We start from the raw sequence: 57,671 nt of genomic DNA, 5'->3' as shown, positions 1-57,671 counted from the left end.
GCAGCACTATTGTTTGAAGCTGCTTGTGATGATGCACTATTAGCGGATGAAGAATCATTCGTAGCTCCTGAACTAGCACTTTGAGCAGTGGAGTTAGCAGAACTAGCAACACTATTAGCACTGGAAGCAGCTGAATTAGCTGCCGATGCAGAGTTGGCAGCACTGTTGGCACTATTAGCAGCACTTGCAACACTTGATAATGCTGTATCGATAACTGATTCAGCGCTGGCAGCAACGGAAGATGCTGACTCAGCATTTGAAGCAGCAATCGATGCAGCTGAAACGGCAGAATTAGCACTTGCTGAATCTGATTGAGCCTTAACAACAGCAGAACTAGCATCACTGGCAGCCTTAGTAGCAACAGCAGCAGCAGAGTTTCCAGAACTAGTGTTACCAGCCGCGTAGTATGATGAAGCAGCGCTAGATGCAGAGTTAGCAACGGACGCAGCGGATGAAACGACTGAATCTTGTTGACTAACTTCATTAGCTGCCGAATCAGCAACTGATTTAGCTGATTGAGCATCACTGTTAGCACTAGCGGCAACTGAATTAGCAGATTGAGCAATTGAATCAGCAGAACTGGCAACAGCGACTTGACTAGCGATCGATGAGTTAGCTGGGAATTGAGATGCATAGCTATTCAATACATCAGTCTTACTATCTGCAAGGCTGGTGGAAGAATTGGCCCCACTATTAGCGGAACTGGCAACCTTAGCGTAGCTATCAGCACTAGAAGCATTCGCGCTAACTACACTTGATGGCACAATTGCACTCGATGCTGATGAAGTAGCGGCGCTGGCACTAGATGCGGCACTATTCCCTGAGCTAGCGTTAGAAGCAGCTTCAGATGATGATACACTGTTCGAATTATTGGCAGCACTGGCAGCAGAACTAGCAACACTAGCTGCGTCACTAGCAACGCTATTAGCACTAGATGCAATTGAAGCAGCTGAATTACCAGCACTCTTTGCAGCGCTAGCATCAGCAGATGCTGAGTTTGCTACAGAGGCATCAGAACTAGCGCGATTAGCAGCTGATGAAGCAGCACTGGCGGCAGAACTAGCAGCAGAACTATCATTTGCCTGAGCTGCGGATGATTCAGCAGAAGCAGCGGATGAAAAGTCATTTTTTGCGGAACTAGCATCAGCGTTGGCACTAGATGCAACAGCACTAGCACTGGCAGCAGCTGATGATGCACTGGATGCAACGTCAGAAGCCGAGCTAGCTACCTTAGCTGCTGATGATGCAACTGAAGCGGCACTGGAAGCAGCGCTAGCCTCAGAGGCAATTGATGAATTGTTTGGATACTTAGATGCGATTGAAGCGGCTGCAGAACTATCGTTAGCGGCACTATTAGCAGCAGCGCTTGCCGTAGAGCTATCAGAACTGGCTTGAGATGATGTAGCGCTTGCTGATTGACTGTCACCATTAGCACCATTAGCAGCACTTGAAGCTGCACTCGAAGCGGATGAGACAACTGATCCTGCAGAACTAACCGCACTATTGGCACTAGAAATTCCTGATGAGAGGACACTGGATGCAGCAGAAGCAGCGCTTGATGCAACAGAATTAGCACTCGAGGCAACGACAGAATCATTTGAAGCTCTCGTGGAAGCTGAATTGGCGGCAGAAGCAGCGGAGGCAGCAGAATCATTAGCATTGGATGCAACGGAAGCAGCAGCACTAGCAACGGAAGCAGCAGATTGAGCAGAACTGATTGCAGCAGAAGCAGCTGATGAATCCCCACTAGCAGCAGCAGCACTAGCAGCAGCAGATGCTGAATGAGCAACGATATCAGCAGAACTGGCCACAGCAGCTGCCGAACTAGCCGCACTTTTGGCTGAACTAGCAACACTGTTGGCATTTGAAGCATCATTATTAGCACTGGCTGCATCAGAAGCAGCAGAATTAGCAACGGAAGCGGCCGAACTAGCAGCTGAGTTCGCACTCTTCACAGCTGAATTATCTGGATTTTTAGATGCCATTGAACTAACTGCACTAGCATCTTGATTAGCTGAAGAAGCGGCTGAACTAGCAGCAGAACGATTAGATGCAACTGAAGATGCATCTGAACTAACGGAGCTAGCCCGTGAAGCGGCATTCGATGCGTCGGATGCGCCGTTTTCCGATCCAGTAGCTGCACTCGAAGCAGCTGCTGAAGCACTATCAGCCGATGAAACTGCTGAATTGGCATCAGAGCTAGTCTTAGAAGCAACGGATGCGGCAGAAGAAGCAAGTGAAGCTAATGAGTTATTTGCTGCTGATGCAGCATTGGCTTTGCTGCTTGCGTCGTTAGCGGCAGAGCTAGCAGTACTGGCAGCAATTGATGCTTCTGAATTCATGCTGCTAGCAGATGAATTATTACCAGCAGAAGCTGCACTAGCTGCTTGAGATGCCAAGGAACTAGCAGCACTAGCGGCACTTGATGCAGCGCTAGCATCGGAATTAGCAGCACTAGCAATTGAAGCGATGGATGCAGCTGAGCTATTAATCGATGCATTATTAGGGAATTTAGAAGCAATCGATGCAGCGGCACTATTAGCAGAGTTAGCTTCATTAGAAGCATTCGATGCAATAGCATTAGCTGAAGATGCAGAAGAACCTGTATTTGAGGCCTTGCTAGTATTAATCGAACTAATAACTGAGTTTAAACTATTTTGATAGCTGTCAGCGCTACTGTAAATATTAACGACGCTACTAGCAACGATTGGATAACTAGTATTACTAGCGTTAAACAGATTATTATTTAAAATCGTTGAATAAGAACTGGCAGATGAAGAAATACCGTTAATGCTGCTAACGATTGCAGAATCCAGATTAGCAAATGTACTAGTAGCTTCAGCACTATTAGATGGGTTAGTGATATCACTAATTCCTGAATTAATTGCAGATGCCATTGCACTGGATAATGAACTTGCATATGATGCGATTGATCCATAAGATAGGTCGCTACTTGCTTTTGAAACGATTGCCATGTTACTAGAGTTAACACTATTGGTACTACTCATAACAGACATCGCACTAGAAAACAAACTAACGATCCCGCTATAATCGCTTTGGAAATTAGCAAATAAAGAATTTGATTTAATGCCGTCACTTGCATAAGTATCAGCCACACTACTATACCAAGAATTTAATGAACTATATTCTCCAGATAGCGATGAGTATGAATTTAATAAATTATTATTAGCAGTAGAAATGCTATTGTACTTATTAATATATGAAGATGCATTACTATCGATGCTAGCAATACTGCTTGCATTATTGCTAACAAAAGCAGCTAAACTACTAGCTGGATTACTGTTCCCCATTGAAGCTACGCTACTGGCATTTGAAATTGCCTTATCAACTAAATTAGCAAGACTGGTAGCGGCATTAGAAGCCTTGAAGATAATATTATTTTGATCAACTCGGTCTGATTCATATTCGTTAGCTAAATTGCTATAAGTACTAATTTGACTGTTAATGGCATTAATGGAATCAACACTAATTGAATTTGCACTAATGGCATTCGAAAGCGCACTTGAAAGGCCAACAAGTGCGACATTTACTGATGATTTTGCAGAACTATATTGTGAGAATAAACTACTATAAGTAGAAACGGCTGAAGCCGCACTCGAATATGCGAAAGATACTGATGTAGCAAGCGAATTAGCTAATGCGTTTGATTGAGTAGAACCATTATATGAAAATAAATTTTCGGCCGTTTGTGAACTAACTCTATTATTAACACTGCTAAGAACACTGAGGCTATTGGAAGCAGCGGTGCTATTTTCAGAGAATCTGGCAAATAATGATCCAACACCATCAGCACTAGCATTACTGAGCGAAGCTAAAAATGAATCTAATGCTGAAGCAGCGCTAACAGCTTGAGATTGAAGTGCTGAATCTGATCCATTATCATCAGTTACTCCATAAGAAGCATCCCTAAATTCTAAGCCATCATCATTATCACTCGTTACTGAACCATTATCAGCACTTGAAGGAGCTGCTGAATTGTCACTACTTTGTCCAGCACTAGCTACTGAGGCACTACTAGTAGTACTGTTAACGGATGAACTACTATCGGCACTACTAGATCCGGAATTACTTTGCGATTCAGCACTTGTAGAACCGCTTGTAGTACTTTGTGAATTATTTGATGCAGAGCTAGACCCAGTACTTGCAATACTACTTGCACTATCACCATTTGAAGTCGTATTACTGTCGGCATTGCTACTTGATAATGAACTATAGTTATCGCCAGTCGTTTGGGCATGAACACTATCTTGGTAAACAAAACCCGTGCTCAAAATGCCAAGAACTGAAAAGGAAACCACGACCCAGTTCTTTTTGACTTTTTTCATTATTTTTTTATCATTTATTTTTTCATATTCGAATTTATTATATTTCATAAATCAATATCTCCTTTTTTATGTAGTTTAAAAAAGCGGGGGTTTTTATAGTGCACTTATTATGGCTGTGTTTTATAAATACTATTATACAACGATTAAAACCTTTTTTTAACCATTATAAACAATTTAATTCAGTGCATACAAATCGTGCAAAATAAAATTCAAATTATTAATTTATATTCATTTAATAATCGTATTTAAATTGTAATTAATCCACATATTTAAAATATAAAAAAACGCCATTAAAACTATTAAAAGTTCTAATGACGTATCAAAAAAGGTTCAACCCAATTCGGATTGAACCTTAATGCTAAACTTCTTTAAATAATGGTGTTTCTGATAAACGCTTTTTATATTCAGGAATTTCATCCTCGCTTGCACGAATAAAATGACCAGGTGCTACTTCAACCATTGAGCGTTCCTTACCGTCATTTTCTTCGGCAGCATCGTAATCAATGACCTTCCGATTCCGTTCATATTCAGGATCTGGAAATGGCACTGATGATAATAGACTCCGTGTATAGTTATGAAGTGGGTGCGCATAGAGTTCATCTGCATCCGCAATTTCTAACATTTTACCGTAGTGCATTACCCCAATTCGATCACTAATGTACTTAACCATTGATAAATCATGGGCAATGAATAGAAATGTCAAATCCCGTTCATTTTGGAGTTTCTTTAATAGGTTAACCACTTGGGCTTGAATCGAAACATCTAGTGCAGAAATTGGTTCATCGGCAATGATAAACTTAGGTTTCACTGCTAATGCCCGTGCAATCCCGATTCTTTGCCGTTGACCACCTGAAAATTCATGCGGATACCGAGTAGCATGTTCCTTACTTAATCCAACCGTTTCTAATAGTTCATCCACTTGTTGATTACGATCGTTTTCATCCTTAGCAAGGTGATTGATGTCAATCCCCTCAGCAATGATGTCTCGAACCTTCATCCGTGGGTTCAATGAAGCGTATGGATCTTGGAAAATCATTTGAATATCACGCCGAAACTTTTGCAGTTGTTGTTTACCCTTGAGCTTTGAAACATCTTCATCTTCAAAGGTAATTTTCCCGGCAGTTGGTTCGTATAATCGAATGATTGCTCGACCAGTCGTCGTCTTTCCAGAACCGGATTCACCAACTAGACCAAAGGTTTCCCCCTTGAAAATATGAAAGCTAATATCGTCAACAGCCTTAACAGCATCTTTTTTAGTAATGTTAAAATACTGTTTTAAATGTTCAACATTTAAAATAACCGGTGCATTCTTCTTTTCCATTTTACTATTCACCCCCGTTCTGAACTTCTTCAAGTGAAATTCCCTTTAATTTAGCGTACGTTTTTTGCCGCTCTACGATTTGTTCGGGTGGTGTTACCTTAGGTGCCCGTTTATCTAATAACCAAGTGGCAGCGTAATGAGTATTAGAAACCTTAAAGAACGGTGGTTGTTCTAATGTATCGATCTTCAAGACGTATGGGTTCCGTGGTGCGAACGCATCCCCCTTTGGTGGATCTAACAAATCAGGTGGGGTCCCAGGAATCGAAGGTAATTCGTTGCCCTTCGTACTAATGGTTGGCATTGAATTCAATAATCCCCAAGTATAAGGATGTTTAGGATTGTAAAAAATTTCATCAACAGTTCCATATTCAACGATTTTACCAGCGTACATAACCGCCACACGGTCTGCCATTCCGGCAACGACCCCTAAATCATGGGTAATGAAGATAATCGAAGTATCGATCTTGTTTTTCAATTCATTCATTAAGTCCAAGATTTTAGCTTGAATGGTAACATCCAAAGCAGTAGTAGGTTCATCGGCAATGATAATTTCTGGATTATTAACTAACGCAATCGCAATTACGATTCTTTGGCGCATTCCACCAGAAAATTGGTGTGGAAAGTCATTAATCCGCGCTTCGGCATTGGTGATTCCCACCAGTTCAAGCATCTTTAATGCCTTTCCCATCGCTGTTTTTCTATCCAACCCTTGGTGAATCATCAAAGGTTCGGCAACTTGGCGCCCAATCTTCATTGTGGGATCAAGTGAAGTCATCGGATCTTGGAAAATTTCAGCAATATCATTACCACGCAATCCACTTAACTCTTTTTCACTCAGTTTGAGCAAATCCTTATCTTTATACTTAATACTACCACCAGCAATTTTGGCGTTGTTGGCCATTAGCCCCATAATCGTTCGAGTCGTTACCGTTTTACCAGAACCAGATTCTCCAACGATTGCTAAGGTTTCACCCTTCTTCAAATCGAAGCTAACGTCACGGATCGCCTTGACCTGACCAGCGTAAGTATCAAAATTTACTTTTAAATCACGAACTTCAAGAATATCATTTTGGTTTTCCATCGTAAATTAGCACCTACTTTCTAGATTTTGGATCAAAGGCATCACGCATCCCGTCACCTAAGATATTAAAGGCTAGCATCAAAATAATTAGGACAACTGCAGGTCCCCACATTTGATATGGTAAGAACTGGAAGTTTTGTTGCCCGTTGTTGATCAACGTCCCCAACGAAGCCTTTGGTGCTGAAATCCCGATCCCAATGTAGGAAAGGAATGCTTCGAAGAAGATCGCATTTGGAATCGTGAACATCGTATTAATGATAATCACACTTGATAGGTTTGGAAGCAAGTGCTTCGTTGCGATCTTCCATTGACTTTCACCAAGGGTCCGTGCAGCTAACACAAATTCTTGGTCTTTTAATTCCAAAGTCTGAGCCCGAATTAAACGTGCCATGTTAATCCAACTAGTGAACGCAATCGCAATGATAATTGCAGGCATTCCTGGCTTCAAGATCAAGATCAATAATACCATTACGATCAAGTTTGGAATTGAGAGCATGATTTCAATGATCCGTTGCATAACGTTATCAACGGCGCCACCCTTAAGACCTGAGAACATTCCATAAGCAATCCCGATTGTTAAATCAAAGAAAGTGGCCACAAGCGCAATCGTCAATGAAATTCGCGTCCCATAGAGGATCCGAGAAAGAAGGTCCCGACCAAGGTAGTCAGTCCCTAACCAGTAGTTCACACCGTTAGCAACGTGGGCTTGTGCATATGCATTCACCCGTTCGCCACTTTGAACTAGGGTCCCATTAAACCCAGGGATAAATTCTAAGAATGGAATCCGTGGTGGTAAATTAGCATGCCCAGGGTTGGTAGCATTCGGATTGGCTGGAGACCAAATCATAGAACCAAATGCTAATACGAAGAGAATTACTAAAATCCAAAGTGAAACCATTGCTGCCTTGTTTTGTTTTAACCGTCGCCATGAATCTTGCAAAAAGGTCAATGATGGCGCAGCAATTTTTTCACTATCTAAATGCGCACCGTCAGGAAGACGATCAAACGCATCAGCTGGTAATTGTTGAGTTTCTTTATCTGCCATCGACTAACCCTTCTTTCCTGTAATTCTAATTCTAGGATCAATAATTCCGTAAACGATATCAGTAAGTAATAACACTACACAGAGCATAAAACTGTACATGATCGTTAATCCCATGATGGTGGGGTAATCATTAGTCAGAATCGACTTAACAAATTGTTCCCCAATTCCTGGAATCGAAAAAATATTTTCAACTACCATCGAACCAGTCATGATGTTTACTGACAACGGTCCAATGATGGTAATAATTGGAATCAAACTATTTCTAAGCGCATGGTGGTAAATGATTCCCGTTTGGCTGAATCCTTTAGCCTTCGCTAATTCAATGTAATCGGAGCTTAAAACATCAATCATTTCAGTCCGCATGAACCGTGCCGTTTCCGCAAATGGCAATGCTGCTAACGCTAAAGTTGGTAGCACCGTGTAAATTGGGCCACCCCATTCAGCGATTGGGAACCAACGCAATTGCAATCCAAACCAGTTTTGAAGTAATACGGCCAACACAAATGATGGAACCGAAACTCCTAAAATGGAGATGATTGTCGTAGTGGTATCAATCCACGTGTTCCGTTTGATCGCACCAATTGCCCCAACGACTAATCCGGCTAACACCCCAATAATCATTGCTTGAATCCCCAATTGAATTGAGGCACCAATTCGACTAAAAATTAAATATGAAACTGGTTGATCACTAAATTGGAATGATGTTCCAAAATTACCAGTGACCGCTCCACCAAGATAGTTCAAGTACTGTTGCCAAACGGGCTTATCCAACCCATATTGTTGGTAAATAGTATGAATTTCTGATGGGGATAATTTTTCTTGATTCGTTAACGGAGTTCCTGGCATCAACTTCATCATAAAGAACGTAATCGTTGTTACGATAAACAATGTTAAAACCAAGTAAAAAATCCGCTTACTCAGATACTTTACCATTCGCTTTCCCTCGCAATCTAATTCAATAATTCTGTTAAAAACAGCAAAAGTAATATCAATATAATCATGATATTACTTTTGGTTAATATTAATAGTAAATTCTATTTAAGATATGTGTCACGGAAGTTGAAATTAGCTCCAGTAGTGGAGTATTCAAGTCCCTTAACCTTGTCTTTCCGAACTTGTGGTTGAACTTGTTGGTAAATTGGTACAACCCCAGCGTTATCCATTAAGATCTTTTCAGCATTAACAAGGTCATCCCAACGCTTGTTAACGTTGTTAGCATCCTTTCCTTCTGCATCAGTAACATATTGGTCATACTTAGCATTCTTCCAGTGACCATTGTTGTAAGAACCATCAGATGTAAATAGTTGGAGGAAACTAATTGGATCAGGATAATCAGCACTCCAAGCACTGATTACTAAATCAAATTTACCACTTTGTGAGTAACTCAAACGGGTCTTAAATGGCAAGTTTTGGTTGGTAATCTTCAAACCAGGTAACTTAGTTAGGTTACTTTGGAAAGTTTCAGTAGCCTTAGTTCCGTTTGGAGTATCATCGGCAAGTAAATTCAAGCTAATGCTCTTCTTACCTAATTCCTTAAGTCCCTTAGCCCAGTACTTCTTAGCTTCTGTTAAGTTGTATGATACACCATTAGTATCTTGGTTATTACTATTAGCTGCAGTCGCAAAGTCCTTACCATCGTGTGTTGCTAATCCAGTTGGAACCAATCCTTGTGCAGGAACAGAGCCATCACCTAAGATATCATTAGTAAATGCCTTACGGTTAATTGCTAATGAGATTGCTTTTCTGATGTTTGCGTTTCTTAAATCAGGATTGTTCTTTTGGTTCATTTCAAGATAGAAAGTCGCCGCCGTCTTCAAATCATGTAGTTCAGGAGAGTTCTTGAAGTTATTAACTTGTTGTTTCCCTGATAGCGTTGCAACGTCAAACTTGCCAGCTTGGTATTGGTTCAAAGTTGTTCCAGCATCCTTAGATACAGAGAATTTAATTTTATCTAACTTGATCTTACTGTTATTGTAGTAATCCTTATTCCGAGTCAAAATCCAGGAATCGTTAGTCCCAGTCCAGCCCGTCACCTTGTAAGGGCCGTTATAAACTTGGTCGGCACTCTTAGTTCCATAAGCAGCACCATATTCTTTAACAGCCTTTTCAGATTGTGGGAATAATGGTGACATTGCAGCAATGTACTTGAAGTAACTTTGTGGTCTAGAAAGTGTAATTACAAGCTTGTAATTACCATCCGCCTTAACACCAAGTGATGAAACAGGCATTTGCTTTTTAGAAACCGCTTCATAGTTCTTAACGTGGTCTAATAGATAGGAATATTGAGAAGCCGTTTTAGGATCAGCAGTTCTTTGAATTCCATAAACGAAATCCTTAGCAGTTACTTCTGAACCATCGCTCCACTTGGACTTACGTAGGTCAAATGTATAAGTCTTTCCATCCTTAGAAACCGTGTAGCTCTTGGCCACTCCTGGTTGAATTTTATTATCGCTTCCAACCATTAATAACCCTTCATTACTGTTACTCAGTGTTCGCATACTTACGGCATCGGTAGCCTTTGATGGATCCAAAGTAGGTAGCGTAGCAGATTCCTGCCAATTTAAAGTCTTAGTACTGCCGGATTCGCTGCTACTACTACCGCTTCCACAGGCTGCTAAACCCAGTGCGGTAACTAGTGTCACGCTCCCAACCTTTGCTAGTGTCTTTAACTTCATTTTAAAAATCCCCCTTGCACCAATCATTGATTGAATGGCGTAATTTCAAAACTTTAAGTATTTATAATCATAAATTAATTTTAGGTTAAAATCAATACCTTTTCACATTTTATTTTAATGTAAGTTTCAGAAAGAACGCTCATCAGATAGGATAATAATCGGTATAACAACGATTGAACGATTGTCTAAAAGAAACAAAAAACGATCCTAAAATTAAATCATTTTAGGATCGTTCGGATTTTACTATTTAAGATAAGTTTCTCTGAAATTAAATCCAGCTCCGGTTGGTGAGTATTGAATTCCCTTAACAAAACTCTTTTGTACCTGTGGTCTTACTGATTGATAAAGCGGAATAATCCCGTCATCATCCATCAATGTCTTTTCAGCATTCACCATGTCATCCCAACGTTTGTTAGTATCATTTGCATCTTTTCCTTCTGCTGCATCCATCAATGAATCGTACTTAGAATTGCTCCACTTTCCATTGTTGTATGCGTTACCAGAAGTAAAGAGTTGTAAGAACGTTACTGGATCAGGATAATCAGCAATCCAAGCACTAACAACTAAGTCAAACTTACCGCTAACTGAGTAGTTCAAACGGGTCTTGTAAGGTAAGTTTTGGTTAGTAATTTTCAGTCCTGGCAACTTAGTAAGGTTACTTTGCAAAGCTTCGGTCGTCTTAGTCCCGTTAGGAGTATCATCAGCAAGTAAAGTCAAGCTCAAACTCTTCTTACCAATTTCCTTTAGTCCCTTTGCCCAGTACTTCTTAGCTTCTGCTAGGTTGTATGAAACGTCATTAGTGGTTTGGTTAGAATCTTCAGCGGCATCAGCAAAGTCAGTTCCGTTATGGGTAGCCAATTTAGTTGGTACTAACCCCTTGGCAGGAATGGAACCGTCACCTAAGACATCATCAGTCAATGACTTTCTATCAATGGCTAATGAAAGAGCCTTTCTGATGTTGGCATTCTTGAATTCTGGATCCTTCTTTTCGTTCATTTCAACATAGTAAGTAGCTGATTGTGGTAACTTCTTTAATTCAGATGAATTCTTGAAGTTATTAACCTGTTGTTTTCCAGAAAGGGTCGCGATATCAAACTTACCATCTTGATATTGATTTAGCGTAGTCTCTGCATCCTTTGAAACCACAAATTTAATATTATCAAGCTTGGTCTTACTATTATTATAGTAGTATTTATTACGAGTAAGCTTCCAGCTATCGTTGGTCCCAGTCCAACCAGTTACTTTATAAGGACCATTGTAAACTTGATCAGTACTCTTAGTTCCATAAGCTGAGCCATCCTTTTCCACTACCTTTTGTGATTGTGGGAAGAGTGGTGTCATTGTTGCGATGTATTTAAAGTAACTCTGTGGCTTGGATAGCGTAACGACCAGCTTGTAATCGCCTTCTGCCTTTACACCTAAGTCTGAAACTGGCATTTGTTTCTTAGAAATAGCATCATAATTTTTAACATGATCTAACAAATAAGAATATTGAGATGCCGTCTTAGGGTTAGCAGTTCTTTGGATTCCGTAAACGAAATCCTTTGCTGTGACTTCGGAACCATCACTCCACTTTGATTTACGTAAGTTAAACGTATATGTTTTTCCATCTTTTGATACGGAATATGATTTAGCAACCCCTGGTTCGACCTTATTGTCGCTCCCAATCATTAATAACCCTTCGTTACTATTATTAATCGTCCGTGCACTGACACTATCAGTGGCTAATGATGGATCTAGGGTAGGTAAATTAGCTGATTCTTGAAACGTTAACGTCTTTGTATTTCCTGAACCGCTGTTGGAACTACCACTACTACAGGCAGCTAGTCCAAAGGAAGCAATCAAAGCCACACTTCCGACCTTTGTAAACATTTTTACTTTCATATGTAAATTCCCCCTTGTGAATTAAAAGCACTTTCAATAATAAATTAAAAACAAATTAAAATCAACACATTTACACATTTTATTTTAATTTATTTTAAAATAATCCACTTTTAAATCCATTGATGGGTAATTAAAACGCTGATTAAACAGTGATTTAAGGTAAATAAAAAACGACCTAAAATTAAAATCAAATTAGGTCGTTCCCATTAATATTAATCAATCACTATTAAATCTCGATTACTATGGGTCAATAATTCGAAACTATCGCCCTTGATCAACACATCATCTTCAATTCGAATTCCACCCTTACCTGGTAAATAGATACCTGGTTCAGCGGTCATCACATATCCATCAAAAATTTGGTTCTTACGATTAGGCCCCATCAGTGGTCCTTCATGGATGTCTAACCCAATACCATGACCACTACCATGGCCAAAGAAATCGCCATATCCTTGTTCTGCAATGTAATCACGGGCCGCTGCATCTACAATTCGAGTATCAACACCACTATGCATCGCTTGGATCATTCGTGATTGCGCCTCTTGAACCACTGCATATGCTTTCCGCAGTTCATCACCGGGATCGCCAACCGCAAACGTCCTAGTCATGTCAAATGTATAGTCATGATAGTAAAAGCCAAAATCAACGGTCACCAATTCGCCCTCTTGAATCTTCTTTTCAGATGCCACTCCATGCGGCAATGCAGAGCGATAACCACTTACCACAATCGTATCAAAGCTAGGTTTACTAGCACCATGCCCAGTTAACCAGTCATACAAGAAGCGCTCCACATCACGTTCAGTCAATCCAGCGTGAACGTAGTGCAACATTGCTGAATAGGCTTCATCTGCCAATTGACAACTCTTTTTAATCGCATTAATTTCACTCGGATCCTTAACGTAGCGTAATTTTTCTACTAATTGGTCAACTGCGGTCAATCTGGTTCCAAATTCTGATTGTAAGATTTGGTATGTAGCAAAACTAAGTGAGTTTTCAAAACCGATTGTACCAGCGGTATCTGCCAACTCACTATATGCAGTCTCATAGTAATCACGCGTAATTTCTAGTTCAATGGGCGAATCAGCTAATCGTTCTGACATCTCAGTTTCATAACGACTATCGGTGATCAACACCACGCGGTCATCATTAATCACTAAACACCCATCACCTGGTAAGCTATGAAATCCAGCGAGGTAAATTAAATTAAAAACATCCGTTATAATTAAACCATTTACCCCCGCCTTATGCATTGCTGCGCGGGTCTCCTCAATCCGATTATCCATTTTACAATTCCCCATTTCCAATTTAGTTTATCATTAATGTTAAATTAATTATTGATGAAAATCAACGATATACTCACAGATAAAATTAATCAACAACAAATAGTTGGGAAATTATATAATCTAGACTAAAATAGAAGTATTATTAATTTCAGGAGGCATTTAATGAACGAAGAAAAAGAATTAACACCAGTTATTACGATTGGCCTAAACATCAAAGATAAACATTTTGATTACTCCATGGATGAATTGAACAACCTAGCAACTGCTAATAACATGCAAGTAATTGAAACACTAGTTCAAAAATCTGACCATAAGGATGCTGCTACCTACTTTGGTAAGGGGAAAGTCGCTGAACTAGCCACCATTTTAGCTGACGACGGTGTCAATACCGTTGTGGTAAACGATGAACTCAGCCCCAGTCAAATCCGTAACCTAGAAAAACAAACCACGGCTAAAATCATTGATCGCACCGGTTTGATTTTGGAAATTTTCGCCAACCGTGCCCGCACCCACGAAGCTAAGCTGCAAGTCCAATTGGCCAAATTACAATACCAACTACCCAGACTCCACACCAGTGCTAGTCAACGATTAGATCAACAAACAGGTGCAGGTGGGGGCGGCTTTACCAGTCGGGGAGCTGGTGAATCACAATATGAATTGAATCGGCGGACCATTCAAGATAAAATTTCCCACATTAAACATGAATTAAAGCAGATTCAAAAATCAGACCAGACCCAGCGAAAACAACGGGAAGCGAATCAAGTTCCCACCATCGCGCTAGTTGGGTATACCAATGCCGGTAAATCAACGATTATGAACAAACTCCTCACCCGCTTTGGAGACGAAAATAAGCAGGTCATGGTCAAGAATATGCTATTCGCCACCCTAGATACCAACGTTCGGCGGTTAGTTTTCCCAGATCATAAAAAACTCTTGATCAGTGATACCGTTGGATTCGTTAGTAAGCTGCCCCACCAGTTAGTCAGCGCATTCCGCTCAACCTTGGCAGAAGCTGCTGGTGCGGATCTATTAGTTCAAGTGGTTGATTTTTCAGATGACGATCGCCAATTAATGATGAACACGACCGAACAGACCCTCGAAGAAATTGGGGTCCCTAACATCCCAATGATCACCATCATGAACAAGGCGGATTTAACTGATAGTCGATACCCATTCAGAGAAGGAAATAACTTAATTATGTCCGCTAATGACGAGCAATCGATCGACGCTTTAGTAGCGCTAATTAAGGAAAATGTTTTTAAAAACTACGTTACTAAGGAATTACTGATCCCATTCAGCGATGGCCAAATCGTTTCAGAGTTAAACGACCACGCTACCGTATTAGATACCAAATACGTTGACGATGGCACTAAGCTAACCGTTGAAATGTCAGCGGAAGAAATTAATCGATTTGATCAATACGTTCAAAAATAAAATAAAGCGTCGCTTAGATCCCCTCTAAGCGACGCTTTATTTTATTGATTGAATGCGATCCGCATCTGAATTTGATACCCCTGTTTTTGATCAATCGTTCCCGAACGGCCACTGGTCTTATAATTACCACCAACTAAAATGGCTGATGCGGCAAATAGTTGAATCCGATCTGGATTTAAATTACGAGCAGATTGTAGCCCTACCCGCACAACGGTTCCAACCTGCAGTAAATGGGCTTGGTTTATTCCAGCATAGGCAACGTATTTTTGCCCCACCCGCTTCAAACTAAAGTGGGGAACTAACGCCCCTGCACAAATCGCATAAGCTGGTTTACGACTCCGACTTAAATAATTACTTAATTCTTGTTCCGTTAGTCCTGCATAATTATCGGTCATTAGTGAGTTCGTAAGCATGTCATGGGCAATCATGTTAATATTTTTTAAATCACTAGCGTTACTGACCACCCTTGCTGGTAAGACATGCTTAGGGTCATAAAAGCCATCCATTGGAATATTAAGGGGATTTTGAATGTCATCGATCACTGGCTTCGTTGAAACACCAGCTTGGGGTTGACGGGGCTTGATCCTAAATAGCTTTTCAATTTTAGGCGAAATATCAAATGGGGCTTTATATTTAGTAAAGAAGTACACCACATTTAAAAATAAGAAGTACAACATCAATAGTCCCACGATCAAGAATAAAATCCCCTGTAGGACCACTCCGTTAATCAAGAACCGAATCCCTGCATATATCATGTAGGCAGTGGCCACCCCACCAACAACTGTATAAATTTGATTTTTTAATTTGGGACTAAAATTAATGTACCCCAGATATTGATTCACTGCATCTAAAAAAGTAAACATCAATTTTACCCCCTAATTATTTTGTGTTTGATCACTACTGCTAGATGATTGGGTGTTATCAGTAGTGTCATTGTTGGTGTCTGTTTTTTGATTATCATTACTAGAACTAGAGCTAGAAGAACTACTGCTATCGCTTTCTTCCTTGCTGCTGGAACTAGAATCCGTACGATTCGTACTGGATTGATCACTGCTACTAGTGGTGTCCTTATTGCTATCAGAACTAGAACTAGCGGAGCTATCAGTACTATCATTACTACTAGAGTCACTACTTGAGTCCTTGTTCTTATCCTTAGGGGCATCCTTATTACTACTGTCACTACTTTGATGAAACCCACTAATTGAAGAACTTTGGACGGGTGCGCCTTCGTTAGTATGGGTTACCTTATTGTTTACGATATTGACCGCACTCATTGCCAATGCAATTGATAGGATTGCGAATGGCGTAATGATTGGCGGAGTTCGTTTATCCATTTTAAATCATCCCGATTTCATTTCAAGTTAATAAGAATCATCCTACCAGATATTTATAAAGGATTTGTTAAGTAAGCATTAAAGATTAATAACTTTTCAATTTATTCAGTAGGCGCATCATAAATGCATCTACGCTATGTTTAGCAGCTGACAATTCGTTATTTTGAATCACCACTGCATGATCCTTTAATTCAGGAGGAAGCTGTTGATCACGTTGATTCTCAGCGCTTTGCAGCCGAATGGCAATTTTAGCTGGGTCATCGCCCCGTCCTTCCATGCGTTTACGAAGTGCTTCCGAACTATTTTGCCCGTTATTCACAGTTAAATACATTATCACTACCTGGTCACCGAGCTTATTTTGATATTCGATCGCTCCCTTAGTATCTAAAACAATGCACGCGAGCGGAGCCGATTTCCAAGCTTCTGCTATGCCTTCCATTGAAGAACCATACTGAGCACCAGAATAATGAACTGATTCTAAAAAATGTTTTTGAGCAAAACTGGCGTCGTTTTCAAAGTAATAATCAACACCATTCTGCTCACCCTTACGTGGGGTCCTAGTGGTATGGGTCACCACCTTAGGTAACTTATATTTGGCACAGATGTACTTACAAATCGTCGTCTTTCCGCTCCCGGCTGCTCCTGTAATTACTAGCACCATCTTTTTCATATCGCTCCACCCACTATTTAGTCAGATATTTATTTGCTACGTCTAGTAACATTTTTAAGTTGTCATAAGTTAATTGTTGACGTGCCTGTTCATAATCGAACCAACCATAATTACTAATTTCTGCTTCTTGCCTAGTGATATTTGAATTAGCAGCCACTTCAGAAATAAAAAATTTAACGACTTTATGGTTGCCGTTATTCATATCATATTCTAGGTCATGATTGAATTGAGTATCCAATTTAATATCCAAATCAGTTTCTTCTTTGGCCTCCCGAATTGCAGCGGCCTCATAACTTTCAGCGCCTTCTAGATGCCCCTTGGGGAACCCCCAAAAATTACTAGTGGCACTCTTCAACAATAAATATTCAGGATGGTTTTCAACCATCCGATACACGATGGCACCACCATCTAATTCTGTTTTCATAAATTATCCACCCTTTCTATTGTTATTTTATTATTTTTAATTCATAATTTTGTTAATATCTATTTTAATTATAACAAATCATAGGAGGTTTTTAGATGAAAAACCATCAATTTGCTTTAGTTCCCACTGAATTTCCGAAAATCGTTACGGAATTACATACGATTAGATTCTTAGATGCTGAAAATGAGCAACTCCCCGTCAAAGAACTCCTGCACAGTTTTTTAAATCGGGTCCTCGTTAATTACCGCACGAATACTAGCAAACAAATTGCACTTTTCGACCTAATGGTTGATGAAAAACAAGACGCCAGCAGTTTTTTTAAACAAAATGGCCCCGTTACCCAAACTAATTTTTATAACCTGGCGTTGCAATTATTACATTTTCAAACCAACGAAGATTTTTCACTTGCAAACCCACTAGTAAAGTGGCGAGAATTTAACCTGCCGCTGCCAGAGCAGCAAACAAGTCCATTTGATTCTAAAACGCTCATCACGGCGTGGTATCAATTGTTAAATACCCACACTAAGTTCGGGCAGACCTACCTCGATGATCTAGCATCAAATGGTTATCTAGCACAGTTTCCTGATCTTCCAAAGCCGCTAATTTTCAACGGCAAGACCCAACCAGTTTTTAATACTGACCATTTAATTCGCGAAGTCGTTTATATTGAATCTGATCTAGATACCGACAACGATGGCAAGCGCGATCTATTAATGGCACACGTCATTAGACCATCAGAAACTGAACATGGTTTAAAGGTCCCGACGCTCTACACTGCGAGTCCATATGATCAAGGGACCAATGATATTGCGGGGGCTAAATTGACCCATCGGGTTGACCAACCGATTGCACGGAAAGAGCCGAACCAATTAGAATTATCAGATATTGAAAGTCAGCCAATCAATAAGCCACTACCTGCTAAGCGACCTGGCAACGGGAAGACGACTAAACATGCCGAAGAACACTTTAATAACGGTTGGGGATACACATTGAACAACTATTTCTTAGCACGGGGCTTTGCGGTGGTGTATGCTGCTGGGATCGGGACTAAGGATTCTGATGGATTGCGAACCACTGGTGATCATGCTGAAACCCTTTCAACTACGGCCATCATTGAATGGTTGGATGGTAAGCGCAACGCATTTACTAACCGTTGTGGAGAAGTCAAGATCGAAGCTTGGTGGTCCAATCACCACATTGGGATGACGGGGCGCTCATACCTTGGGACCTTACAAACCGCTGCGGCTACGACCGGAGTCGAAGGCCTTAAAACCTGTATCTCAGAAGCAGCCATTTCAAACTGGTATGATTACTACCGCGAAAACGGGCTTGTCGTAGCCCCTGGTGGATTTCAAGGTGAAGATGCCGATGTATTAGCCGAAGAAACGTTCAGTCGGGAACAAAAAGCAGGTGATTATTACCGCATCAAGAATAAGTGGCAAAGCCAGCTTGCTGATATTACCAGGGAACAAGATCGAACCACTGGTAACTATAATCAATTCTGGGATGCAAGAAACTACCTTAAACAGGTGCAAAACATTAAGGCCGACATGGTATTAGTTCATGGGCTGAACGATTGGAATGTCAAACCGCGCAATGTGGAAAATCTCTATCAAGCATTAAAAAAGGTCCCCGTTGAAACCAAACTATTCTTGCACCAAGGGCAACACATCTATATCAATAACTTTCAATCGCTCGATTTTACTGACATGATGAACCTATGGTTATCCAACAAACTTCTCGATGTCGACAATTCGGCAAACGACTTGATTCCTTCGGTTACGATTCAAGATAACGTCAAACCAGCTACTTGGCATCAACTAACGGACTGGAGTAGTAACCAAGTAACTAAACAAATTAATTTGAACGATCAAAATCAAATTAGCCATCCTTACGACCACGTTACCCCATCCTTTAAGGATCAACTCAGTGCCGAACAAATGGCTCAATACACTAAGAATGAAAAAACTGGGCAATATGATCAGTGGTTGAACGACCTAGTTGCCACAAGCAATTCGCCCATCGCTAATACGCGGTTAATTTTTCAATCTAAGCCCCTTCAAAATTCAATCACCATCGATGGTAAGGTTAAATTAGACCTCACGATGGCCAGTGACCATAACGTCGGGTTAGTGAGTGCTATGCTGATTGACTATGGTGATGCTAAGCGATTGAACGTCCACCCAACCACGCTTGGCTTGAACGTAATTAATGCTGGTTACCAATGGACGAAGGACTCCTTGAAGGAATTTACGCTCCAAGACAATCCGACCCCGTTCAAGATGATTTCAATTGGCCATTTGAACATGCAAAATCGACAAAATAGTTACCGCGTCAACGAACTCAAGGCCAACCAATACTACAATTTATCCTTCGAGCTACAACCAACTTTCTATACCATCCCCGCAGGTCGAAAACTTGGCCTAGTTGTATATGCAACTGATCTATCGATGACCGTACGCGGTACAATGGGCGTAAGCTACCACCTAAACACTAATCAATCCTCAATTACAGTGCCCCTGCTTCACAAAAAAGATTAAAAAGTGGTAAGATAATAATTAAATAATTAGAAATGGGGACTTTAAATGAAACCAGGCACTAAAATCATTACCTTAGATAACGGGTACCATCTTTGGACCCATACTTCAGGCACCGGGTCAATTCACCTACTCGCTTTACATGGTGGGCCTGGTGGCAATCATGAATACTGGGAAGACACTGCTGAACAATTAAGAAAACAGGGGCTATCAGTTCAAGTCCACATGTATGATCAACTAGGATCGTGGTACTCTGATTCTCCTGATTTTGATGACCCAGAAGTCGCTAAAAAAGTATTGACCTACGACTACTTTTTAAATGAAGTCGAAGAAGTCCGTCAAAAGCTAGGCATCGATAAGTTCTACTTAATTGGCCAATCATGGGGTGGGTTGTTGGTCCAACTATACGCCCAAAACTTCGGTGAACACCTCAAGGGTGCAATCATTTCTTCGATGGTCGATGAAATTGATGATTATACTAAGCATTTAAATCAAATTCGTGAACGGGAATTTTCACCAACCGAATTAGCATTCATGAAGGAATGTGAAGCTAACAATGATTATGATAATGAACGTTATCAAAATGACGTTGATAAGCTTAACCGCGGCTACATTGATAGAAAACAACCGCCTGCCATTTCACACTTGACTAGCACCGCTAATACCACTATTTACAATGCTTTCCAAGGTGACAATGAATTTGTGATCACTGGTAAATTAGGTGAATGGCATAATACTGATCACTTAAAGGATAATCACGTCCCCACACTGGTTACGTTTGGTGAACACGAATCCATGCCGATTGAGACTGGAAAACGAATGGCCAAAATGATTCCAAACGCCCAATTCGTTTCAACACCAGAAGGTGGACACCACCACATGATCGATAATGCCCCCGTTTATTACAAACACTTGGCAGACTTTATTCGTTCAGTCGAAAACGACACTTTTAACAAGTAAATAAAAAAGACCGCATTTAGCGGTCTTTTTTTATTTAGTAACGTAGCCAACCTTATTATTAACCTTTACTTGATACCAGTATTGGCCATTAATATTAACCATCTTTTGGACTGCTACGCCCTTAGATTTTTTACTTATTACGCTAAATTTACTACCATTCGGATTCGTGTAAAGTTTAGCTCCCTTTTTCAGGGTAATTTGTTTTACGCTGTTCGCAACTTTAGCAGAGAGATTGTTTAACCATTTCGTAAATTTACTTTCAATCTTAACAAGGCTACCATTGGTTTGCGCATTATTTAATCCGCTAAGGGTCGTTTGTAATTGACTTTTGACTGAAGATGCCACCGATTTATATTCGGTTCGGCTTAAGGTCGCCTTAAAAGAACGAACCAGATTACTTTGATAGGCGTTCACACGTGTTTGAGCTTGTTGCTTAGCAGCCGTGAACAATGCTTGCCTGTTATCACTAGTAACAGTCTGATTATCAACCTTAAATGCTGAATAATTGACTGTTGCATCGTTAGAAACCACCATATTATAACCACTATTTTGCTTATAACTAAGCGTCATTAACGTGTACATTTTATGAATTTCTGGTAGGTATATTTCGATCGAACTATTATCAACATACAAGACCGCATTCTTAACCGTCGTCCCGAGGTCAATGGTTTCGGTTTTATCCATCGTTTTGTTAATATCCCAAGTCCTACTAATCGTTAATTGCTTCCCTTTTAATTGCAGATTAACGTTATTGTTGGTCCCATCCTGCCTCGTTAACTTAATGGTTTGATTACCACTGAAGTTTAAGTCCACCTTATTATTAGTTCCCACTGAAAATGAGGACTTAGCCTTCACATCGTAAGTGCCAATCTTACTTGAATTGGGTTCGATTGGATCGACTAAGAAGTTACCATTCTTATAGGTGATCGTCCGTGCTAGCGTATAACTACCAAAGTGGTTAATGTTATTATAGTTGAAAAGGTTCGGTGAATAAGTCCAATTGCCTAACCAAGCCATTGAAATTAACTTATTGGAGTTCACTGAGGTGTAGTTAGCAGCAAAGTTATCAAACCCATCATCCATCTTCGTAACCTTAGAATCGGAATCCTTAACAAAAATCCCATCAGAATTATATGAACCGGTTAATACATAACTACCACTTTGGTTACCAGTATAGTCCTTACTTCCGGCAATAAAGAACATCATTGGTTGCCCACTAATTTCCTTAATAACTGGCATTTCAGACACATGATAACCAGTTAGGTCAATTGTGTATTCAGGATGATAATCCCAATTTAACCCATCAGAACTAGTTAATACATACATCCGATCGTCTAATCCACCAGCAACGTAAGCAACAAAATTACCGTTTTTGAGTCTAGTAACGTATGGATCTCTAAAATCATCCTTAGTCTGTAGTCCATCGATCTTTTTAGGATCCATAACTGGGGTTGGCCCGTATGGATGGAACTGGCCATCATTGTTACTGTAAGCTAAGAAGATGGTCTGGCCACCAGAAAAGTTAGTAAAGTAAGCTAGTTTAGCATCTTTTAAAATGGTGTTGCCGTATTCATCCTTTGTAAAATGACCATCATTGTTCAAGACCGTTCCAGAAGCCGCTGCCCCCCAAGGTAGGCCGTTGAGATTAGTGTCAGCGACTTGAAATGAAGTCCCGTTAGTACTATTAGTATAGTATTTATCAGGAATTGCAACGTTATTAATACTAAAGCGATTCGATGGATCAAAGTCCCTAAAGGTCTTAAAATCAGTCGTTACCATGTGCTTCCATTCGTATTGGACCCCTTGCACCTTAGCGAGTGGCTGTGCTAGATAGTAAATATCCCAGTATTCCACTGATCCATCACTATTATAGTGGGGAATCATGGATTGAATATCGTTTGAATATCCATCGGAGGCATTAAAATGGAAATTTTGGTTCCAAGTCGAATCAACTACGTCTGGATTTTTAGCAACAAAGCTATTCATTGTATTAATCGTTTGGGCATTTACATCCACACTTGCACTCGCATAAGAAATTGCCCTGCCATTAATTACATCTGCACTACTCGATGTAACTGAGGCAGCGGAAGACGCCTTATTCGCACTACTTGATGAACTGGATGCTGATGATTTAGCCTTCGTTGCTTGATCTTTGGTATCCGTATCTTTTGCAGCTGTAGTCATTGCAGTCGCTTGCGTTTGGTTATTGCTATCTGCACTTGCGGTTTGATTAAAAGCACCTGTCGCTGCCAATGTTAATAACAATGTGGTAGCGTATAAATATGGTTTTACGTTCGTTTTAATTTGATTTCGCTCCTTACTAAACAAGAAGTGCCGCAACGGTTCAACCCATTTCGGCACTCAATATTACTTAGGCTGAGCTCTTAAACTCAGCTTTTCAACATCAATTACTTTATCGATCAAATGATCATAAAATGATGATTCGTGGCTAACGATAATGGCGTTGCCAGGAAACTTATTAATTGCCCGCTTCAAAGAATCCTTCGTTTCATCATCCAAATGATTTGTCGGTTCATCCATGATCAAGAAATTACTAGGGACAAATTCCATCATTGCTAATTTGACCTTAGTTTGTTCCCCACCAGAGAGGTCATTCATTGGCTTGCTAACGTTATCAGGACCAATTCCACACTTAGCCAGTTTGGTTCTGATTTCACGTTGTTCGAGCTTAGGAAAACGATCTTGAACAATTTGCATTGGGGTCATCTGCGGATTATTCCATACTAAGTCTTGGCTAAAATAATTTACCTTTGCAGAAGGCGAAAATTCAGCCTCACCACCAAGTGGTTTGATTTTACCCAAGATACTCTTGATCAAGGTCGATTTACCAACCCCATTGAATCCCTGTAAGCCAATCTTTTGATCAGTCGTAACGGTAAACGTCACTGGTTGTAACAGGGGCTTCGTGTATCCAACCGAAAGATGGTCAACGGATAATGCATTCTGCGAACCAGTGTCTAAGTATGGGAAATCAAACTTAGCATGTTCATTTGCTGAAGGCGGATCAACGATGTCCATATGGGAAAGTTGCTTTTCACGTGACTTAGCCATCTTAGACTTACTCCCCGCTTTGTTCTTGCGAATAAATGCCTTCGCCTTTTCAATTTCAACTTGTTGCTTTTCATAAGCCTTTTCTTGGGCTTTTTCACGTTCATCCTTTTGGCGCATCGCCTGTTTAAAACTACCACGGTACTTATGGATTTGGCCAAACGCAACGTTTAAGATACAGTTAGTGACCTGTTCCAAAAAGTCATAGTCATGGGAAATAACGATAAAAGAGCCATCAAAATGATTTAAATAATCTACCAGCCAGTCAATATGAGCCGTATCCAAGTAGTTAGTCGGTTCGTCCAACAAGATCACTTCTGGACTTTCCAAAATTAATTTTGCCAGAATAATTTTGGAACGTTGACCCCCACTCATCTTGGCAACGGGTTGATCACGACCAACGTCATCTAATCCTAATCCCGTAATCACCTGTTCGATTTTGGTCTGGATATCATAGAAACCATTTGCTTCTAATTGTTCTTGGATGCGTCCCGCTTTTTCCAAAAGCTTATCATCCATATTAGTAGCGTATTCTTCGTATAATTTAGCCATACGGTCATTCATATCATAAAGATCTTTATATGCGGTATGAAGAAACTGAATCAACGTCATCCCATCTGGAATATCAGCATATTGGTCCAAATAACCGATGCTGACCCCTTTTTGCCACTTGATTGAGCCCGTCAAAGGAAGCTCGACACCAGTAATAATTTTAATCAGTGTACTTTTCCCGACTCCGTTTTGCCCAACAATTCCCATGTGCTCTCCCTTATTGAGTTGGAAGTCAGCATCTTCATAAAGGGTTTTGTCTGCAAAACTCATGCTCAAATCCTGAACATCAAGTAATGCCAAAATGTTTCACTCCTTATTTTTGTTCGTACAATCTGCTAATTATATTGTAAACTGTTCAGCCCGCTTTTACCACCACTTTAAGATTAAGATTTTGCGGCTATGTTATAATGTTTCTGTTAATTCAAAATAGGAAGGAAAGTTAAAATGAAAATTAAAGATATTGACAGCATTACAGTGACCGTTGCTAACTTAGAAACCACCATGCGTTTTTACCATGAAGTATTTGACTTACCAATTATTAGTATGGATGGGGACCACCTTGCAATTCAAGTTGGTCATCAAAAAATCATTTTTGTAACCAAAGAAGTTGCTAGTGAAGAATCAATTGCAATGCCAACTCCTGGGAGCAGTCGCATTTCATTGATCGTAAAGGATTCACTCGATTATGTTATAAACCACATGGCGAATTATGGTGTCGACATCGTCAGCGGCCCTTCCGAAATTCAAGGTAGCAACGGTAAAATGAACGCCGTTACGGTCTATGATCCAGACCGTAATCTAATTCAACTTTGTGAAACCAAGTAAGGACTTAGTGAGGCATTATTATGAAATACATCAAAACCCAAAGCTTCAAAATTCTCAAATTCATTGGTTTCATTCTCATTTATTTAATTGGTGACTTCTTTTTGAGCTTTGTGTCCCCACATCAATCGACCAGCACCATCTTCTTCGGGCTGGTCATTGCTTTGGTCGTGGCCTTGTTTTGTCTGGCCTTTATTATCTGGCGTTACAACAAGCAACTCAACAAGCGCAATCCATTTGGCTTTGGCACCAAAAAGATTGACAAACGGGCAATCATCCAACTCTGCTTAATCTTTGCACTCTTGATGGCCATGCAATTTGTCTGGCAAGCACTAATTAACGCCAAGTTCTTGAGTGAACCCAGTAATGAAAATGCCCTCAATCAATCAGTAAAACAAATGTTTTGGCCTAATTTTATTGATATTAGTTTTATCGGCCCCATATTTGAGGAATTCATTTTCCGCGGCATCTTTTTCAACTACTTCTTTGCAATTGAGAAGGGTGGCCTGCATAAGTGGTGCGGAATCATCGTCTGTGGAATGGTGTTCGGCTTTATGCATACCCTTAATTTCAGCGTAAATTGGATGTTCTATTCAGCAATCGGTTGGATCCTAGCATTCACCTACCTGCATTTTAAGGACGTTCGCTATAGCATCACCATTCACATGCTCAATAATTTATCTAGCTTTTTATAAAGATTGTGAAATCAGTATTGGTTAACGGAATGAAAGCGTTTAACATCCCGCCAATACTGATTTTTTAATTTGCAATTATTATTATATTTGATAAAATACTAAAAGACCGTGAAAGGAGAACTATGTCAAAACAAAATAGTAAAAGTAAGATTGGTTTGTTTCAAATTGTAATGTTAGGTTTAAGTTCCATTATTGGTTCAGGATGGTTGTTCGGTTCTTGGGAGGCTTCAAAAGTCGCCGGACCAGCTGCAATTATTTCCTGGGTCGTTGGGGCAATCGTGATTGGTTCAATCGCATTTAATTACGTTGAATTGGGAACGATGTTTCCTGAAAGTGGTGGAATGAGTAAGTATGCTCAATACTCGCATGGATCCTTGCTAGGGTTCATTGCGGCGTGGGCAAACTGGGTATCCCTAGTTACTTTAATTCCAATTGAAGCCGTTGCCGCGGTTCAATACATGAGTTCATGGCCTTGGTCATGGGCGAACTGGACCAGAGGGTTTTTAAGCAATGGAGAAATTACTAATGAAGGACTATTAATTGTCTTCTTATTCATCTTGGTATTTACCCTCTTGAATTATTGGTCAGTTAATTTATTAGCGAACTTTACTAGCTTTATTTCAATTTTTAAGCTAGGGGTTCCAATCATCACGATCATCATGTTGTTAGTATCTGGTTTCACACCGCAAGACTTTAATAACCCTGCATTAGGTGGCTTTATGCCATACGGAAGTGCTTCCATCTTTGCAGCTACGACTGCTTCTGGGATCATCTTCTCATACAATGCCTTCCAAGTGGTTATTAATATGGGACGTGAAATTGAAAATCCGAAAAAGAATATTTCACGTGGGATTATTATCTCACTTGGAATTAGTACTGTGATTTATGTATTACTTCAATTTACATTTATTGGTTCGATCGAACCTGCAAACCTTGCCCATGGTTGGCACGGTGTTAACTTCAATTCCCCATTTGCTGATATCGCAATGGGACTTAACCTTTACTGGTTAACAGTGATGCTATATGCAGATGCGTTCGTATCACCATTTGGAACTGGAGTTTCATTCGTTGCTCAAACTAGTCGGACCCTTGCCGCAATGGTTACCAACGAACACATGCCTAAATTCTTAGGTAAAATCAACAAACGTTGGGGTGTGCCACGGGTTGCGATGGTTGCCAACTTGATTATTTCAGTATTGCTAGTGGCATCGTTTAGAAGTTGGGCTACGCTTGCCAGCGTTATCTCTACTTCCACATTGATTGCCTACCTAACTGGACCGGTAACGGTGGCCACTTTAAGAAGAATTGCGCCAAACTTTACGCGGCCAATTCGATTGAAGTTATTAAACTTCATGGCCCCATTTGCCTTTGTGATGGCTAGTTTAGCCACTTACTGGGCTAAATGGCCAACAACGGTTCAAGTTATCTTAGTAATCCTATTGGGGCTTCCATTCTACTTCTACTTTGAATGGAAAAACCAATGGAAGGAAACTAGAAAACAATTTATTTCTGCACTATGGATGATCGTCTACTTGATCTTCTTATCAGCAGTCTCATACCTAGGTAGTAAGGACTTTAATGGAATCAACTTCCTCCCATACCCACTCGACTTCGTTGTAATTATCGTAGTTGCACTGGTATTCTACTACTGGGGAATTTCTAGTTACAGTTTCCAAACTGATGATGATTTAGATAAAGCAAAAGAAGTAAATGATACGGTCGATGGAGATTTAAAATAATTGAACATCAACAAGAAAGAGGTTAGCAAAATTGCTAATCTCTTTTTTTTTTTGCTTGACAAACATTTAAAGAATATATTAAAATAAATCTAATCTTAAAAGTAGAAAGGAGAAAGAACCAATGAATAATATTAAATTAGCTTACTCATCAATTCGTTGGCAAAATCGGTCATAAGTCGTTATCTTCAAACAGATACGGCTTCCTTTTATCATGCAAAGGCGTATCTGGACCGGCTCTTTCTTCAAAGAAATCATTCAGCTTGTTCGGACAAAACTTAAACCGGTCAAAGCTGAACCCAATTAAGGCGAACTGCTTAGGACTGTCTAAGTAGTTCGCCTTTTTGTTTCCATTATGGTTTTAACGTTTAAATAATATTAAGGAGATTGATTATGAAACGAATGTATGCACTCATCACCATCCTGTTCGTATTTCTTGGCTTCGCATTCTTCCAAGAAAAGAACGCTACCACCACTACTAGCGCAAAGATCCCGACATTAGGAATCTTACAGTTAATGACCCACCCTTCCTTAGATGCCATTCACCATGGAATCATTCAGGGACTTAAGGATAGCGGATATCAACCTGGTAAGAACATTAAAATTGACTACCAAAATGCGCAAAATGATCAAAGTAATCTAAAGACCATGAGTACCAAGTTTGCCAACGAAAACGCCACTGCCTCGGTTGGAATCACCACCCCATCCGCTCAGGCATTAGCTAGCACCATCCATAATAACCCAGTGATCCTAGGTGCCATCACCGACCCCGTTGGCGCTGGTCTAGTTTCCAACTTAAAACACCCAGGCGGTCATATTACAGGGGTCGCCAATGGTTCACCACTCCAAAAGCAATTGAACGTCATCAAGGCCTTCATGCCCAAATTAAAGACCCTTGGTATTATCTATACATCTAGTGATCCATCATCAACTTCCCAAGCTAAGCAATTCGCAATTCTTTGCAAAAAGGAAGGCATCGATCTTAAAACATACACAATTGCTAATTCTAACGACTTGAATCAAGTTTCCAGCCAAATGGTTAGCAAAGTCCAAGCCGTATACGTTCCTAACGATAACACGATTGCTGCAGCCATGGATACCTTAGTTGCCAACGCAGATAAATCAAACGTCCCTGTTTTCCCTTCAGTCGACTTCATGGTTAAATCTGGTGGAATCGCTACTTACGGAGTTGATCAATTTCAAATGGGGGTAACCATCGGTAAAATGACTGCCAAAATTCTCCGTGGTGAAAACCCAGCTACCACCCCAGTTAAGAGATTCCAACAAGGTAAGATGATCGTTAACGTTAAACAAGCCAAGAAACTACACATTCAGATTCCAGCTTCAATTATGAAAGAAGCTGAAACGAAGGGAGAGGTTATCAAATGAGTTTAATTGTATCTGCTATCGGTCAAGGGCTCCTCTGGGGTGTACTTGGCATCGGACTATTTTTAACATTTCGGATTTTAGATTTTCCTGATATGACGGTTGAAGGGACCTTCCCAATGGGGGCTGCAATCGCTGCTGCCATGATCGCCCATGGGTATTCACCAATCGTTGCGACCCTGTGTGCATTCATTGGTGGGGCCATCGCAGGGTTAGTGACCGGACTATTGTATACCAAGGCCAAGATTCCAGTGTTGCTATCAGGAATCCTAGTCATGACAGCCGCCTACTCAGTTAACTTAAGAATCATGGGAGCTGCGAACGTATCACTATTAGGCAAGGGGAACCTTTTAAACGCTAAAATTTTCCAAGGACTCCCTAATTACTTCAACAGTGTGTTCTTAGGATTGATCGTCATTACCATCGTAACGATTGCCATCATTTACTTCTTACAAACTGACCTAGGACAAGCATTTATTGCCACTGGTGATAACGAAACCATGGCGCAATCATTAGGAATCAACACCGATGCAATGAAGTGCTTAGGCGTTAGCGTTTCTAATGGTGTCATTGCCCTTGGGGGTGCCCTTGTTGCACAAAATAATGGGTATTCAGATGTCAACATGGGAATTGGAATTATCGTTGTCGCATTAGCATCCATCATCATTGGCGAAGTCGTCTTTGGCAACCTAACTATGAATCAACGACTCGTTGCCGTTACGCTTGGTAGTATCCTCTACCGATTCGTTTTACTAATCGTTCTACAACTTGGTTTCAATGCCAACGACTTGAACTTAATTTCATCAATTATCTTAGCACTATGCATGAGTTTGCCAGCATTCAAGGACAAGTTCAACTTAATGCACACTTTGAAACGGGGGTTCGAACGCAATGAATAAACCAATTTTTCAATTAAAAGATGTTGTTAAAACCGTCCACCCAAACGGTGGGCAACCATTAAACATTTTAGACCACGTTAGTTTAGATATCTATCCAGGTGATTTTATTACTATCCTAGGATCGAACGGGGCTGGAAAATCAACATTCTTCAATGCCATTGGTGGTAATTTACCGATTACTTCTGGACAACTATTATTGAATGGCAAGAATATCACTAAAACGTCAGTTGCTAAACGGACCCAATTTCTAAGCCGTGTTTTCCAGGATCCAAAGCTAGGGACCGCCCCACGAATGACGGTGGCTGAAAACCTGTTACTTGCTGAAAAGCGTGGACAAAAACGTTTGTTAACACCCCGCCATTTACGGCGTCAAATGGGCAAATATCAACAAATAACAAGTCAGTTGCATAATCACCTTAGCGACCGCTTAAACACCCCTACTGGTAATCTTTCAGGAGGTCAAAGACAAACGCTCAGCTTTTTAATGGCCACCATTAAAAAACCTGAAATCTTGCTATTAGATGAACATACGGCTGCATTGGACCCTAACACTTCCCAAGAATTAATGGAATTGACTAATCACACCGTTCAAGAACAAAAACTTACCTGCTTAATGATCACCCACCATTTAGATGATGCAATTAAGTATGGCAATCGACTAATCGTTTTAAATCAAGGCCAGATTGAATATGATATTCGAGGGACGGAAAAACAATCCATCACCAAACAAGATTTATATCAATTCTTTGACCCTACTAATTAAACAATAAAAAACCGCAGCAATGTCAAAAATAGGCATTGTCGCGGTTTTTTGTTATAATATAAATTAATGCTAGATTAGCATTAACTTATGGAGGGATATATTTGAGTAAGCAAGAACCGCAATCGCGAGTCAAACGCTACGACTTTAATGGGAGTCAAAAACAACCCAATCAAGATCCTAAAAATTTCAAGGTCTGGCCCTGGATTTTAGGATTAGTAATCGTAATTGGAATGCTAGTAGTTGGGATTAAGTTTTTGACCGCTAACGATAATAACCAAGCTGGACAATCATCGTCATCAATGGTTAGTGCTAGCAGTACCAGTGCTAGTTCATCCATCAAAAATAGCGCTAGCTCCAGCAGTAAAACTACGCATAGTAATAGTACTAATAAGAGTTCTAATAAGGGAACTAACGCTAATAACCACCCAGCTAATGATAGAAAAAGCCAAAATAACCCTGCTCCGCAGAATAATGGAGGTTTTAGTGCACCACGTCAATTCAGCTCAGTTGCCGATGCCACCAATTGGGCGAAAGCAACCCAATCTAGTTGGATTCAAGCTGGTTATAATAACTATACAATTACATCTGATGGGCAAGGATATTACGTTTTAAACTTTACTAAATAAAAAAACTGTGAATTGAAAAATTCACAGTTTTTTTATTTGCTTAGGTCAAATTATTTAGTAACTTGATCCCATTGCTTATTAACGTTTTCAGAACTGAATTCCTTAGCCTTAACTAATGAACCGTTGCTTAACTTCTTGAATAGTTTACTGTCTAGTAAAATTTCATCGATCTTACCAGCAGCTTCACGAACGTTTCCTGCAGGAATTAGGTAACCATTAACGTCGTTGTCAATGATATTTCTAGGACCGTAGTTAACATCGTAAGCAACTTCAGCTAATCCGTATTCAAGTCCGTTTACCAATGACATACTCAAACCTTCACCGAATGAAGTTTGGATAATTACTTTGGCGGCACTTAGTACCTTTTCTTTATCTTCGCCAACAAGGTAACCCTTGAAGTCAACGTTAGTTTCAAGACCTAACTTCTTAACTAAGTTCAATAATTCTTGACGATATTCTTCTGATTCAAAGTAACCGACAACATCTAAGTGGATGTTTGGAACACGGTTCTTAGCAAAACTAACAATTTGAATTAATTGATCGATATGCTTGTCATGGAAGATCCGACCAACATAAACAACGTTGTTATCACGGTCATCTTCGAGTGACTTCCGAATTTCAGCTTCTTTTTCAGCAAATAATGCAGTATCGAAGATTGCGTAAGTCTTAATTTCTGGGAAAAGACGACTTAAGTCATCACGTTGTTGTGGAGTAGAAACGATTAAACCATTGTAGTCACCTAAGTGATTGTGGAATAATGTTTCAAGGATTGGGTATAACTTACCCTTTGCGCTACCAGCTAAGTTAGCATCAGTTGTTTGTTCGTTGTGTAAGAATTGGTACTTACCAGCAACATTCTTAATCCGTGCAACAACTTCAGTTAAAGTAGGACGGTCGTTAATTAGAACCGTCTTTTCTGGGTCAGCAATTTCATTTAAGAAGAATTCGAATAGGTCATCTTCAGTATTGAAACGGTGGTTCTTACCCTTGTAGTTCAATAACTTGAACATGGTTGGGTGAACTTGACCATTGATGTTCATGTGAGTAATTTCCATTACTGGATTACCTTCGTAATCAAATAGGATTTCATGACCTACTTGACCATCTGGATGAAGGTATTGAGTCTTAGAACGGAAACCACGTCCATCCCAGACATCACGACTACTAGTGTTACCGAAACGGTCGTAGAAATCAACCGTTCCAATTTCACCAACAGTAAGTGGGAAGATGTTTACTTGTGCAACAACCTTACCCTTTTGTTCAACGTATGATTTGTTGTTATCAACACCATCGATCTTGTATTCATTTTTATCAACCATGTCTGAATAACGTAAGAAAGCATGCTTGTGAGGAACATCAGTAACTTTTTGGAAGTAATCGTACATGTTTAAAATGTCGTCATTACCCAAACCATACTTTTCAATTTCTTGATGAAGACCTTGATTGTAATTACGAGTAACAATCTTTGAGTCTCTTTTGTTCTTTTTAAATAATTTTTGACGATTCATTGCGGAAAATTCAGTTCCGGAATTGAATGTAAAAATGTTTTCGTTTACAAATAAAAACGTTTTAGTCATATCTATTCAGCCGCTCCTTAATCTAGTTTTTCGAGACCCTTTTCAATATCAGGGTTCCATACTGCCATCTTGTGCTTCCACTTCTTAGCAGCGTCATCTAATAATTCCTTCCAAGCCTTCCAAACGTTAGTTTCTGAGTAACGCTTTGAAAGTTCGTAGGCCTTGTCAGACATCTTTTGTAATTGATCAGGATTGGTGAATAAGTCGGTCATGTGTTGACCCATCTTCTTGTAGTCACCATAATCAACGATGTAACCATTTTCTTTGTCCACTACTAATTCGTTAGGACCATAGTTAACATCATAAGTAATACCAACATCACCTTCGGATTGAGCTTCCATCATGGCCAAGTTAAAACCTTCCATGACAGATGCTAAACCGTAGATTTGAGCGTTCTTTTGAACGATGGAAACGTTGTTAACGTAACTGTGAATGTGCACAGCATCTTCCATGTGGTAATCCTTGATAGCAGCATTAATCCGCTTCATTGCAATATCATCATTGGAGTGATCAATGTATCCATAAAGGTCAACAGTCACTTCTGGAACGGTCTTACGAGCAATCCCAGCAGCCCGAATCACCTTATCCAATTGCTTTTCAGGAGCGATACGAGCAGTAGCAATAACGCTACCGAACTTCCGGTCCTTCATTGGAATCCGTGGTTCGTCAAAGTGCTTATCAGGAATAACCCCAACTGGAATCGTGAACATCGCAGCCTTAGGAGCAAAACGGTATTCAACATCTTCAGTTTGCTTATGGGTAGCAGAAATGATGGCATCATATCTGTTAGCATCAGTTAAACTGTATTCGTAGTTGTTGTTCATGATAGAAGTATTTGGCTTTTGAGCATCACCAGCGTGTGAGTTATGAAGATGCAATACAGTGTATGCAGGTTCACGTAATTCTGGTAATAATTCTTCATATAGATCAGAACGGTCCATGATGAAGATATTTGGCTTAGTTTTACGAAGATATTTGTGGTTATTAGCGTTTAAGAATTCAAGAAGAACACCATCAATCGTGTCGTATTGACGAACAGTTCCCTTGCGATCAATAGTCTTCCAACCAGACTTGTCCATCTTACCTTGAGCATTTAAGCGGTAGTAGTCTTCAACAACTGGACGACCATCAACGCTGTACCAAGTTTCAGTAGCGATCTTGTTATCTGGAGTATACCATTGAACCATTGATTTGAATCCACGGTAATCGTAGAAATCAACACGGTACAAGTTAGCAAAACCATCAAAAAGTTCTACTGATTGAACACGCTTGTCATCGGTAATATCCTTACCAAAGCAGTTAACACGAGCAATGATTAACTTGTCTTTGAAAACAATTACTCGGTTGTGTTCATCATCATTTTGGTAAGTTAAATCAGAAACCCCAAAATCAAGATCTTCTGGTCTAACTGCCTTTTCCTTAACATCTTCTGCTTCTTGGAAGAAATCAAAAAGGTTTAAGATTTCATCATCATGAATCCCAACGTTGTTCAAGTGGAAATGAAGAAGTGGGTTCCATTCGCGAAAGACTAGCTTGTAAGCTTCTTTATTCTTACGGAAAAGAAACGCTCTTTTTAATTGAGCATGTTCGATTCCTGAATTTTTAGCGTTAAAGCTTGAGTTCATAAAAAAGTTCATAAAATTAATTACCTACCTTATGTAACGCTTATTTTCAGTAACATCAAGTACTGTCTAGAGGTTATTATATAATAAAACGCCAAATTAAAACAGTGATAAATGATAAATTATCACCATAGTTAAGAAAGACTTTAATATTTAACTTATCAGTAATATCGTATAATAATATTAATGAAGGGAGTCTTTACTTATGAATATTAACGTTCCACTAGAAAATAACCATCTAGGTAATAAGTATACAAAGCATGCAGAAAATAGTCAAAAAATCGGAAACGTTCCATTTATTTCTTTTCCAATTGAAATCAGTGGGGTTCCCGATGGAACTAAATCTTTATCACTGGTGATGCTCGATTGGGATTCGATTCCAGTTTGTGGGTTTGCCTATATTCACTGGGTCGCTGCTAATATCGATCCTAATACCACGACGATTCCCGAAAACGCTAGTCACGAGGACCTAATTCCGCTCACTCACGGTAAAAATAGTACTGCTGGTCCATTAGCAGGGCCACTGGATCCAATCATCAGCGAGCGTTATTTAGGCCCCACCCCTCCCAACTGTGACCATGAATATACCTTAACTATGTATGCGCTAGATACTAAGTTAAACTTAAACGAGGGATTTTGGCTCAATGAAATGCAATCCGCAATGAATGGACACATTCTTGATCAATCCAGCGTTCAGTTAAAAGTTTTACAATAATCCAAAAAAACAGGCCAACGAAAATTCGCTGGCCTGTTTTTTATTGGGCTGCCACATCGTATGCAACATCGCCTAAATGCATCAATAACTTATCAGCATCGTTTTTAAAATCATTTACAAAGCTATCACTAGTTGATTTTTCTTCGTGAATAACGTGATTAGCTAAATCAAAAATTTGAAATCGATCAGGAGCCGTGAGCCTAGCAGTATCATAGTGCCCCTCTTCTGCTTCGTCTAAATAAATTTGAAACAAATTTTCAACCGTTTTAGCAATAAATTCATCTGGGTCGACCTGTTTACCAGCATCTTCTAAATCGATTAGGGCATGCTTTACTTCACGCATGTTTTCAGGAATATATTCACTCATTTTAACCAACCTCTCAAACTTTATTATTGGTAAAATTATAACACGAGTCTCTTTATTTAATTTTTAATTTGTTTAATAATGTTAATAACATAATAATTAATAAAGGATGTGTCGCTTTGAAAACAATTTCCGCTGGTGATGCTAAAGCATTCGATCAATATACAATGCGTGATATCGGGGTGCCATCCCTGGTTCTAATGGAACGGGCTGCACTCAAAAGCGTTGAAAACCTCAATAGTTTAAGATGGCCCCTGGATAAAGTCCTAATCGTTGCCGGATCTGGTAACAACGGCGGTGATGGTCTGGCAATCGCACGCCTATTAAAAAACCATGGTAAAAGAGTCGAGGTCTTATTGGCTGGCAACGAAAAACACGCCACCATTGAAAGAATCCAACAATTAGACTTTGCCAAAAAATATGGCGTCGAATTTATTAGTCAAGATATCAATTGGGATACCTACTCAGTAATCATTGACGCCCTATTTGGTATTGGCCTTTCAAGACCAGTTAGTGGCAACTATCAACAAATCATCGAAAACATCAATAATAGTGATGCCAAAACACTCGCAATCGATGTTCCATCTGGGTTCAATGTGGATCTGGGTGATGAAATGGGGGTCGCAGTGCATGCAAATGCCACCGCAACGTTTGCCTATGCCAAAAACGGGATGAATTCCACTAATGGGCAAGCTTACTGCGGACAATTATTCGTTGATGATATCGGCGTTTATGATCCTAAAGAAATCAATCAATAGGAGGAATAAGAATGAACATTGGAATTATTGGTAGTGGCCCGCGCGGGTTAATCACACTATCACATTTAATCCATAATTTTAATAGTAGTCAGATTGATTCATTATCGATCCACCTCTTTGACCCGTTTTTACCTGGCGGCCAAGTCTGGCGAGTTGATCAATCGACTAATCTAATCATGAACACAATCGCAGAAGATATCTCACTGCCAGCTAAAGATGACGATAATGCGCTAAACCTATACCAATGGTCACAAACTAAAGCCAGTGCCTTCATTAATGAAAATGGGTACGATAAAAAGCTACTACCATTAGCACAGTCGTTGACCCCCAACGGATACTCACCTCGGGTATTACTGGGAGTCTATGCCCAATGGTTCTACCAATCATTGGTCAAATCCCTCCCCACTGGGGTTACAGTAACATACCATCAAACGGCGGTAACAAATGTTAATAAAGCCGCTAATGGTTGGTCCATCAATGCTGATGAGCAGACTTTTCAGTTTGATAATGTAATCCTAACGATCAATACCAATGTCAATCAGCTAACGCCCACGGAGGAATCATTAAGGGATTATGCTGAACAAAATAACCTTTACTACCAAGCCCCAACCTACCCTGGTGATGTAAAGAGTTATCCAATCGATGATGCCCAAAACGTAATTATCAGGGGATTAGGAATGAGCTTCTTTGATGAAATGATTAAATTGACCGTAGATCGTGGGGGACAATTTATCCAAAATGAAGATGGTACCTTTATTTACAAGCCATCTGGACATGAGCCTCACATATTTGCAGGCTCCAGACGAGGGGTCACGTATTATCCTAAGGCCGTCGTTAAGGAGACAAACGAATATCACTTCAAGGCTCACTTTGTGACTAAAGAAAACATCGCAAAGCATAAGATCAATGGTAAGCTTTCGGTTAAGCAATTTCGGCAACTAATGCGTCGTGAAATTGAAATCGTTTACTATCAAATGATCCTTAAGCGTGACCATCCGCAAGTTGATATAGATCAATTCACCGCTCAGTTCGTAAAAGATCCCGATGCTGCCATCCAATCGGGACCATTTAAACCCAATGAAATCCTCAGATGGGAGTTATTGCTCAACCCAGTTGCTGGGACTCCAATCACAACCACCGCCGATTATCAACAAACGTTGCTCAACTGGCTAAACGCGGTCGCTAGCGATGCTGAATTGGGCCTTGGCGTAGGACCATTATCATCCGCCCTAACGGTATATAAAGAGGTTCGTCAAACGATGCGGGACACGATTGTAGAAAACGACTTTACAGAAGCTGATTACCTTAGTGAATTTCTAACTACCTTTAAAGCTAACAGCCAGTTTCTCTCCAATGGTGCCCCTGCAATTCGTTTTAAACAATTAATTGCCCTAATGCACGCTGGCGTGGTTACTATTTTGGGACCACAAATGAACGTAATTGGTGCTAATCAACATTTTGTAGCCCTTTCAAAGTACTATCCAAAAGAGCCCGTAATCGCCGATGCTTTAATAGAGGCACGGATTCCTAGACTGAACTTTGCAACTACCAAAAGTGAATTGATTAACGGAATGGTAAAACGTAAAATCATCACCCCAGCTGCGTTCAAGGATGCTAACGAACGAGCAGTAAAAATTAATGCCATCAACATCGATGCAGATTCTGATCAAGCCATCAATGCTAGTGGTGAAATTGATGCTGGCTTTTTCGTTTTCAGTACCTTAACGGAGGGCATTCACTGGTTAACCACTGTCTTTCCAATGGTTGGCAATGATGAAAACCACCGTAGCGCCGAACAGATAAGCCATCAAATCTTAAAAATTAATACTAAATATCGAGATACAATGTAAAAAAAAGCGGAACCGATTTCACGATCGATTCCGCTTTTCAAATCTCATTAGATTATTAATGGTAATAAATAAATGATTGGTTCGGGACTCTAATAATGACATAGCGACTAGCGCGCTGTCCCGCCCTTAATCCTAATCCATTTAATAAATTCGGCTTATATTTAGCGGTAGTGGTTTCAATCCAAGCCCGCTGGTATTTCCGATCTAAGTCATTCAACCGACTTCCACTGGAACGATAGGTTTCGGTTGGCAATGAAACGGTGTTAGCACCACTAATGATGGTTGAATCATTGCTACTAACTTGATAATGTTCACCCTTCGTTAAATAGGTGTAATATTGACCACCCGATTTATTTTTAGAATTATAAACATTAACATAGTATGATTTACGACCATTCGTATCTAATACAATTGGTTTGTAACTTCTAGAAACAGAAACATTATGACTAGAAATATCAGCTCTTAGCGTAATTATCACCATCGCTAAGGCAGCCCCCAGTATTAAAAGCCCTTGAAAAAATAAAACGATTCTATTTCTGCTTACTAGCTTTTCATCTTGATGCAATAAGGCCTGTCGCTTTTGCCTACGGATAGAAATAACCATTGAAATTAAACTAATTGCAATGATAATCCAGATGGCAAACCCGATTAGATTCCAGGCTGATATCATAAACAAGCTCCTTTAAATAAAAGTAATATTACTGACCATTACATTATTGTACCTGCTTAGTAAGAAGATAACAAATTCAATTATTATTTCAGAAATTGATCGATGGCATCATAACCATTTTCAGTAGTTGCAGTTTCAAAAAGCTCATCAACGGGGGCATGCGATTGTTTTTGATCGATCAAAGCCACGTCCCGCGGGTCAATATCTAATTCATCACTCAACGTCTCAATTGCGTTTTGGTATGAAGCATCGAATGAAGTGATCCAAAGGTCGTTTCCCTTAGCATGAGCCACTAACTTACCATTAAAATTACTATTAAAGGTTTGGGCTAAACTTTGCATATCGCCGTTCTCAAACCCCAATCTAATTTGATAGACTAAATCACTCACTAATTCTAGATCATTCATTTGGTATAAAGATGGGTACGTCTTATTAAAGCGTTGGTAGGCTGAACTATCCTTGCTTGCATCGGTGTAGGCATTCATCTTCCCCGAAAGGACAATGTATGCGGTATTAAAATCGCGTTGCGCTTGAAACCACTTTAGGGCTGATTTCCAAATTTCATAATCGATCACCGTTTCATCACGAACCACGCGATTCAAAACGGTCTCAGCACCCCCTTCGCAGATAAACGCTAAGGGAGCCTTTATCCCATGAAAAATCTGAATCATTTTGGCATACGGAGCTTCCGTCATAAAGCCCAGGTGTAGATTTTGCTTTGCCAAATTCATTAACTGTTTGGACAATCGAGATGCGTTAATTTCACCATCTGCGGATAAAAAATCACGATCAAGATCAGCCAAGATCAATTTAGTCATTTTGCAACCTCCCGAAAATAAAAAACTCACGTCTTAACCGTGAGTTTAATTTTAATTGTGATTATTATATCATTTTTGCAGATTTTTGACGATTAATTGTAAATGGATGAGTTTTTATAAATGTACTTCATCAAATCACGTTGATCACTAAATTCATAAGGATCATTCAAAGTAATCGTAATCAAGCGGTGCTTCCCTGGTAGTTGGCCAGTTCCAACAAAACATAGCCCTGCAGCTGGAGTATAGCCGGTCTTTAAACCATCAACGCGCAGACTTGCATCATAGAAGGTCCGCCCCTTAAGTAGGTTGTTGTAGTTATATAGGTTTTGCCCTGCAACCTTGGCCGTGCCCCTGCTAGCATCATTTAATACCTTTGGATAATAAGTTAAAACGTGTTGCGCAATTACTGCCAACGCCTTTGCACTTACCATGTTCCCAGCAGTAGCCCCACCAGAATACTTATAACCATAATGAACTAAATCATTATTTTCAAGTCCAGATGGTGAGTTAAAGGTCGCAGAAATCCCCCATGCCCTTGCTTGTTTATTCATCATATTCACGAACTGACCATTTGAGCCAGCGACCCATTGTCCCAATGCAATCGTAGCTGCATTTGATGATTGGATCAGTGCTGCTTGATAGAGCTGCTTTACGGTATATTTACGACCAGCAACCAGCTTAAAGCCACCACCAACGTTATTATTGTAACTCATGCTCCGTAAGCCAGCATTAGAAGTATCAACGACTTGGTTCCAGCCATTCGTTTCCTGTGCTTTTCTGACCACCAGGTACAATGACATTAACTTGGCTGTGGATGCTACCTTCATTTTTTGATTAATGTTTTTAGCATAGATGACCTGTCCGTTCGTAGCATCGATCGCAATTGCAGCCGCTGCATTCTTCATCTTATAGTTTCCAGGAACAATATTATTAGTAGTGATTCCTGATGCACCATCGTCATAGTTATAATCATAATTATAATCAGCACTGACATTAACTGTTTTTGTCGAAACAACATCTAAAAATGGAGTAATTTCTGATGCTGATGCTAATCCGACAACAGCAGTTAATACAATTGCCATCTTTTTAAAATTCTTTTTAAGATTCATTTAACCAACCCTTCTCTGATTTCGATATCCTAAATAATAAGTTAACACCTTAGCACTTTATTAACAATTGATTATTGATAAATGTAAACGAAGTGTTATTTAAGATTTATGCCTGTAATATTCAAACTTGCATTTAAGAAAAAATTAAGTTATACTGTTCTAGTTAATTAAATAGATAGATGTTTGGGGTGCCTTTTTTGGCTGAGATGATACCCATTGAACCTGATCCAGTCCGTACTGGTGGAGGGAAACGTTTTATCAATGGTGTACATATTCCGAAAGGGACCTCAGTATTTGAGGTCCCTTTTTTCTGTCTATCTAAAATAATTGTTTAATTTATTGAAGGGAAGGATTTTCCATGTCTAAAAAATGGAGTCTTAGAAACATTATTTTAATTGCATTGATCGCAATTGTCTGTGGGGTTATTTTCTGGTTGACTAGTTTTATCTATAACGCATTAACACTAGTTTTAACACCAATTGGTCTTGCTCCCGCAGCAAACGATATTTCACTTGGTCTTTGGATCGTTGCTGGTCCATTAGCAGGGGCTATTTTCAGAATGCCTGGTGTTTCCATTTTCTCAGAAGTTGCCGGAGCCGTTGTTGAAATGTTCTTGGGTGACCAATGGGGAGTTATGAACGTTGTCTCAGGTTTAATTCAAGGTGCCGGAGCTGAATTAGGTTTTGCAGTTACTGGTTACAAGAAGTACGGCCACTTCCAATTATTGTTAGGTAGTATCTTCACTACCATCATTACTTTTACTTGGGATTGGTTCAAGAATGGATACAACGCATACGGTTTTGGAATGTTGATCTTCTTATTCATCGTTAGATTTATTTCAATCTGGGTATTTAGTGACCCAATTCCATTGGCCATCAAGAAGCTCCTAAACAGAAGCCACGCCATTGCATAATCATTTTAACGATTCAATGCTTCATAAATTTAAATGAATTTAAAGCACTTATAAAGCCAAGCTTGTAAGTGCTTTATTTTTAAATTACCAGGAGGAATTAACCATGACCACCGTTTCAGTTAGTCATTTTACATTTACCTACCAGCATCGCTCACAACCAGTATTAGAAGACGTGAACCTAACCTTTCCGAACGAAAAAATTAGCTTGATTGCTGGACCATCTGGAACTGGTAAATCGACGCTTTTAAAGTCAATTGCCGGTTTATATCCTGAGTTTGCCAATGGTGATTACACTGGTGAAATTAAAATTGGTGACAAGGAGATCAAAGACATTGCCCCTACTGACTTCAGCGGCTATGTGTCAATGATGTTTCAAAACCCCAATCAACAGTTTACGATGACGAACGTATATGATGAACTCCAATTTGCACTTGAGAATAGACAGTTAGATCCTAAAATCATCCCCCAACGAATCGATGATGCACTAGAATTCGTGAACATCACTAAGTTAAAGCACCGTGACTTGAACGCCCTATCCGGTGGTGAAAAACAAAAGGTCGCCTTAGCCATCATCATCGCAATGGATTCCGACGTTATTTTATTGGACGAACCATTTGCGAGTCTAGATCGTCAATCGCGAAGTGATCTGCTATATCAATTGACCCGCTTACGTGATCAAAAGAATAAAACGATCATCTTAGTGGACCATGACCTTTCTGGTTACGACAACATTGTCGATACGTTCTTCTACCTAAAACCCAACCAATTTCAAATTCAACAGTTAAGTAATGCAGAGGTCCAAAAATTATTAGTACCATTTGATAATCAAGAGTTAGCGGCCGTCCACTTCCCGATTCCCGATAATAACGAACCAGCCGATCTGATCTTAAACAGTTGTGAACTAAAGCAAAACCAAGGCGTATTGCTAAAGGCTGACCAATTCAAATTTCCAGCAAAGCAAATCACATTGATCACAGGTGAAAATGGAATCGGTAAATCGACCTTGTTCAAAGCTTTAACACGGCTCTTTAAGTATGAGGGTTTGATTTCATATCAGGATAAAGACATCCAAAAGATCCATAAGAAGAAATACCTTTCCCACGTTGCGCTGGTCTTTCAAGATGCTGAAATGCAATTCGTCGACATCACGGTTGAAGAAGAACTATCGCTTTCGATTAAAAACGCGGTCCATCATAATTACTCCAAAGAAGATATTGATGCCATGCTTAAGGCGTTGCAGATCGACGGCAGGGAAAAACAAGTCGTTTACACACTTAGCGAGGGGCAAAAAAAGAAGTTGCAAATCGTCGAGATGTTGATCATGGGAACTGACATTTTATTAATGGACGAACCATTTAAGGGGTTAGATATCAAGTCTCTAGAAACGGTAGTCGAAATGCTAAAAAATGCGAGTCAAAAATTTAACCAAACCATCATCATCATTAGCCATCAACTCAGTGGTTTGGAAACGCTATTTGATTATCACATTCAGTTCAAAGACCAACAACTTACTTATAAGGAGTCGTTATTATGAACACAGCCATTAAATTATTCATGATCATCATCATCGGAGTTGAAATTTCATTTATCCAAAGCGTCCCATTGAACCTTTGTATCTTAGCAGTCAGTTTAATTTACCTCCTGGTCAAACGGGTTAAATTAAAGTCGATCGCATATTTGACCCTGTACCCGATCATTCCAGCCTTTGGACTCTTAATGTCACAAGTTATCTACGGGACCCATGGCGCCATTATCGGATGGGTGCTGTTTACACGGTTATTCACCTACGTCTGGCTCGGGGCTACCTTTACGATGACTAGCAACATTAAAGACCTCGCATTCACATTGGAACAAAACTTCAAACTCCCATCCAAGTTCGCCTACGGAGTATTGACCGCATTCAACTTGGTGCCAAGGATCATCATCGAAGTCCAAACGATCCGCCACGCCAGTTTAATGCGCGGGGTTACGATGCAACTCTGGTCGCCGAAATTATATTTCAAAGCCATCTTAGCAGCCATTAACTGGTCTAGCGATCTCTCACAAGCAATGATCTCACATGGTTTTGTTGAAGATGCGCCACGGACTCACGTTGAAAAAACCTACGTTCGCTGGACCGACTTTGCTTACATGGCCTTTTGGCTCATTATGGTGCAATTACCAATTTTCATTTTTTAAACTAAGCGGTGAACCTTTCAATCAATTGTTTGTTATAATATAATGATAATTAATAAATAACTTCAGGAGGCTTACTATGACTAACGGAATTAGTAACATTTCAAAGGAAATCATTGATTTTCAAAAGGGCAACGCATGGCCAGATACCCAATTAGCTTTCAACCTACATATCAGCGTTGAAAGATTACACGATATCAAGTCAATGGAAAAGCAACCCACCAACGAAGAAAAAGAATTAATTGAAAACTTCATTGAAAACAACCAAAAAGATTCAGAAGAATAATAAAAAACCAGCCAGTTGGCTGGTTTTTTATTATTCTGGATGATTATTTTTCAATCCATCATCAGTTAAAAACGCTTCTAGATAATCGAACGCTAATTCACCAATTTGATTCAGAGGAATTGATTCTCGTTCTTCCAATCCATCCCGACTATCATCAACTTCTTGAAAATGAACTTGCTTCGTGATCGGTGTAATATCAAGTGGATAACCTAATTTACCCATCCCGCCAGCAGATGCGATTCGTACTAATTGATTTAAATTGATTGCCTGTTCAAGCAGTGACTCTAAAACATCGCTGCCCATATCAAACTCACGTTCATCATTTAAAACGGGCTCTAAAAAAGTATTGGCGTTATGGTTTTCTAAACTAAAGTGTTGGATCAATCGTAAATAATCAGAATCTAAGTAAATGTTTGCAATCATGGTAGTTCTTAATAAGACGTATCCACCAAATTGACCACTCATGGTCACTAAGTTAAAAATGACGTAATCTGAATTGTAATTCACAACGTAGCCAATGTAATAATAACCATTGTCAGCCACCGATTCAATTTCATATAAATGGTGAGTTGCTTTAGATTCAGCATAGACACTATTGATTTGCGGATCACTACCGTTAATCATTGCAGTATTGACCGAGGGCCCGAACAACAATGCTTTATTTTTGGTCAACATCGTTAATTCTTTCCCCAGAAATTCAATCGTTGTAATGTCGCTCAATTTGAAGGTATGCTTAGCGTGATCACTAAAATCGGTTTTATTGATTACCATAACCGAGACCGCTTCAGAATCGATCTTATCAATAACGCAATTATAAGTATCATTAACCCGTTCTAAATTACTAATGGTAATCATTACCACTTGGCCATTAACGTAGGAGCGGCCTAATATTTCTAATCGAATACTTGCCAGCTTATCCAGTCGCATCAACTTAGTTTCAGCAATTTCTTTAAAATGATACCGTTTTGCAAGCTCAATGCGGCGTTTCATGTGCCGTAGGTCAGGACTATCTTCAACTTCCACATCATAAACCATCTCGAGGCTTAAATAGACCATCCCATCAGGCATCCCCCATTCATCATAGGTCCGCATGACAAGCTCTTCGCTATCCTCATCCAAAATGTATACATACCCAGTAAAGAAAATTTCATCTAGGCGATAAACATTTACAATTGCATTGCGTTGGTACGCTGCTTTTAAATTATTTAAAACAATTCCCATTCAATCCCCCCGTTATTTTAAGAGATTGCAGTACTCATGTACTGAGCGAGGCGTTGCCCCTTAAGTCCATTGCTAATCCCAACGATTAACTTAATTCGCGCCTTCGGTCCATTCAATCCCCGACAAAGGCTGACTCCCATTTGTTCTAATTCGATTCCGCCACCTTGATAATCATAGATATCTTGGGCCATTCCATTGTAACAACGTGATACTAAAATCACTGGAATTCCACGGTCTAAAATTCTTTGTAACCCAGGTAACGTGGCTGGAGGTAAATTACCAGATCCTAATCCTTCTACCACGAGCCCCTTAGTAAGATCATTGTTCAAAGCGTCAAATAAGGTCTCATCCATTCCAGCAAACGCCTTTAGCAAAAAGATGCCTGATTCAACGTGGTCAATATTGAACGCTTCACTTTTGATCAATTCTTGAAAAAAGTATGGTTTGTGTTTACTAATGATACCCAATGGTCCAAAAGTAGGGGTCTTAAAAGTGGCTAGGTTGGTCGTATGCGTCTTAGTAACATAGCGCGCGGTGTGAATTTCGTCGTTCATCACCACTAACACACCCTTGCCGATCGCATCTTCAGAAGCTGCGACCGCCACTGAGCTTTGGAGATTGTATAAACCATCTGAGCCAATCTCATTTGATGAACGCATTGCACCAGTTAAGACCACTGGCAAATGGTTTGGTAAGGTCAGATCCAAGAAATAAGCCGTCTCTTCCAAAGTATCGGTTCCATGGGTAATCACGACTCCATCGATCCCATCTTTTTCAGCCTTTAAGATACGGTCCCTTAATTGCAACATTACGCTTGGGGTAACATGTGGGGATGGTAAGTTAAACATTGAATCGTTGATTAGTTCAACCTGGCCATCCAAAGTAACATCATGACTAGCAATCGGGTTTTCTTGATTAGGGATGACCTCCCCATTTTCATCAGCGGACATTGAAATCGTTCCACCGGTATGAATTGCTAAAATCGTCTTCAATTCAATTCCTCCTAATTACCATTTGGTTTATAACACTAATATTAACAATTATAAACTCTATTTCACAAATCTTCATTGTTTTTTAACAAAAAAAATGCTAGAGTAATTTATATTAATAGATGTGCCTATATAATACCAAAATAAGGTTGGTTAGTTTCTACCCACACCCGTAAAGTGTGGACTATAAGCAAAGATGATTGTCGCTTTGTTTACTTTTTTAATCACCACCGTTTGGCCATTATTCCAGACACTTGGAAGGATGATTAATTTGCAAGAGATTCGTTCTGAATCTAAATTTAAAAATGCGTTATTGGGGTTCCAACACCTTTTAACGATGTACTCTGGAGACGTGATCGTACCGCTTTTAATTGGGACCGCATTACACTTCAGTGCCGCTGACATGACGTATTTGATCTCCACGGATATCTTTATGTGTGGAATCGCGACGTTACTGCAATTAAAACGGACCCCATTAACTGGGATCGCGCTCCCAGTTGTTTTAGGGTGTGCGGTTCAATATATCGCACCATTAAAGGCGATCGGTAGTCAATTCGGGATCGGTGCTATGTATGGTTCCGTTATCGGGGCTGGGATCTTTATCTTCTTGATTGCAGGCTGGTTCGCAAAGCTACGCCGCTTCTTCCCACCAGTTGTAACGGGGTCTTTGATCACAGTAATTGGGTTCTCATTGATTCCCGTTGCCGTTCAAGACATCGGTGGTGGTGATCCGACCGCTGCCAGTTTTGGAAATGGGACCCACCTACTAGTAGGGTTAGCAACGTTATTGATCATTATTTTATTAAATGCGTTCGCAAAGGGATTCTTCAAGGCGATTTCCGTGTTGATCGGGATGTTAGCAGGAACCGCGATTGCTGGTGCAATGGGCTTAGTATCATTGAGTGCGATTGGCCAAGCTAGCTGGTTCAGATTGCCAATTCCCTTTTACTTCGGGGTGCCCCACTTTGAATGGTCATCGATCGTAACCGTTAGTTTGGTTGCCTTGACCACCATGGTCGAATCAACTGGGGTCTTCTTCGCCCTTGGTGATATCGTTGAAAGAAAGATCAATAGTGACGACCTAAAGCGTGGGTACCGTGCTGAAGGATTAGCTGCGATTCTAGGGGGGATTTTTAACACCTTCCCATATTCGACCTTCTCAGAAAACGTTGGGGTCGTTCAAATCTCTGGAATCAAGAGTCGTAAGCCAATTTATTACTCCGCATTCTTCTTGTTACTACTCGGGTTATTGCCAAAGGTCGCAGCGATCGTATTGATCATGCCTGACTACGTGCTAGGTGGTGCGATGATTGCAATGTTTGGTCTCGTTGGGGTCCAAGGAATTCGGGTGCTTCAAAAGGTTAACTTTGATGATAACGATAACCTATTGATCGTCGCTGTCTCAGTCGGTTTAGGATTAGGAATCACGTTCTACCCCCAAATCCTAAACGCCCTTCCTGATTCAATCAAAATCATCTTGGATAACGGAGTGGTCATTACCAGTTTATCCGCCGTCATCTTAAACGTCATCTTTAACTTCAAAAAACCAGTTGAACAACAACAATAAAATTAAAACGAGGGGCTCAATCTTAATTGATTGAGCCCCTCGTTTTGTTTAGATTCTGATTATAGTGATTGTCGGGTTGGGCGAACAATTACTTCACTAACTGACATGTTTGCTTGCGTGCCAATCGCGAATTCAACTGCTGAAGCCACTTGTTCGGGATGTAACCCATCAATTTGTTCAAAGAAATCTTCTGCAAACTTCTTTTGATCAGCATCGTTAATCGAATTGAATAATTCGGTCCCAGTACTTCCGGGTGAGATGATAGTCGTCTTAATGTTGTTTTCAGCCTGTTCCATTCTAAGCCCGTCCATAATTGCGCGAACTGCGTACTTAGTTCCAGAATAGACCGCACTACTTGGTCCTACCACGTGACCAGCAACGGAATCGGTGGTGATAATGTGACCACGCTTAGCCTTGACCATTTCAGGAAGCGCAGCGGCAATCCCGTTCAAGACCCCCATCACGTTGATGTCTAGCATGTTCTTCCACTCATCACGACGTCCTTCGACTAGCGGAGCGGTTGGCATAATGCCGGCGTTGTTATAAAGGACGTCAATTCTGCCGTATTCACTGATTGCAAAATCGATGACCTTCTTAACTTCAGCAAAGTTAGTTACATCCGCTTCAAATGGATGAATGTTTTGGTTCGGAAATTCATTCTTAATTTCTGTTAAGCGCTCGATCCGCCGCGCTGCAATGATCAACGTTGCGTTGTCCTTTGCCAATAGGCGACTGGTTGCTGCCCCGATTCCAGATGATGCACCCATGATTACAACTACTTTATTTGATAAATCCATTATAATTCCCCTTTTCTTTTTTTAGGTTATAATAAATGATAATGGATTCGAGTAACTCGAAGGCAAGCCTTTTATCTCGAAAGGAGCAAATTTATGAACTATTCAGTAAAAGAAGCGGCTGAAAAGCTGGGCATGTCACAACATACCGTCCGCTATTATACCGATCAGGGCCTGGTCCCAAGTCTACAACGGGATGCGCATAACCACCGTCGCTTTAGTCAAAATGCATTGGACTGGCTAAGTGCTTGTCACTACCTTAGGCAAACGGGCATGCCAATCAAGGCCGTTAAACACTATGTTGCCCTGTGCCTACAGGGACATCAATCAATTCAAGAACGGTATCAATTAATTACAAAACAGCAGGCAATTGCTGAACAACAATTGACCACCGCCCGCAAAAGGCTGGATTTTCTAAATGCTAAGGAAAAAATTTACCGTGAAGAAATGCTAGGGGAACAAAATGATCCAATGAACCCCGATACATGGCAGCCAACTGATAACACCAATCACGAATGTTAAACCAAAAAATGGTAAGCAGCAATCACTCGCTGCTTACCATTTTTATTTTGATCTTAAATCACTTTGGATAAGAAATCCTTAGCCCGATCGGTCTTAGGTTCCTTAAAGAACGTTTCTGGATCATTTTTTTCAACGATTTGACCATCATCCATGAACCAAATTTGGTTGGCCACGTTCTTGGCAAAGTCCATTTCATGGGTAACCACCAGCATTGTCATTCCCTTTTGAGCAAGGTCTTGCATTACTGAGAGCACTTCACCCACCTTTTCAGGATCTAAGGCACTAGTTGGTTCATCGAACAACATTACTTCTGGATGCATCGCAAGGGCTCTGGCAATTGCGACCCGTTGAGCTTGCCCACCAGATAAACTGCTTGGGTAAACATCAGCTTTGTTGTCTAATCCCACTTGTTTCAATAGTTGATGGGCAATCTCAGTTGCCTTTTGATCAGCCATTTTTTTAACTTTAATCGGTGCGACCTTAACATTGTCGAGCACGGTCATGTTATCAAATAGGTTAAAGCTTTGGAACACCATCCCCATCTTAGTTCTGAGGCTATCTAATTGCTTATCCTTAAGCTTCATTAAGTCCTGTCCATCAAAGTAGACCGCACCAGAAGTAGGCTTACCTAGCATGTTCAGACATCTTAAGAAGGTACTTTTTCCAGCTCCAGAGGGTCCGATCAAAGCAATCACTTGCCCTGGTTTAACTTCAGCATCGATGCCCTTTAACACTAGGTTATTTTTAAATTCTTTTTTAACGTTTTCAACTTTTAAAATATCATTATTCATGTTTTAATCTCCCCTCAAGTAAACTGAGCAATCTGGAAATTCCAAACGTTAGGATGAAGTAAATTACCATTACGATAAAGATTGGTACGACCCCTTGATAGGTATCGGCTTGCACAATTCTTAATTGGTAAATTAAATCGGTAACCCCGATAATCGAAACGATCGAACTTTCCTTGATCAACGAAACGAATTCATTTCCTAACGCTGGTAAGATGTTCTTAATTGCTTGGGGTAGCACAACAATTTGCATGGTTTGATTACTTGAGAACCCAAGTGATCTAGCAGCTTCACTTTGGCCATCATCAATCGATTCAATCCCACTTCTGATGATTTCAGCAACGTATGCCCCGGAATTAATAAAGACAGCGATAATTCCAGATGCTAGTGCAGGAACGTTAACAATCGTTCCTAATCCGAAGTAGACAAACATAATTTGAACCATTAAAGGCGTTCCTCTAATAAATTCAATGTAGGCAACTGCAATTCCGTGGAACAATTTGTTCTTGGATAGTCTCATCAATGCCAAGATGATTCCTAAGATCAACCCCAATATCGTCCCAATAATGGAGATCAAAATCGTGTATTCAGTCCCCTTAATGAAGTAATCCTTATAGTTGTACATTTGTTGCCAAACGGAAATCTTTTGGCTTTTTGCACCCTTACCCATTTCCTTGGAAGCGGCAGGAATGAACTTCTTTTCAAATTCATCACTCTTGTTCGATGCTTCAATCGTCTTGTTAGCGGCGTTCACCAACGATGTTGCACCCTTATGGAAGGCCACTACGTTTTGGGCCTTAGCAGTATTGAACTTAGCATCAATGGCCTTGATACCAGGGGTATTAGCAGCATATGCTTCCCCAGTTGCACTTTCAACAGCCACCGCCTTGACCTTATTGGTCTTTAGCGCTAATACTAAATCGTTAACACTTTCCATTCCCTTTAGGCTTGGATCCTTAACTTGTTGCTTTACCAAATTATATTGAGTACTTCCAGTTTGCACCCCAACTGGTTGGCCCTTCAAGTCCTTGTATGACTTGATTGAATTATCATTTGAATTAATCAACAAGCTTTGGCCACCATTGTAATAAGGAATCGTGAAATCAACACTCTTCGCTCTTTCTGGTGTTTTGGTCAATCCAGCGATGACCATGTCGACCTTTCCAGTCTGAAGCGCAACCAATAATGAATCAAAGCTCATGGATTTAATCTTAAGCTTTACACCCATATTTTTAGCAATTTGCTTTGCTAATTCAATATCAGCTCCTAAAACCTTAGCTTGACCACCTTCATTTTTAGTAAATTCATAAGGTGGATAATCTGGGGCCGTCCCCATTACGATGGTCCCCTTCTTCTTAATGTTTGCTAAATAACTATCACTTGCACTGGCATGTGCTTGTGTATATGTATTTTTATTCATGAATCCAGCAAACATACTGAACGTCATAATAAAAACCATTAATAGTTTAACAACTTTACCCTTCATAAAAATCAAAACCCCTCTTGTTTATTTATACTATTATAATAACACTGCATGTAATAATATGCAATATCTTTCTTAAATTGAGTGATAAATATACATAATTTGCATATCTAATAAATCGCATTTGAGTAAAGAAGGCCCAATACTGTAAAATAGTTAGTAAGGAGTTGATCATGTGAATAGATACTACCAACCAAAGGACTCTAAAGATGCCATGCGTTACATCGAAAAACTGTTCAATAGTTATAAAGATGAACCACTTACCCAGGAATTATTGAAATACCACCAAAAATTAATTCAACAAATTGCTACTAACGTGGTTCCAGTCGCTCAACAGGAACAAAATCAAAAACGGGTTGATTCGGCCCATGAAATGGAAAAGGTAATGCAACAATGGATTCGTGCTAAATTAATGGGCCAACCCTTCAATGGTCGAATGCACCATTTTAAATTTGAAGCTAATGGAAGCCGAAATAAATTCAAACGGCATCACGTAAAACTAAATGGTAATTCTAATTTACGATCAAGTCATCATTAGTCTTGCAGATTGGTTAATAATCATTTAGTATTAACATCATGAGGTGATAATTAAATGAAGAGTAAGATCGAACGCGAAGAACGTAAAAAAGCAATCGTTGATATGAATAGCTTTTTATTAACATATGCTGTTAACATTTTACCAAGCGGAAACAAAGACATCGCAGGGACCGTATATAATGCTCTTAAAAGCGATTTAACTGGTTTAGATGCGCTATTCAACGATGGTGGGATCGGTAGAACCCTTAAGTTCACTGATATCGCTGCTGGTTGTGCGCGAAACTTATACGATTTAGAACCAGCACAAGCTGATGCAGAAGGTAAGAAGATTACCGAAGAAGCAGTTGCTTATCTTGGTAATAATATCGATTCATTTAACCACTGGCTAAGTGAATAACAAAAAAATCATCCAAATGGATGATTTTTTTTTATGCTTGTAAATCGGCCTTCGCCTGTTGAATTTGTTTTTTAACCTGTTCAAATCCGGTTCCACCGAGTGAATTTCTTCTTTTAACAGCGGTTTCTGGCTTTAATTCTTCATAAATATCAGAATCAATCAATTCTGAATACTTTTTAAAGTCTGCTAGCGGAACGTCTTGAAGATTGATGTGTTTTACGATGCAATCATAAACAATTTTACCTACGATTCCATGGGCCTGTCTAAATGGCATCCCCTTGGTTGCTAAATAATCAGCCAATTCCGTTGCGTTTGAAAAATCATTGGTAGTTGCATCATACATATTTTGCTTCTTTACCGAAATACCCTGAAGCATGTGCATAAATATTTTAATAGATGGGATAATTGTGTTGAATGCATCGAAAACGCCCTCTTTATCTTCTTGTAAATCCTTATTATATGCTAATGGTAATGACTTCATTGTTGATAATAAGCCAATCAAATCACCGTAGACCCGACCAATCTTTCCTCTGATCAATTCAGCCATGTCTGGATTCTTCTTTTGCGGCATGATTGAACTTCCAGTGGTGTAGGCATCGCTGATTTCAATGTAATTGAATTCGTAGCTAGCCCACATACTGATTTCTTCACAGAATCTAGATAAGTGCATCATTAAAATTGAAGCATTGCTTAAAAATTCTAGTGCGAAATCACGGTCAGAAACAGCATCGAGTGAATTAGCATAAACCTGACTAAATCCAATTTCCTTGGCCGTCATTTCCCGATCGATGGGGAACGTGGTCCCAGCTAATGCTGCCGCCCCTAGTGGTGACATATCAGTATGGTGTTCGTTAAATTCGAACCGTTCACAATCCCGCTTGAACATTTGATAATAAGCCATCAAATAGTGTCCATATGAGATTGGTTGAGCGTGTTGTAAATGGGTATAGCCTGGCATAATGGTCTCAACATTTTGTTCTGCCATCGTTACCAATGTTTCTTGAAGCCCCTTTAACAACTCTATCACTTTTGGTAAGCGCCGTTTCACGTAGAGGTGAAAATCAACCGCAACTTGATCGTTTCTAGACCGTGCCGTGTGTAACTTTCCAGCGACTGGACCAATGCGATCAGTCAAGATCGATTCAATATTCATATGAATATCTTCGTTTTCATAGCTGAAATGCAGGTTGCCCTTCGCAAGGTCCGCCTTGATATCATTCAGCCCCGCTTCGATCTTATCTGCATCCGCTTGGTCGATGATCTTAGTCTTAGCCAACATGTGCAAATGGGCAAGTGAACAAGTAATATCTTCGTCAGCCATGAGTTGATCGAAGTAAATCGAAGCGCCAAATTGGTCAACTTCCTTACTTGTTGGGGTCTGGAACCGTCCGCCCCATAACTTTTTATTTGCCATCTTCATCTTCCTCTTTCTTAACGGTTACGTATTCTGGCTGCTTAGCGTTTTGCTTGTTAATGCTATCCATCAATGCGTGTTGCTTGTTCTTGATTTTCACTTGGGAGTAAACCTTAGTTGGCAAGCTCCATAACTTGATGAAACCAGCAGAAGCTAATTGATCAAATGAGTCTGATGAAGTGTAAGTAGCTAAGTTATCATCGTAAAGGGAGTTGGTTGACTTCCGACCAAGGATAATGATGTTACCTTTGAACAACTTCAACTTGATGGTCCCACTAACGTCTTTTTGAGTACTGTCAATAAAGCTCTTTAAAGCATCCATCAATGGTGAGAACCAAAGGGCATCGTAGACCATGTTAGCCATCTTTTCTTCGATCGTAGGCTTGAAGTGAGCAACGTCTTTTTCAAGCGTTAAATCTTCTAATTCCTTGTGGGCTTTTAGTAGGACAAAGGCAGCTGGTGTTTCATAAACTTCTCTGGACTTGATGCCGACCAACCGATTTTCAACGTGGTCGATTCTACCGATTCCATGTTCACCGGCAACCTTGTTCAAGGCTTCGATGATTTTTTCAAATGACATTGGCTTGCCATCAAGGGCAACTGGAATTCCTTGCTTGAAGTCGATATCAACAATTGCGGGAGTGTCTGGTGTCTTTTCAATTGGGTTAGTGATTCCAAAGGCATCTTCTGGTGCTGGGTTCCATGGATTTTCAAGAACCCCACATTCGTTGGCCCGTCCCCAAATATTAGCGTCGATTGAGTATGGTGAGTCTAAGTCAATTGGAATTGGAATATTGTGTTCCTTTGCGTAGTTAATTTCTTCTTCTCTAGACCAGTGCCAATCTCTAACTGGGGTTAAAACATCCAAGTTCGGATCCAAGTTATTAACAGCAGTTTCAAATCTAACTTGATCGTTTCCCTTCCCAGTACAACCATGGGCAACTGCGGAAGCGCCTTCCTTATGGGCGATTTCAACTAACTTCTTACTAATTAATGGTCTGGATAGTGCTGAAACAACGGGATATGCATTTTCATACATTAAGTTTCCCTTCAATGCGTAAGATAAGTAATCATTAGCAAATTCTTCGAGTCCATCAATCACGTAAACTTCGGAAGCACCAACCTTAAGGGCCTTTTCCTTCACCTTCTTAAGGTCTTTTCCTTCCCCAACGTTGATACAACAAGCAATTACGTCGTAACCCTTGTTAATCAACCAAGCAACTGAAACTGAGGTATCTAATCCACCGGAATATGCTAAAACAACTTTCTTTTTCATAAATATGCACCGTCTTTCGTTCAATTTGATTTATTATTCATTATAATATCACTTCAAATGAATAAATACAACCTAAAATCAAAATAAATTGATTAAATATGTATTAATTAATAAAATATGTGCATATTTAGCCAAATAAATAGTTTCAAACGATTGCTTTAATGTTCAAGTTAAATTGGCTATAATAAAGTTATTCAACTTCAATCATAAAAAAAGACCACCAACGGTGATCTTTAAATTTATAAATAAATAGGAGGCAATCTCCAAATGAAACTAATCATTGGTGAATTAATTGGAACATATTCAATGCTCACACTTGGATTTGGAATCAGTGAATTAATTAACTACTTTTTATACCCGAAATTACAAACTAGGTACATTACTGGTCTTTACTGGGGATTAGGCATTTATTTTTCATCACTGCTCACCGGACTAATCTTTGGAACATCGAATTTTAACCCTGTCTTTTCAATTGTTCAGGCGGTGAATGGCCAAATTTCATTTTTGGTCATGCTAGGTGAAATCATTGCCCAAATCATTGCTGCCTGGCTTGCCGCCCAAACCACTTGGACGATTTGGGAACGCTGGTTATACACCCTGCCAATTAACTTGAACTTTTATGCAACCGTTCCTAGTAACGTAAAACACCACTTACGCAACTTTCTCTGGGAAGCTGGCGGGACCGCGGTGATTGCGATTAATTCACAAGTAATTGGCCTCTTTAAATTCAATTCGTTTATTAACATTACGATTTCATCATTAGTGGTAGCCTGCTGCATTACCGTTATTTGTCCAATTACGGGTGCTGCATTTAACCCTACCCGAGACTTGGTTCCACGAGCATTTTTTTCACATAAATTTAACCAAGCCTTGTCACAATGGCACTACGCATGGATTCCCACGTTAGGTCCAATTACTGGGGCCGCCGTAATTATCATTATTAAGAAAATAATCGTTGCCTTCTAATCAAAAATAAATTCCATCCCACAGGCATTGATTCCAGCGTGAATCGAAACAATTGCGCTGGTGTACATAATATGGACTTCTACATCTGGAAAAACCGCTTTGATCTGTTCTTCAACGAACTTCGCAAAATCAATGCTGCCAGTATAACTAAGCCCGACGCGCTTTAATTGCTTATCGCTAATCGATTGCACATATTCACGAACCCACTTTTTAAGGGTCTTATTTCCACGCCCCTTAGCTTCAACATCCAAGTCTTCGTTAGTCAAACGCAAAACCACATGCAGGTTGAATAGCTTAGAAAGGAGGCCCTTGACCCGACTGATACGGCCACCACGTTCAAGATTTTTAAGGGTACTGACTGCAATGTACAATTGACTATTATCAATAATTTGATTTACTGCTGTTACAATATCGGAAACGCTAGCATTTCCTGAATGAGCCATTTTTGCGGCTGTAATCACCTCATACCCCAAGTTTTGATCGGTCGTATGTGAATTGATAACAGTCACCTTATCTTCACCGACCATCCGTGCGGCTTGCTGGGCGGCATTAATGGTACCACTCAATACTTCGGTCATATGGATAGAAATGACGTAACTACCATCTTTGGTAAGGTCTTCATATGCTTGAATAAAATCACCAATCGCAGGTTGGCTAGTGGTTGGAAAATCTTTATCGGGATTATCTTCAATGTAATTAACCAATTGTTCACCAGTGATTGTGGAGCCGTCTTTATAAACCTCGTCTCCAATCAATACATTTAATGGAACCACGGTAATCCCATATTGCTTTGCCTGTTCTTCAGTGATCAATGAGGTTGAATCCGTAACAATTTTAATCATCTAAATAATCTCCTTCAGTTTTAATCTATATTCCTATTTTAATGGATATTGAATTAAAATGATAACATTAGATGAATTTATTATTAACAAATCTACTTATAGCAAAAATAAATCTTTAAGGAGTAAAAATATGCCAGCCATTAAAATCGGGGTTCGTGATTTAATCAAGTTCACCCTCAGAAGTGGTGACTTGAACACCCGTTTGAATAGTCAAAACACTAGTAAACAGGGAGCTTACATTCACCGGATAATTCAAAATCAACATAGTGAAGCTAATTATGAATCTGAAAAATACCTGGAACAATCGGTTACCATCAACAACCATGAATACTTAGTTAATGGTCGTGCAGATGGTGTCATCATGAACAAAACGCCAATTATTGAAGAGATTAAAACCTCGGATATTGATTTTAAAGAACTCCCTAACAGCGTTTTAAATCTATACTGGGGCCAAGTTAAAATTTACGCCCATCTCC

The 57,671-nt window shown here is 39.8% G+C and carries 51 protein-coding genes and 2 riboswitches (2 of these 53 only partly in view); of the genes, 23 read left to right on the top strand and 28 right to left on the bottom strand.

Annotated elements, in window-relative coordinates; all coding sequences use genetic code 11:
• From ACSYTJ_RS01975 to ACSYTJ_RS01940, 8 genes are all read right to left on the bottom strand, one after another.
• On the bottom strand, nt 1–4,394 hold the 5' portion of the coding sequence (locus ACSYTJ_RS01975; RefSeq protein ID WP_491720037.1) for a DUF5776 domain-containing protein. It extends 4,291 nt beyond the left edge of the window; 4,394 of the gene's 8,685 nt are visible here — the first part of the coding sequence; its start codon is at nt 4,392–4,394; its stop codon lies off the left edge, out of view.
• 310 nt (nt 4,395–4,704) lie between these two features.
• Nucleotides 4,705–5,667: an ABC transporter ATP-binding protein gene (locus ACSYTJ_RS01970; protein WP_491717194.1), complete on the bottom strand. Its 963-nt coding sequence runs from the start codon at nt 5,665–5,667 to the stop codon at nt 4,705–4,707.
• Between the two features lie 4 nt (nt 5,668–5,671).
• On the bottom strand, nt 5,672–6,748 hold the full coding sequence (locus ACSYTJ_RS01965; RefSeq protein WP_491717193.1) for an ABC transporter ATP-binding protein: 1,077 nt from the start codon (nt 6,746–6,748) through the stop codon (nt 5,672–5,674).
• A 13-nt stretch (nt 6,749–6,761) separates the two neighbouring features.
• The gene (locus tag ACSYTJ_RS01960) at nt 6,762–7,793 is read right to left on the bottom strand and encodes an ABC transporter permease (RefSeq protein ID WP_491717192.1); all 1,032 of its coding nucleotides are present in this window, start codon (nt 7,791–7,793) and stop codon (nt 6,762–6,764) included.
• Between the two features lie 3 nt (nt 7,794–7,796).
• Nucleotides 7,797–8,726, bottom strand: a complete 930-nt coding sequence (gene opp3b, locus ACSYTJ_RS01955) for an oligopeptide ABC transporter permease (RefSeq protein ID WP_491717191.1) — start codon at nt 8,724–8,726, stop codon at nt 7,797–7,799.
• A 101-nt stretch (nt 8,727–8,827) separates the two neighbouring features.
• Complete coding sequence (locus ACSYTJ_RS01950) at nt 8,828–10,468, bottom strand: peptide ABC transporter substrate-binding protein (protein WP_491720036.1); 1,641 nt, start codon at nt 10,466–10,468, stop codon at nt 8,828–8,830.
• Nucleotides 10,469–10,711: 243 nt separating this feature from the next.
• The gene (locus ACSYTJ_RS01945; RefSeq protein WP_491720035.1) at nt 10,712–12,352 is read right to left on the bottom strand and encodes a peptide ABC transporter substrate-binding protein; all 1,641 of its coding nucleotides are present in this window, start codon (nt 12,350–12,352) and stop codon (nt 10,712–10,714) included.
• A gap of 212 nt (nt 12,353–12,564) precedes the next feature.
• On the bottom strand, nt 12,565–13,635 hold the full coding sequence (locus tag ACSYTJ_RS01940) for a M24 family metallopeptidase (RefSeq protein ID WP_491720034.1): 1,071 nt from the start codon (nt 13,633–13,635) through the stop codon (nt 12,565–12,567).
• A 162-nt stretch (nt 13,636–13,797) separates the two neighbouring features.
• Here ACSYTJ_RS01940 and hflX point away from each other — a divergent pair, with 162 nt between their 5' ends.
• Entirely contained in the window at nt 13,798–15,069 is a 1,272-nt protein-coding gene (gene hflX / locus ACSYTJ_RS01935) for a GTPase HflX (RefSeq protein ID WP_491720033.1), read from the top strand.
• 41 nt (nt 15,070–15,110) lie between these two features.
• Here the strand turns inward: hflX and ACSYTJ_RS01930 are convergent, their stop codons facing one another.
• From ACSYTJ_RS01930 to ACSYTJ_RS01915, 4 genes are all read right to left on the bottom strand, one after another.
• Nucleotides 15,111–15,932 (bottom strand): DUF6681 family protein, encoded by an 822-nt coding sequence (locus ACSYTJ_RS01930; RefSeq protein WP_491717186.1) that lies wholly within the window; start codon nt 15,930–15,932, stop codon nt 15,111–15,113.
• A gap of 12 nt (nt 15,933–15,944) precedes the next feature.
• On the bottom strand, nt 15,945–16,403 hold the full coding sequence (locus ACSYTJ_RS01925; RefSeq protein WP_491717185.1) for a hypothetical protein: 459 nt from the start codon (nt 16,401–16,403) through the stop codon (nt 15,945–15,947).
• 85 nt (nt 16,404–16,488) lie between these two features.
• Nucleotides 16,489–17,073 (bottom strand): guanylate kinase, encoded by a 585-nt coding sequence (locus ACSYTJ_RS01920; RefSeq protein ID WP_491720032.1) that lies wholly within the window; start codon nt 17,071–17,073, stop codon nt 16,489–16,491.
• A 13-nt stretch (nt 17,074–17,086) separates the two neighbouring features.
• On the bottom strand, nt 17,087–17,497 hold the full coding sequence (locus ACSYTJ_RS01915; RefSeq protein WP_491717183.1) for a bis(5'-nucleosyl)-tetraphosphatase: 411 nt from the start codon (nt 17,495–17,497) through the stop codon (nt 17,087–17,089).
• A gap of 95 nt (nt 17,498–17,592) precedes the next feature.
• On the opposite strand from ACSYTJ_RS01915, the gene ACSYTJ_RS01910 reads away from it, so the two are divergent.
• Nucleotides 17,593–20,037 (top strand): Xaa-Pro dipeptidyl-peptidase, encoded by a 2,445-nt coding sequence (locus ACSYTJ_RS01910; RefSeq protein ID WP_491720031.1) that lies wholly within the window; start codon nt 17,593–17,595, stop codon nt 20,035–20,037.
• A gap of 45 nt (nt 20,038–20,082) precedes the next feature.
• A complete protein-coding gene (locus ACSYTJ_RS01905) occupies nt 20,083–20,994 on the top strand; it encodes a proline iminopeptidase-family hydrolase (RefSeq protein ID WP_491720030.1) in 912 nt (303 codons plus the stop codon).
• Nucleotides 20,995–21,024: 30 nt separating this feature from the next.
• Here ACSYTJ_RS01905 and ACSYTJ_RS01900 read toward each other — a convergent pair whose 3' ends face one another.
• Nucleotides 21,025–23,355 carry a glycoside hydrolase family protein gene (locus ACSYTJ_RS01900; RefSeq protein WP_491720029.1) on the bottom strand — a complete coding sequence of 777 codons (2,331 nt, stop codon included), beginning with the start codon at nt 23,353–23,355 and terminating at the stop codon, nt 21,025–21,027.
• Nucleotides 23,356–23,361: 6 nt separating this feature from the next.
• Nucleotides 23,362–24,915, bottom strand: coding sequence for an ABC-F family ATP-binding cassette domain-containing protein (locus tag ACSYTJ_RS01895; RefSeq protein ID WP_491720028.1), 1,554 nt, complete (start codon nt 24,913–24,915; stop codon nt 23,362–23,364).
• 144 nt (nt 24,916–25,059) lie between these two features.
• On the opposite strand from ACSYTJ_RS01895, the gene ACSYTJ_RS01890 reads away from it, so the two are divergent.
• The 7 genes from ACSYTJ_RS01890 to ACSYTJ_RS01860 all read left to right on the top strand — a co-directional run bounded on the left by ACSYTJ_RS01890 (nt 25,060) and on the right by ACSYTJ_RS01860 (nt 31,542).
• Complete coding sequence (locus ACSYTJ_RS01890) at nt 25,060–25,440, top strand: VOC family protein (RefSeq protein WP_491720027.1); 381 nt, start codon at nt 25,060–25,062, stop codon at nt 25,438–25,440.
• A 20-nt stretch (nt 25,441–25,460) separates the two neighbouring features.
• The gene (locus tag ACSYTJ_RS01885; protein WP_491720026.1) at nt 25,461–26,132 is read left to right on the top strand and encodes a CPBP family intramembrane glutamic endopeptidase; all 672 of its coding nucleotides are present in this window, start codon (nt 25,461–25,463) and stop codon (nt 26,130–26,132) included.
• 122 nt (nt 26,133–26,254) lie between these two features.
• Nucleotides 26,255–27,871 carry an APC family permease gene (locus ACSYTJ_RS01880; protein ID WP_491717176.1) on the top strand — a complete coding sequence of 539 codons (1,617 nt, stop codon included), beginning with the start codon at nt 26,255–26,257 and terminating at the stop codon, nt 27,869–27,871.
• 390 nt (nt 27,872–28,261) lie between these two features.
• The gene (gene trpX / locus ACSYTJ_RS01875; RefSeq protein ID WP_491717175.1) at nt 28,262–29,257 is read left to right on the top strand and encodes a tryptophan ABC transporter substrate-binding protein; all 996 of its coding nucleotides are present in this window, start codon (nt 28,262–28,264) and stop codon (nt 29,255–29,257) included.
• Nucleotides 29,254–30,153 (top strand): ABC transporter permease, encoded by a 900-nt coding sequence (locus ACSYTJ_RS01870; RefSeq protein WP_491717174.1) that lies wholly within the window; start codon nt 29,254–29,256, stop codon nt 30,151–30,153. The genes trpX and ACSYTJ_RS01870 overlap by 4 nt, the downstream gene beginning before the upstream one ends.
• Nucleotides 30,146–30,916 carry an ABC transporter ATP-binding protein gene (locus ACSYTJ_RS01865; RefSeq protein ID WP_491720025.1) on the top strand — a complete coding sequence of 257 codons (771 nt, stop codon included), beginning with the start codon at nt 30,146–30,148 and terminating at the stop codon, nt 30,914–30,916. Before ACSYTJ_RS01870 ends, ACSYTJ_RS01865 begins: the two co-directional genes overlap by 8 nt.
• A gap of 101 nt (nt 30,917–31,017) precedes the next feature.
• On the top strand, nt 31,018–31,542 hold the full coding sequence (locus ACSYTJ_RS01860) for a hypothetical protein (protein WP_491720024.1): 525 nt from the start codon (nt 31,018–31,020) through the stop codon (nt 31,540–31,542).
• A 50-nt stretch (nt 31,543–31,592) separates the two neighbouring features.
• Here ACSYTJ_RS01860 and ACSYTJ_RS01855 read toward each other — a convergent pair whose 3' ends face one another.
• Both ACSYTJ_RS01855 and ACSYTJ_RS01850 read right to left on the bottom strand, forming a co-directional pair.
• Nucleotides 31,593–33,119 carry a glycosyltransferase gene (locus ACSYTJ_RS01855; RefSeq protein WP_491717171.1) on the bottom strand — a complete coding sequence of 509 codons (1,527 nt, stop codon included), beginning with the start codon at nt 33,117–33,119 and terminating at the stop codon, nt 31,593–31,595.
• Nucleotides 33,120–33,136: 17 nt separating this feature from the next.
• Nucleotides 33,137–34,756, bottom strand: a complete 1,620-nt coding sequence (locus ACSYTJ_RS01850; protein ID WP_491717170.1) for a glycosyltransferase — start codon at nt 34,754–34,756, stop codon at nt 33,137–33,139.
• Nucleotides 34,757–34,946: 190 nt separating this feature from the next.
• Between ACSYTJ_RS01850 and ACSYTJ_RS01845 the strand changes: the two genes are divergently transcribed.
• Nucleotides 34,947–35,456, top strand: a complete 510-nt coding sequence (locus ACSYTJ_RS01845) for a YbhB/YbcL family Raf kinase inhibitor-like protein (RefSeq protein WP_491717169.1) — start codon at nt 34,947–34,949, stop codon at nt 35,454–35,456.
• Between the two features lie 40 nt (nt 35,457–35,496).
• Here the strand turns inward: ACSYTJ_RS01845 and ACSYTJ_RS01840 are convergent, their stop codons facing one another.
• On the bottom strand, nt 35,497–35,823 hold the full coding sequence (locus ACSYTJ_RS01840; RefSeq protein WP_491720023.1) for a hypothetical protein: 327 nt from the start codon (nt 35,821–35,823) through the stop codon (nt 35,497–35,499).
• Between the two features lie 116 nt (nt 35,824–35,939).
• On the opposite strand from ACSYTJ_RS01840, the gene ACSYTJ_RS01835 reads away from it, so the two are divergent.
• Nucleotides 35,940–36,578, top strand: a complete 639-nt coding sequence (locus ACSYTJ_RS01835) for an NAD(P)H-hydrate epimerase (RefSeq protein WP_491720022.1) — start codon at nt 35,940–35,942, stop codon at nt 36,576–36,578.
• Between the two features lie 11 nt (nt 36,579–36,589).
• Nucleotides 36,590–38,428: an FAD/NAD(P)-binding protein gene (locus tag ACSYTJ_RS01830; protein WP_491720021.1), complete on the top strand. Its 1,839-nt coding sequence runs from the start codon at nt 36,590–36,592 to the stop codon at nt 38,426–38,428.
• A gap of 55 nt (nt 38,429–38,483) precedes the next feature.
• Here the strand turns inward: ACSYTJ_RS01830 and ACSYTJ_RS01825 are convergent, their stop codons facing one another.
• From ACSYTJ_RS01825 to ACSYTJ_RS01815, 3 genes are all read right to left on the bottom strand, one after another.
• Nucleotides 38,484–39,098 carry an LVIS_2131 family protein gene (locus ACSYTJ_RS01825; RefSeq protein ID WP_491717165.1) on the bottom strand — a complete coding sequence of 205 codons (615 nt, stop codon included), beginning with the start codon at nt 39,096–39,098 and terminating at the stop codon, nt 38,484–38,486.
• An 83-nt stretch (nt 39,099–39,181) separates the two neighbouring features.
• Complete coding sequence (locus ACSYTJ_RS01820; protein WP_491717164.1) at nt 39,182–39,916, bottom strand: HAD family hydrolase; 735 nt, start codon at nt 39,914–39,916, stop codon at nt 39,182–39,184.
• A 92-nt stretch (nt 39,917–40,008) separates the two neighbouring features.
• Nucleotides 40,009–41,025: a D-alanyl-D-alanine carboxypeptidase family protein gene (locus tag ACSYTJ_RS01815; protein WP_491720020.1), complete on the bottom strand. Its 1,017-nt coding sequence runs from the start codon at nt 41,023–41,025 to the stop codon at nt 40,009–40,011.
• A gap of 174 nt (nt 41,026–41,199) precedes the next feature.
• Nucleotides 41,200–41,291: riboswitch (TPP riboswitch) on the top strand.
• Nucleotides 41,292–41,383: 92 nt separating this feature from the next.
• Between ACSYTJ_RS01815 and ACSYTJ_RS01810 the strand changes: the two genes are divergently transcribed.
• From ACSYTJ_RS01810 to ACSYTJ_RS01795, 4 genes are all read left to right on the top strand, one after another.
• Nucleotides 41,384–41,938: an ECF transporter S component gene (locus ACSYTJ_RS01810; RefSeq protein ID WP_491717162.1), complete on the top strand. Its 555-nt coding sequence runs from the start codon at nt 41,384–41,386 to the stop codon at nt 41,936–41,938.
• Between the two features lie 103 nt (nt 41,939–42,041).
• Nucleotides 42,042–43,472 carry an ABC transporter ATP-binding protein gene (locus ACSYTJ_RS01805; protein ID WP_491720019.1) on the top strand — a complete coding sequence of 477 codons (1,431 nt, stop codon included), beginning with the start codon at nt 42,042–42,044 and terminating at the stop codon, nt 43,470–43,472.
• Complete coding sequence (locus ACSYTJ_RS01800) at nt 43,469–44,116, top strand: energy-coupling factor transporter transmembrane component T family protein (protein ID WP_491717160.1); 648 nt, start codon at nt 43,469–43,471, stop codon at nt 44,114–44,116. The genes ACSYTJ_RS01805 and ACSYTJ_RS01800 overlap by 4 nt, the downstream gene beginning before the upstream one ends.
• A 76-nt stretch (nt 44,117–44,192) precedes the next feature.
• A complete protein-coding gene (locus tag ACSYTJ_RS01795; protein ID WP_491717159.1) occupies nt 44,193–44,399 on the top strand; it encodes an LBP_cg2779 family protein in 207 nt (68 codons plus the stop codon).
• A 30-nt stretch (nt 44,400–44,429) separates the two neighbouring features.
• On the opposite strand, the gene ACSYTJ_RS01790 is transcribed toward ACSYTJ_RS01795, so the two are convergent.
• A complete protein-coding gene (locus tag ACSYTJ_RS01790) occupies nt 44,430–45,620 on the bottom strand; it encodes a hypothetical protein (RefSeq protein WP_491720018.1) in 1,191 nt (396 codons plus the stop codon).
• 17 nt (nt 45,621–45,637) lie between these two features.
• Complete coding sequence (locus ACSYTJ_RS01785; RefSeq protein WP_491720017.1) at nt 45,638–46,612, bottom strand: asparaginase; 975 nt, start codon at nt 46,610–46,612, stop codon at nt 45,638–45,640.
• A 105-nt stretch (nt 46,613–46,717) separates the two neighbouring features.
• Nucleotides 46,718–46,816, top strand: a riboswitch (purine riboswitch).
• Nucleotides 46,817–46,880: 64 nt separating this feature from the next.
• Here ACSYTJ_RS01785 and ACSYTJ_RS01780 point away from each other — a divergent pair.
• Nucleotides 46,881–48,176: a nucleobase:cation symporter-2 family protein gene (locus ACSYTJ_RS01780; RefSeq protein WP_491717156.1), complete on the top strand. Its 1,296-nt coding sequence runs from the start codon at nt 46,881–46,883 to the stop codon at nt 48,174–48,176.
• Between the two features lie 59 nt (nt 48,177–48,235).
• Here ACSYTJ_RS01780 and ACSYTJ_RS01775 read toward each other — a convergent pair whose 3' ends face one another.
• The gene (locus ACSYTJ_RS01775) at nt 48,236–48,976 is read right to left on the bottom strand and encodes an SDR family oxidoreductase (protein ID WP_491720125.1); all 741 of its coding nucleotides are present in this window, start codon (nt 48,974–48,976) and stop codon (nt 48,236–48,238) included.
• 90 nt (nt 48,977–49,066) lie between these two features.
• Between ACSYTJ_RS01775 and ACSYTJ_RS01770 the strand changes: the two genes are divergently transcribed.
• On the top strand, nt 49,067–49,492 hold the full coding sequence (locus ACSYTJ_RS01770; RefSeq protein ID WP_491720016.1) for a MerR family transcriptional regulator: 426 nt from the start codon (nt 49,067–49,069) through the stop codon (nt 49,490–49,492).
• Between the two features lie 53 nt (nt 49,493–49,545).
• On the opposite strand, the gene ACSYTJ_RS01765 is transcribed toward ACSYTJ_RS01770, so the two are convergent.
• Together ACSYTJ_RS01765 and ACSYTJ_RS01760 are read right to left on the bottom strand one after the other, a co-directional pair.
• Nucleotides 49,546–50,283: an amino acid ABC transporter ATP-binding protein gene (locus tag ACSYTJ_RS01765; protein WP_491717154.1), complete on the bottom strand. Its 738-nt coding sequence runs from the start codon at nt 50,281–50,283 to the stop codon at nt 49,546–49,548.
• Nucleotides 50,276–51,766 (bottom strand): ABC transporter substrate-binding protein/permease, encoded by a 1,491-nt coding sequence (locus tag ACSYTJ_RS01760; protein ID WP_491717153.1) that lies wholly within the window; start codon nt 51,764–51,766, stop codon nt 50,276–50,278. Before ACSYTJ_RS01760 ends, ACSYTJ_RS01765 begins: the two co-directional genes overlap by 8 nt.
• A gap of 172 nt (nt 51,767–51,938) precedes the next feature.
• Here ACSYTJ_RS01760 and ACSYTJ_RS01755 point away from each other — a divergent pair, with 172 nt between their 5' ends.
• Together ACSYTJ_RS01755 and ACSYTJ_RS01750 are read left to right on the top strand one after the other, a co-directional pair.
• A complete protein-coding gene (locus tag ACSYTJ_RS01755) occupies nt 51,939–52,301 on the top strand; it encodes a hypothetical protein (protein WP_491720015.1) in 363 nt (120 codons plus the stop codon).
• Nucleotides 52,302–52,355: 54 nt separating this feature from the next.
• Entirely contained in the window at nt 52,356–52,697 is a 342-nt protein-coding gene (locus ACSYTJ_RS01750) for a hypothetical protein (RefSeq protein ID WP_491717151.1), read from the top strand.
• Nucleotides 52,698–52,728: 31 nt separating this feature from the next.
• Here the strand turns inward: ACSYTJ_RS01750 and argH are convergent, their stop codons facing one another.
• Nucleotides 52,729–54,111: an argininosuccinate lyase gene (argH, locus tag ACSYTJ_RS01745; RefSeq protein WP_491720014.1), complete on the bottom strand. Its 1,383-nt coding sequence runs from the start codon at nt 54,109–54,111 to the stop codon at nt 52,729–52,731.
• Nucleotides 54,101–55,387, bottom strand: coding sequence for an argininosuccinate synthase (locus ACSYTJ_RS01740; protein WP_491717149.1), 1,287 nt, complete (start codon nt 55,385–55,387; stop codon nt 54,101–54,103). Before ACSYTJ_RS01740 ends, argH begins: the two co-directional genes overlap by 11 nt.
• Nucleotides 55,388–55,654: 267 nt before the next feature.
• Here ACSYTJ_RS01740 and ACSYTJ_RS01735 point away from each other — a divergent pair, with 267 nt between their 5' ends.
• Nucleotides 55,655–56,353, top strand: a complete 699-nt coding sequence (locus ACSYTJ_RS01735; RefSeq protein WP_491717148.1) for an aquaporin — start codon at nt 55,655–55,657, stop codon at nt 56,351–56,353.
• Here the strand turns inward: ACSYTJ_RS01735 and ACSYTJ_RS01730 are convergent.
• The gene (locus tag ACSYTJ_RS01730) at nt 56,350–57,195 is read right to left on the bottom strand and encodes a DegV family protein (RefSeq protein ID WP_491717147.1); all 846 of its coding nucleotides are present in this window, start codon (nt 57,193–57,195) and stop codon (nt 56,350–56,352) included. The two genes, ACSYTJ_RS01735 and ACSYTJ_RS01730, sit on opposite strands and share 4 nt — an antisense overlap.
• A gap of 130 nt (nt 57,196–57,325) precedes the next feature.
• Here ACSYTJ_RS01730 and ACSYTJ_RS01725 point away from each other — a divergent pair, with 130 nt between their 5' ends.
• A protein-coding gene (locus ACSYTJ_RS01725; RefSeq protein WP_491720013.1) for an ATP-dependent DNA helicase crosses the window boundary here: on the top strand, nt 57,326–57,671 show its 5' portion. 2,024 nt of this gene lie beyond the right edge of the window; the window shows 346 of its 2,370 coding nt (coding positions 1–346); its start codon is at nt 57,326–57,328; the stop codon falls past the right edge of the window.

The sequence above is a fragment of the Nicoliella sp. ESL1113 genome, assembly GCF_058509245.1.
The sequence above is the reverse complement of the archived record's forward strand: the minus strand, read 5'-3'. Positions and strand labels throughout refer to the sequence as shown.

Excerpts from the sequence above, each read along its gene's own strand:
- ACSYTJ_RS01970 (WP_491717194.1), bottom strand. The coding sequence starts at position 5,667 with ATGGAAAAGAAGAATGCACCGGTTATTTTAAATGTTGAACATTTAAAA.
- ACSYTJ_RS01965 (WP_491717193.1), bottom strand. The coding sequence starts at position 6,748 with ATGGAAAACCAAAATGATATTCTTGAAGTTCGTGATTTAAAAGTAAAT.
- ACSYTJ_RS01960 (WP_491717192.1), bottom strand. The coding sequence starts at position 7,793 with ATGGCAGATAAAGAAACTCAACAATTACCAGCTGATGCGTTTGATCGT.
- opp3b (WP_491717191.1), bottom strand. The coding sequence starts at position 8,726 with ATGGTAAAGTATCTGAGTAAGCGGATTTTTTACTTGGTTTTAACATTG.
- ACSYTJ_RS01950 (WP_491720036.1), bottom strand. The coding sequence starts at position 10,468 with ATGAAGTTAAAGACACTAGCAAAGGTTGGGAGCGTGACACTAGTTACC.
- ACSYTJ_RS01945 (WP_491720035.1), bottom strand. The coding sequence starts at position 12,352 with ATGAAAGTAAAAATGTTTACAAAGGTCGGAAGTGTGGCTTTGATTGCT.
- ACSYTJ_RS01940 (WP_491720034.1), bottom strand. The coding sequence starts at position 13,635 with ATGGATAATCGGATTGAGGAGACCCGCGCAGCAATGCATAAGGCGGGG.
- hflX (WP_491720033.1), top strand. The coding sequence starts at position 13,798 with ATGAACGAAGAAAAAGAATTAACACCAGTTATTACGATTGGCCTAAAC.
- ACSYTJ_RS01930 (WP_491717186.1), bottom strand. The coding sequence starts at position 15,932 with ATGTTTACTTTTTTAGATGCAGTGAATCAATATCTGGGGTACATTAAT.
- ACSYTJ_RS01925 (WP_491717185.1), bottom strand. The coding sequence starts at position 16,403 with ATGGATAAACGAACTCCGCCAATCATTACGCCATTCGCAATCCTATCA.
- ACSYTJ_RS01920 (WP_491720032.1), bottom strand. The coding sequence starts at position 17,073 with ATGAAAAAGATGGTGCTAGTAATTACAGGAGCAGCCGGGAGCGGAAAG.
- ACSYTJ_RS01915 (WP_491717183.1), bottom strand. The coding sequence starts at position 17,497 with ATGAAAACAGAATTAGATGGTGGTGCCATCGTGTATCGGATGGTTGAA.
- ACSYTJ_RS01910 (WP_491720031.1), top strand. The coding sequence starts at position 17,593 with ATGAAAAACCATCAATTTGCTTTAGTTCCCACTGAATTTCCGAAAATC.
- ACSYTJ_RS01905 (WP_491720030.1), top strand. The coding sequence starts at position 20,083 with ATGAAACCAGGCACTAAAATCATTACCTTAGATAACGGGTACCATCTT.
- ACSYTJ_RS01890 (WP_491720027.1), top strand. The coding sequence starts at position 25,060 with ATGAAAATTAAAGATATTGACAGCATTACAGTGACCGTTGCTAACTTA.
- ACSYTJ_RS01885 (WP_491720026.1), top strand. The coding sequence starts at position 25,461 with ATGAAATACATCAAAACCCAAAGCTTCAAAATTCTCAAATTCATTGGT.
- ACSYTJ_RS01880 (WP_491717176.1), top strand. The coding sequence starts at position 26,255 with ATGTCAAAACAAAATAGTAAAAGTAAGATTGGTTTGTTTCAAATTGTA.
- trpX (WP_491717175.1), top strand. The coding sequence starts at position 28,262 with ATGAAACGAATGTATGCACTCATCACCATCCTGTTCGTATTTCTTGGC.
- ACSYTJ_RS01870 (WP_491717174.1), top strand. The coding sequence starts at position 29,254 with ATGAGTTTAATTGTATCTGCTATCGGTCAAGGGCTCCTCTGGGGTGTA.
- ACSYTJ_RS01865 (WP_491720025.1), top strand. The coding sequence starts at position 30,146 with ATGAATAAACCAATTTTTCAATTAAAAGATGTTGTTAAAACCGTCCAC.
- ACSYTJ_RS01855 (WP_491717171.1), bottom strand. The coding sequence starts at position 33,119 with ATGACTAAAACGTTTTTATTTGTAAACGAAAACATTTTTACATTCAAT.
- ACSYTJ_RS01850 (WP_491717170.1), bottom strand. The coding sequence starts at position 34,756 with ATGAACTTTTTTATGAACTCAAGCTTTAACGCTAAAAATTCAGGAATC.
- ACSYTJ_RS01845 (WP_491717169.1), top strand. The coding sequence starts at position 34,947 with ATGAATATTAACGTTCCACTAGAAAATAACCATCTAGGTAATAAGTAT.
- ACSYTJ_RS01840 (WP_491720023.1), bottom strand. The coding sequence starts at position 35,823 with ATGAGTGAATATATTCCTGAAAACATGCGTGAAGTAAAGCATGCCCTA.
- ACSYTJ_RS01830 (WP_491720021.1), top strand. The coding sequence starts at position 36,590 with ATGAACATTGGAATTATTGGTAGTGGCCCGCGCGGGTTAATCACACTA.
- ACSYTJ_RS01825 (WP_491717165.1), bottom strand. The coding sequence starts at position 39,098 with ATGATATCAGCCTGGAATCTAATCGGGTTTGCCATCTGGATTATCATT.
- ACSYTJ_RS01820 (WP_491717164.1), bottom strand. The coding sequence starts at position 39,916 with ATGACTAAATTGATCTTGGCTGATCTTGATCGTGATTTTTTATCCGCA.
- ACSYTJ_RS01815 (WP_491720020.1), bottom strand. The coding sequence starts at position 41,025 with ATGAATCTTAAAAAGAATTTTAAAAAGATGGCAATTGTATTAACTGCT.
- ACSYTJ_RS01810 (WP_491717162.1), top strand. The coding sequence starts at position 41,384 with ATGTCTAAAAAATGGAGTCTTAGAAACATTATTTTAATTGCATTGATC.
- ACSYTJ_RS01805 (WP_491720019.1), top strand. The coding sequence starts at position 42,042 with ATGACCACCGTTTCAGTTAGTCATTTTACATTTACCTACCAGCATCGC.
- ACSYTJ_RS01800 (WP_491717160.1), top strand. The coding sequence starts at position 43,469 with ATGAACACAGCCATTAAATTATTCATGATCATCATCATCGGAGTTGAA.
- ACSYTJ_RS01795 (WP_491717159.1), top strand. The coding sequence starts at position 44,193 with ATGACTAACGGAATTAGTAACATTTCAAAGGAAATCATTGATTTTCAA.
- ACSYTJ_RS01790 (WP_491720018.1), bottom strand. The coding sequence starts at position 45,620 with ATGGGAATTGTTTTAAATAATTTAAAAGCAGCGTACCAACGCAATGCA.
- ACSYTJ_RS01770 (WP_491720016.1), top strand. The coding sequence starts at position 49,067 with ATGAACTATTCAGTAAAAGAAGCGGCTGAAAAGCTGGGCATGTCACAA.
- ACSYTJ_RS01765 (WP_491717154.1), bottom strand. The coding sequence starts at position 50,283 with ATGAATAATGATATTTTAAAAGTTGAAAACGTTAAAAAAGAATTTAAA.
- ACSYTJ_RS01760 (WP_491717153.1), bottom strand. The coding sequence starts at position 51,766 with ATGAAGGGTAAAGTTGTTAAACTATTAATGGTTTTTATTATGACGTTC.
- ACSYTJ_RS01750 (WP_491717151.1), top strand. The coding sequence starts at position 52,356 with ATGAAGAGTAAGATCGAACGCGAAGAACGTAAAAAAGCAATCGTTGAT.
- argH (WP_491720014.1), bottom strand. The coding sequence starts at position 54,111 with ATGGCAAATAAAAAGTTATGGGGCGGACGGTTCCAGACCCCAACAAGT.
- ACSYTJ_RS01740 (WP_491717149.1), bottom strand. The coding sequence starts at position 55,387 with ATGAAAAAGAAAGTTGTTTTAGCATATTCCGGTGGATTAGATACCTCA.
- ACSYTJ_RS01735 (WP_491717148.1), top strand. The coding sequence starts at position 55,655 with ATGAAACTAATCATTGGTGAATTAATTGGAACATATTCAATGCTCACA.
- ACSYTJ_RS01730 (WP_491717147.1), bottom strand. The coding sequence starts at position 57,195 with ATGATTAAAATTGTTACGGATTCAACCTCATTGATCACTGAAGAACAG.